Genomic DNA, 55,268 nt, shown 5'->3' with positions numbered 1-55,268 from the left:
GGATAGCGCGAAGCCTGTCCACCCAGGGGCGGGCTCGGTGCGAGCGTGACGCTGCCCGACCTGCAACGGTTCGAGTTCAGAGAAAAACGCCAACCAGTACGAGCATCCAGAGCAGGGCTCCGGGGATGATGAACAGCAGGTTGTAGCCGCTGATTCGGGCGTTGCTCTTGCCGGTGTCATCGCCGCTGGCCTGGTTGGCATGCTGCTGGATCTGCGCCAGGGGAAGGGCGGGTACCGCCACGCAACCGATCAACAGCAGCAGGTCGAGAACACCGTTCTGCATGTCCACGCGTGACAAGCCATTGTTGGCCACGGCCAGGGCGACGTAGAGCCAGGCGGTGCCCGAGTAATCCCACGACGCCAGGCCCTGGCGCTGCTTGTGTTCGCTGATCAGACGGCACAGCGAGTGGGTGAAAAATATCTGGAAGATCGAGCGTGCCGCCGGCGCGATCTTCCTGGGCAGCATCGCGGCGCGTTGGCTGTCCCACTGCTTGTAGAACCAGTAGATGGCGTACAGGCCGAAGGTGGCGAAATACAGCAGATGGAGCTTGTCCCTGGAGGTGACGAAGAAGGCGCTACGGGAAGGGGATTGTTCGTCCAGCAGTTCGGCTTTCGGGGGCTGATACAGGTTGTCCATTTACCTAGATCCAGGTCGTGGTTGGCGAGGCTCGCATCCTGCGAGTGTGTTCAAGGCCGGTAAGGTACAACGATCACGCGCCCCGGGTTGTGCGCTCGGGCGCGAAAGTGCTTCGTTCGGCTAAAAGACCGGGGCGGGCAGGCGTTGCCCGCCCCTGATGCTGCACGCGCGAAGGGGAGGCGTTACCAGGGCAGCGGGTTGCCCTCGTGGTCCTGGTAGCGCAGCCCGGCCTGGCCTACGGCGGCGCTGACCTGCGCGACCATGCCCTTGCAACTGCTGGCGATATCCAGCGGGGCATCGGCGCCGCCCATGTCGGTGCGCACCCAGCCCGGATGCATCAGCAGGACCCCGAGGCCGGGGTTGTCCTGGGTCCGCACGAAGCACTGCGCAAGGTGGTTGAGCGCAGCCTTGCTGGCGCCGTACAGCGGCATGCCGAGACCGGCACCGGCCTCGATGCTGCCGAGGATCGAGCTCATCAGCACGATCAGCCCGTGCCCGCTGGCCAGGTTCGCCAGCAGGCGCTCGGCCACGCGCAGCGGGGCGACGGCGTTGGTCAGGAACAGCTGGCCCATTTCCTCGGCATTGGCCTGTGCGGTGCTGTGGTGCGACGGGCCGGCGACCCCGGCGTTGACGAAAATGACGTCGAACTGCTGACCGCTCAGGCGCTGGGCCAGCTGTTCGAGGCTGGCCGGGTCGGTCATCTCCAGCTGCTCCACACGCACGCCGGGCAGTGCCAGCAGCGGCGCCTGCTGTGCGGCGCTGCGCACGGTGGCGGTAACGGCCCAGCCCTGGGCGACGAATTCACTGGCCAGGCCGAGGCCGAGGCCGCGTGAGGCTCCGATGATCAGGATGGATCGGGGCGCGGTCATATCAGGCTCCATGAGGGATGAGAGGGACGGCTCAGCATAGCGCAGTTACTCCGCCAGCCAGGCACCCTGGCTGCGACCATGGCCGGTGTCGCGGTCGTAGCCACGCTCCCGTTCGACATGCCGTTGCAGCACGGCACTGGCGCGCTGGTTGGCGTGCCGTTGCAGCTCGCTGCAGCTGGGGGACTCAGCTGTGGCCAGCAACGCGGCATCGATGTCGGCGGCGGCCGCCTGGCCGATGCGGTAGTGCCCCAGCTCATGTTCGCGCAGCGCCTGCAGGTACTGCGCGAAGCGCTGGCGTTGCCGGGCGTCGCCACCGCCGAGGCGCGGCAGGGTCACCTGTGCGCTCAGCCGGGTGCGGCTCAGGGTCAGGCGGCAGCGTCCGTCGCGCGCCTCCTGCCACCAGTAGTTCCACGTCACGTCCCAGCGCGTGTAGGCATGGTAGACCTGCCCGTTCTGGCGAATCGTCGAGGCCTGGCTGAGTGCCTGGCGCAAGGACTCGCCGGTGGCGATGGTCACGTCGTAGTACTGGTACTGCAGCTGTTCTTCCACCTGCGCCTGTGCGCTCAGGCTCATGCCCAGCAGCAGGAGCGGACGCAGGCGCTTCATGGTTTGTGCAACTGCTCGCGGCCACGGCTGATGTCGGCCAGCAGGCGGGCCAGGGCGTCCTGGCGTTCGGCCGGCACGGCCAGTTGCAGGCGCGCACCACTGGCATCGTACTCTTCGCTGGCGAGCAGGGCGTCGAACTCGCCCAGGCGTGCCTTGAACAGCGGCAGCTCGGCGAACTGCAGGTGACAGCTGAGCGCCAGGCGCGTCACCAGTTCCTCGCGCTCGCCCAGCTGCAGGCATCTGGCCGCGCTGCCGCCGTAGGCCCGTGCGAGGCCACCGGTGCCGAGCTGGATGCCGCCGTACCAGCGGATCACCAGCACGGCCACCTGGTCGCAGTCCTGTCCTTCGATGGCGGCGAGGATCGGTCGGCCGGCGGTGCCGCCGGGTTCGCCGTCGTCGTTGAAGCGGTACTGGTTGCCGACCTTCCACGCCCAGCAGTTGTGCGAGGCGGCCAGGTCACTGTGGCGGTCGATGAAGGCCTGGGCCTCGGCAGCGCTGGCGACCGGCGCCGCGAGCGCGAGAAAGCGGCTCTTGCGGATCTCCTCGCGGTATTCGCTGGGGCCGAGCAGGGTACTGGGCATATCGGTTGGCCGGACAATGAAAAACGCCCGCCAGTATAAGCCTGGCGGGCGTCATGCTGCGCGGCCTGGCGTCAGGCGCCGATCACGCCGCCGTCCTCGCGGCGGATCACCACCACCGTGGAGCGCGGGCGCATGCCGTCGCGGTGGTCCGGGAAGCTCGACTGGCCGTCTTCGCCGGGGTGCTGCACGCCGACGAACAGGGCGCGCTGGTCCGGGGCGAAGGCCACGCCGGTGATCTCGCAGCCGCGCGGGCCGACCAGGAAGCGGCGGATCTCACCGCTGAGCGGGTCGGCGCAGAGCATCTGGTTGTTGCCCATGCCGGCGAAGTCACCCGCGTCGCTGTAGTTGCCGTCGGTCTGGATCCACAGCCGGCCGTCCTTGTCGAAGGCCAGGCCATCGGGGCTGTTGAACATGTTGTCGGCATTGACGTTGGCCGAGCCGGCATTGGCGCTGCCGGGATGTGCCTGCGGATTGCCGGCGACCACGAACAGGTCCCACTCGAAGCGCTCGGCAGCCGCATCACCACCGGCTTCACGCCAGCGCAGGATCTGCCCGTAGACGTTGTTGGCGCGTGGGTTGGCCGCGTCTACCGGCTGGCCTTCCGTGCCGCGCTGGACGTTGTTGGTCAGGGTGCAGTAGACCTGGCCGTCTTTCGGGCTGACGGCGATCCATTCCGGGCGGTCCATGCGCGTGGCGCCGACCTGGCTGCCGGCGGCACGGGCGCGGATCAGCACGTCGCCATGGTCGCTGAAGCCGTTCTCGCGGGTCAGGCCGTTGTGACCGAAGGCCAGCTTGAGCCACTGGCCGCTGCCGCGCTGCTCGCCTTCCTGACCGCCGAGACGCGCGACATAAAGGTCGCCGTGGTCCAGCAGGTGGCGGTTGGCGGCAGGGTCTTCGGCCTTGAAGCGATCACGGCTGACGAACTTGTAGATGAACTCGCCGCGCTCGTCGTCGCCCATGTACACCACCACGTGGCCGTCGCGGCTGGTGGTGATCGCGGCGTTCTCGTGCTTGAAGCGGCCCAGCGCGGTGCGCTTGATTGGCCTGGACTGCGGATCGAACGGATCGATCTCGGTGACCCAGCCGTGGCGGTTCACTTCGTTGGGATGACGGCTGATGTCGAAGCGCTCGTCGTACAGGTGCCAGCGGTTGTCGCTGGCGCCTTCGAGCTTGACGCTGTAGCGCTTCTGCGCGGGCGTCAGGGCCAGCGTGGCGTCGCTGCTGCCGAAGCAGTCGGTGAAGTTTTCCTCGCAGGTCAGGTAGGTGCCCCACGGGGTCATGCCGCTGGAGCAGTTCTGGAAGGTGCCGTGCGGGGCGATACCCGCCGGGTCGGCAGCGGTCTTCAGCAGGTCGTGGCCACGCGCCGGGCCCGCGAACTCCATCGGCAGGTTGGCGTGGATACGGCGGTTGTAGGGCGAGCCCTGGACGAACTGCCAGGCGCCGGCGGCGTCACGACGCACCTCGATGATGGTGACGCCCACGGCCGCCTGAGCCTTGCGCACGTCCGCCAGCGACTGCGGCGGCTTGCCGTGCTGCAGCAGGTACTGGTAGTTGCAGTATTCGTTGTTGATGGCCATCAGCGCGCGGTCGCTGTCGCCCGGCCAGGGGAAGAAGCTCATGCCGTCGTTGTTCTCGCCGAACTGACCGAGCTGCTCGGCGGCGCTGTGGCTGCCGTCACCGCGGTAGGCGGCGGAGTCGTCATGCAGCGGCTGGCCCCAGCTGATCAGCGGATCGAAGCGGTAGCCGGCCGGCAGGGTGATGGTGTCGGCACGGGTGGCGGCCAGGTTGGCGAAGCCAAACGTCGAGTTGGCTTCGGCGATGCCGGCAGCCAGGGCGCTGCGGCCTAGTGGGCTGCCGGCGAGAAACAGTGCGGCGCCGGCCAGGGCGCCGGTGCCGATGAAGCGACGGCGGCTGATCGCCAGGCGCTGCAGGTCGGTCGATTCGTTGTCGTGCATGTTTGGCCACTCTTCGTCAGTTGGTGGCCGGCAGACTAGAGCGGGTTTGTGACGACGAGGTTACCGTGGCGTGGCTTGCAGGCCGCAGCCCTTGAGGATGATCTGCACCAGCTGGTCCGAGGCTTCCTCGAAGTCCTGCTTGGTCAGGCGCGAGCACTGCTTCACCCGGCAGATCTGCGAGGCGAAGTCGGCATAGTGCTGGGTGCTGCTCCAGAGCAGGAAAATCAGGTTGATCGGCTCGACCGGGTCCATCTTGCCAGCGGCGATCCAGGCTTCGAACACGGCGGCGCGGCCACGGAACCACTCCAGGTAGTTCTGGTTGAAGTACTGCGACAGGCAGTCGCCGCCGCTGATGACTTCCATGGCGAAGATGCGCGAGGCCTTCGGGTGGCGGCGGGAGAACTCCATCTTGGCGCGGATGTAGCGATCCAGGGCCTCGGCCGGGTCGTCGTCCACGGTCAGGTGGTTGAAGGTGCTGTCCCACAGTTCGAGGATGTTGCTCAGCACCGCCAGGTACAGGCCCAGCTTGTTGCTGAAGTAGTAGTGCAGGTTGGCCTTGGGCAGGCCGACGTTCTGCGCGATGGTGTTCATGCTGGTGCCCTTGAAGCCATGGCGGGCGAACTCTTCCTCGGCGGCTTTGATGATGGCTTCTTCGTTCTTCTGGCGGATGCGCCCGGCGGGTTTGCCGTTACTGCTATGGGCGGGGACTTCGAAGGTCATGGGCAATTCCGAACTGAATCAGGGAGCGGAGCGATTGCACTGATACCCCAGCGCTGGCTGGGTGACAAGCTCCATGGCCAGAAAAGTTGCCTGCAGCGCCCCGGTCCACCATGCGCTGCACGGAGAGGGTGCGCCGCGCACCAGAATGGCGCGGCGCGTGGCGTCGACGAGCGCTCATACCCTGAAGTTGGCGATCAGCCCGTGCAGGTCACGGGTCATGCCGGTCAGCTCGCCGCTGACCTGTACGGTGCTCTGCGCTTCCTGCGCGTTGCTCTCGCTGAGGTATTTGATCTCCAGGGTGTTCTGTTCCACGCCCTGGACCACGGCGGCCTGCTGCTCGGCAGCCGAGGCGATCTGCACGTTGTGGTCGATGATCTGCCCCATGCTGTCGGTGATGGCCTCGAAGATGCTCGCCGTCAGGGTCACCTGCTCGACACTCTGCGCCGCGCTCTGGTGGCTGCCGCGAATGATCTTCACTGCGCTGCCGACCTGTTGGCGCAGGCGTTCGATGGTCTGGTCGATCTCGCCGGTCAGCTCGCGCGAGCGGATGGCCAGGCTGCGCACTTCGTCCGCGACCACCGCGAAATCGCGCCCCTGTTCGCCGGCCCGGGCGGCCTCGATGGCCGCGTTGAGGGCCAGCAGGTTGGTCTGCTCGGCGACGCTCTTGATCAGGTCGACGGCCTTGGCGATCTCGCTGCTTTCCTTCTCCACGGCGGTGATGGCGCCGATGGAGTCGTCCATTTCGCTGAACAGCTGGTTGATGCGCGACACGGCGTGATCCACCTGCACACGGCCCTCGCGGCACTTGTCGCCGGCACTGTTGGCTTTCTCGGCCGTGACGTGAGAGTTCTGGCTGACCTCCTGGACGTTGCTCACCAGCTGGCTCATCGAGGTGGCGATGAGCTCGAGTTCGCCTGCCTGGCGCTGGACGCTGAGCTGGCTGGTAGAGGCGCTGTCGCTGACGTTCTGCGCCTTGCCCAGGGTGCTCTCGGAGAACTGCGAGACCTGCGCGATCAACTGGCTCATGCGGGCCTGCATGTCCTTGAAGTCCTGGGCCAGGTCGCCCAGCTCGTCGCGTGCGGCGGTCTCGACGCGGGTGCGCAGGTCACCTTCGGCCATGCGCCGTGTGGCGCTGCTGAGCGTGGCAATGGCGCCATGCACGGACAGATAGAAGCCGACGAACAGGTAGACCAGCAGGGCCACGGCCAGCGACAGGCACAGGGCCCAGAGCAGCAGTGCACGGAGATTGGCATCGGCGCGTGCCTGCAACAGCGTCGCCGTTTCCTCCAGCAGCAGCCCGGCGGCCTGGTCCAGGCTGGCGACAAGGGGCGCGTAGGCCGCGTAGCGTTGCAGCCAGTGCTCGACGGCGTTCTGGTCGAAGTAGCCGCTCTGCGTGTAGGTGTCGACGATCTCGCGCTTGTACAGCGCGGCCGCTTCGCGCGCGGCGTCGCTCATCAGTTGCCGGGCCTGGGCGTTGCCCTTGCCCTCGGCGCCATCGGCGTAGCGCTGCAGGGTGCCGAACTGATTGCTGATGGCCGCGCGCGACGACGATTCGAGAAACCCGTACGCGGTCATGTAGCCGGCGAAGGTGCGGGTCTGGTTGAGCACTTCGTACAGCGGCAGCAACTGGTTGAGCAGCAGGTCGACGTTGCGGTAGATGCGTGGATCGCTGTCCTGGCTCAGCTTCGACAGCGCGGCAATCTCACGCATGTTGGCACTCAGTGCGTGTACCGGGCTGACATGCTCGATCATCTGCGAGCTCAGGCCCTGTACCGAGAGCTTCTTGTCCAGGCTGTAGCCGGGGTCGCTCTCGGCGAGCTGCATGGCGCTGAACTGGCCACCGTCCAGCCAGGCGTTGAGCGTGCCGATGGCGCTGACCAGGTCCTGGCTGCGGCGCTCGATTTCCTGCCTGGCGTCGTCCTTGTTACGGGCATAGCCGATCACGTGCAGGCCGGCCTGGCCCAGGGCCTGGCGATAGACCGGCAGGTAGCGCTCCAGGGTGAGCAGGCCCTGCAGCTCGTGGCGCGACTGTTCGAGGTTCGCGTTGACGTCCAGCAGCTTGCTCAGCGAAAGCCAGCAGTAGGGCAGCATGAACAGGGTAAGGATCAGCAGGAATTTGTGGGCGTAGCGGGCGCGGTTCATCAACGCCAGAACCGGTTTGAAGAAGAACATCATGACCCCTTGCGGTGGAAGACGTGGCGACATCGGCACGGAACTGCCCGAGATAGAGCAGTTCGTGCGCTGCCATCTGGCGAATTGCCAGCAAGAATCCTGCCGTCATCAAACCGGCGACGGCTGCTTGGCATTCGGCTGCCGTCGCCGCTGTTGCGCCTGCGTGCGTCAGTCCTGTGTCTGAGGCGCTTCCAGTGGCAGCAGCAGGTTCATCAGGATCGCCGTCAGGCCACCACTGGTGATCGCCGAGCCGAACACGTTCTGCACCAGCCTGGGCATCTGGCTCAGCAGGTCCGGCTGGCTCGACACGCCGAGGCCGATGCCGAAGCTGGTGGCCATGATCAGCAGGCTGCGGCGGTCCAGCGGGGCTTGCGCGAGGATGCGGATACCGGCTGCGGCGACGGTGCCGAACATCACCAGCGTGGCGCCACCCAGCACCGGCTTGGGAATCTGCTGGAGGATCGCGCCAAGCACGGGGAACAGACCCAGCACGATGAGCAGCGCGCCGATGTAGTAGCCGACGTGCCGGCTGGCGACGCCGGAGAGCTGGATGACGCCGTTGTTCTGGCTGAAGGTGGTGTTGGGAAAGGTGTTGAACACGGCGGCGATCAGGGAGCTGACGCCATCGCCGAACACGCCGCCCTTGATGCGTTGCAGGTACTGCGGGCCCTTGATCGGCTGGCGCGAGATCATGCAGTTGGCGGTCAGGTCGCCGGTGGTCTCGATGGCCGTGATCAGGTAGATCAGCGCGACCGGAATGAAGGCCATCCAGTCGAAGTCGAAGCCGTAGCGGAAGGGCAGCGGCAGGCTGACCAGGGGCAGTGCCGGCAGCGCCTTGGGCACCAGCACGCCGGTGAACCAGGCGGCCAGCGAACCGATCAGCAGGCCGATGATGATCGCCGACAGGCGCAGCCAGGGATTGCTCAGGCGATTGAGGACAATGATGGTCAGCAGCACCAGGGCGCCGAGGGCCAGGTTGATCGGCGCGCCGAAGTTCTCCGCCTTCACGCCGCCGCCGACGTCGGTGATGCCGACCTTGATGAGGCTGATGCCGATGATGGTGATGACGATACCGGTGACCAGTGGCGTGACGATGCGTTGCAGGCGGCCGATGAAGCGGCTCAGCACCATCTCGATGAAGGCGCCGAAGAAACACACGCCGAAGATCATCGCGAGAATCTCGTCCGGGCTGCCGCCGCGCGCCTTGACCATCAGGCCGGCGGCCAGCACGGCGCTGAGAAAGGCGAAGCTGGTGCCCTGCACGCAGATCATCCCGGCGCCGATGCCGAAGGGGCGGCGGGCCTGGATCAGGGTGCCGACACCGGACACCATCAGGCCCATGCTGATCAGATAGGGCAGTTGCTCATGCAGGCCGAGCACGCCGCCGATGATCAGCGTCGGCGTGACGATGCCGACGAAGCAGGCCAGGACATGCTGCAGCGCGGCGAAGAAGGCCGGCAGGGGCGCGGGGCGGTCGTCCAGGGCGTAGATCAGGTCGGACGAAGAGGGCGATTCAGTGGTCATGAGCGTTCTCGTGGCAAGTCGGAATCAGGCGGCAGAAACCGACCCTCGGTGCGGGTCGGTGAGGCGCATCAGAAGTGAACTTTCAGCAGCAGGCTGGCGGTGTTCTGCGTGGTGGTGAAGGCGGCGCTGTCCTGGATGCCGAACTTGTCCTTCCAGTAGCTGTACTCCACGCCGACGTAGACCTGCTTGTCGCCCCAGTCCATGGCCTTGCCCAGGTCGTACTTGATCTGCGGGTTGATGTGGTAGTTGCTGTGGTAGCTGGCGTCGTTGTCCACCACCCAGTCGATGTAGCCGTCGATGAGCAGGTCCGACTTGCCCAGCGGCAGGGTGTAGGACCAGGCCGGGGTCACCTGCCAGACGCCACTGCCATCCGGCTTGCCATCGCCGTTGCGGTCGACGCGGTCACCATCGGGCTGGCGATAGTAGAAGTTGAGCTTGAAGAAGTTGAAGCCCGGAACGTCCAGGTCGAAGCCGGGGCCGAGCAGGTAGGCTTCGGTCTCGTCCTCGCCGAATTCGTAGGTGGCCGCCAGCAGCACGTCCTTGACCGGGCCGAACGACAGATCCTTGCCCAGCAGCTTGCCGAACGACAGGCGTGGGCTGAACTCGCCATAGAAGCTGCGTGTATCCCCCGCACCGTTCTCCGCGCCGTTGAAGAACTTCTGGTCGACGAACAGGAACAGGTCGCCCCAGTTCCAGCCGCTGGCATGTTCGAAGGTGATCGTCTGCTGAATGGCCGGCTCTACCTTGAAGTTCTTGCCGTACAGGTAGGTGAGGCTGTTGTTCTGCCACAGCAGCGGGCTATCGGCGTGTGCCTGGGTGGTCAGCAGCAGGCCGCAGGCGGCGAGCATCATGGTGCGACTGGCGTTCATCTTGGCTCCTGAGGATCATCGTTATTCTTTTTTCCTGTCCATCTGGTCAGGCGAGCGCCCTGTTGCAAAAAGCTGTCCAACTGATCAGCTTGCTGGTGAATTGTGTGCAGTGTTGCGGAAAGCCTTGTCCCATCAACTGCATACGAATATTCCTGACTTGGTATTCAGTTTTCGATTCTGCGGACGAGCGCGTACGCGCCCCGCGATGGGGCGTGCTGCACTCAAGTGGAGCTTAGGGCAGGCGTGGCTCAGCTGCTGGCCAGGGCTTCGAGAAAGCTCTCCAGCACCAGGTGTGCGCGGCGGCCTTTGCGCGTGACCGCCGCCAGGTTGATGTCGTAGAAGCGACTGTCGGGCTTGAGCGCACGCAGCCGGCCCTGCTGCACCCAGGCCTGGGCATAGTGGTCGGGCAGGTAGCCGATGTAGCGCCCGGTGAGGATGAGAAAGGCCATGCCCTCGCGGTCCGAGGCGCTGGCCGTGCAGTTCAGGGCCTGGTAGTGGCTCTGCACCTCGGGGGGCACGCGGAAGGTCGGGGCGATGGCCTCCTGGGTGTTGAGCCGCTGGTCTTCGAGCTGCTGGTCGTCGACGTAGAACAACGGGTGGCCGACCGCGCAGTAGAGCAGCGAGCGCTCGTCGTACAGCGGCTGGTACTCCAGGCCGGAGAGGGCACTGACCTGTGGCACCACGCCGATGTGCAGGCGCCCGTCGAGCACGCCCTGTTCCACCTCCGAGGGCGGCGTCATGCGGATGTGGATGCGTACGTCCGGCCCCTGCACCTTGAGGCGCGCCAGGGCGTGGGTGATGCGCATGTGCGAGATGGTCACCAGGTTGTCGGTCAGGCCGATGTTCAGTTCACCCCGCAGATGCCGGTGCAGGCCGTTGACCTCGGTGCGAAAGCTCTCCAGCGCGGCGAGCAGCTGCAAGGTGCTCTGGTACACCTCGCGGCCTTCCTCGGTCAGGGCGAAGCCGGCGCGGCCGCGCTGGCACAGGCGCAGGCCCAGGCGCTGCTCGAGGTCGCTCATCTGCTGGCTGATGGCCGAGCGGCCGATGCCCAGGGCACTTTCCGCAGCGGAAAAGCCGCCGCATTCCACCACGCTGCGAAACAGTTTGAGCAGGCGAATTTCAAAGTCGCTGACCTGGGCCAGCGGATCGGGACGACGACTGCTCATATGTTTAGTAGACCTTGAACTGAAGTTGCAAAGAGTGTTGTTTTACTGACTCTATGCCCATGGCACATTCACTGGCAACTACCCTGCAGGAGCCGGTTCGTCGGCGCTGATCGCCCGCAAGCGGACTCCTGCGTTCAATTGCCTGCCGAGTGAGGCTACGCCGATGAACATGCCGCAGACCGAAACCCCGTCCCTGGCCAGCCAGCTCAAGCTGGATGCTCACTGGATGCCGTTTTCCGCCAACCGCAACTTCCAGCGTGACCCGCGCCTGATCGTCGGTGCCGAGGGCAGCTGGCTGGTCGACGACCAGGGACGCAAGGTGTACGACAGCCTGTCCGGCCTGTGGACCTGCGGCGCCGGTCACTCGCGCAAGGAAATCCAGGAAGCCGTGGCCAAGCAGCTCGGCACCCTCGACTACTCCCCGGGCTTCCAGTACGGCCATCCGCTGTCGTTCAAGCTGGCCGAGCAGGTCGCCGACCTGATGCCGGGCGACCTCAATCACGTGTTCTTCACCGGCTCGGGCTCCGAGTGTGCCGACACCGCGGTGAAGATGGCCAAGGCCTACTGGCGTCTGAAAGGCCAGGCGAGCAAGACCCGCTTCATCGGTCGTGCCCGTGGCTACCACGGCGTCAACATCGCCGGTACCGCACTGGGCGGCATCGGTGGCAACCGCAAGATGTACGGCCAACTGATGGACGCCGACCACCTGCCGCACACCCTGCAGCCGGGCATGGCCTTCACCCGTGGCATGGCCGAAACCGGCGGTGTCGAGCTGGCCAACGAACTGCTCAAGCTGATCGAACTGCACGACGCGTCCAACATCGCGGCGGTGATCGTCGAGCCGATGTCCGGCTCGGCCGGTGCCATCGTGCCGCCGGTCGGCTACCTGCAGCGCCTGCGCGAGATCTGCACGCAGCACAACATCCTGCTGATCTTCGACGAAGTGATCACCGGTTTCGGCCGCATGGGCAAGTGGAGCGGTGCGGAGTTCTTCGGCGTCACCCCGGACCTGATGAACGTCGCCAAGCAGATCACCAACGGCGCCATCCCGCTGGGCGCGGTGATCGCCTCCAGCGAGATCTACAACACCTTCATGCAGCAGCCGTCGCCGGAGCACATGATCGAGTTCACCCACGGCTACACCTACTCGGCGCATCCGGTCGCCTGTGCGGCCGGTCTGGCCACCCTGGACCTGCTCAAGCGCGAGAACCTGATCCAGCAGTCCGCCGAGCTGGCGCCGAAGTTCGAAGCGGCCCTGCATGGCCTGAAAGGCACCAAGCACATCATCGACATCCGCAACTGCGGCCTGGCCGGTGCCCTGCAGATCGCCCCGCGTGACGGCGATGCGGTGATCCGCCCGTTCGAGGCCGGCATGGCCCTGTGGAAAGCCGGTTTCTACGTTCGCTTCGGTGGCGATACCCTGCAGTTCGGCCCGACCTTCAACGCCAAGGTCGAAGACCTCGACCGCGTGTTCAACGCCGTCGGCGACGTGCTGAACCAGCTGGACTAAGCGAATACCGACAACCGCAGGGTGGATGACGCCTTTTTCATCCACCAGATTTCCGAATCTGCCACGGTGGATGAGAAGAGCATCATCCACCCTACACAAGATTTCTACTGAGGAGTCCCCATGAGCCATATCCCTCACCTGATCAACGGCGAGCGCGTTGCCGGCAACGGTCGCAGTGCCCCGGTGTTCAACCCCTCCACTGGCGATTCCACCAGCCAGGTCGGCCTGGCCGATCGCGCCACCATGCAACTGGCCATCGATGCGGCCAAGGCCGCCTATCCGGCCTGGCGCAACACGCCGCCGGCCAAGCGCGCGCAGATCATGTTCCGCTTCAAGCAACTGCTGGAGCAGAACGAGCAACAGATCGCCGCGCTGATCAGCGCCGAGCACGGCAAGACCATCGAAGACGCCGTGGGTGAGCTCAAGCGCGGCATCGAGAACGTCGAGTTCGCCTGCGCCGCCCCGGAAATCCTCAAGGGCGAATACAGCCGTAACGTTGGCCCGAACATCGACGCCTGGACCGACCTGCAGCCCGTCGGCGTGGTCGCGGGCATCACCCCGTTCAACTTCCCGGCCATGGTGCCGCTGTGGATGTACCCGCTGGCCATCGTCTGCGGCAACTGCTTCATCCTCAAGCCGTCCGAGCGCGACCCGAGCTCCACCCTGTTCATCGCCGAGCTGCTGAACCAGGCCGGCCTGCCCAAGGGCGTGCTCAACGTGGTCAACGGTGACAAGGATGCCGTCGACGCGCTGATCGAGGCCCCCGAGGTCAAGGCCCTGAGCTTCGTCGGCTCGACCCCGATCGCCGAGTACATCTACAGCGAAGGCACCAAGCGCGGCAAGCGCGTGCAGGCCCTCGGCGGTGCCAAGAACCACGCCGTGCTGATGCCCGATGCCGACCTCGACAACGCCGTCAGCGCACTGATGGGCGCGGCCTACGGCTCCTGTGGCGAGCGCTGCATGGCCATCTCGGTGGCGGTGTGCGTGGGCGACCAGATCGCCGACGCGCTGGTCGACAAGATCGTCCCGCAGATCCAGGCGCTGAAGATCGGTGCCGGCACCTCCTGCGGCCTGGACATGGGCCCGCTGGTCACTGCGGCTGCGCGTGACAAGGTCAAGGGCTATATCGATGCGGGCGTCGAGCAGGGCGCCAAGCTGGTGGTCGATGGCCGTGATCTGGTGGTCGCGGGCAACGAGAATGGCTACTTCGTCGGTGGCACCCTGTTCGACAAGGTGACTCCGGAGATGACCATCTACACCGACGAAATCTTCGGTCCGGTGCTGTGCATCGTCCGCGTCGGCAGCCTGGAAGAAGCTATGCAACTGATCAACGATCACGAGTACGGCAACGGCACCTGCATCTTCACCCGTGACGGTGAAGCCGCGCGTCTGTTCTGCGACGAAATCGAAGTGGGCATGGTCGGCGTCAACGTGCCGCTGCCGGTGCCGGTGAGCTACCACAGCTTCGGCGGCTGGAAGCGTTCGCTGTTCGGCGACCTGCACGCCTATGGTCCGGACGGTGTGCGCTTCTACACCCGCAAGAAGGCCATCACCCAGCGCTGGCCGGCGCGCAAGAGCCACGAGGCTGCGCAGTTCGCCTTCCCCAGCAATGGCTGAGTGAGCATCGGGCGATAAACAGAAAGGCCGGTCTTGTGACCGGCCTTTCTGTTTCCGGGTATCGCGTGACTGCCTCGCGCGCAGCGAGGCAGCGTTCACTGCGCCTGGTCGATGGCCTGTTCCAGGCGCTGATTGTTCAGCGCATTGGCCTGATCGATCTGCTGCTTGAGCTGCTCCATCTGCTGCTGCGCCTGCTTGGCCTGCTCTGCCTGCAGCGTGGCCGTGGTGGCTGTTTCGCCGGCGCCACAGCCGCCGAGGCAGAGCAGCAGGGCCAGGGAGCAGAAAAGAGGCAGACGCATGATGAAGTCCTCGGGCGAGCGGATGGGATGGCAACAGCTTGGCGCATTTTGGCCATCTTGTATGTGCCGGCCGCCGCAAACCATACCCACTGCCCCGTCGCAGGCTCCTGCAGGAGCGGCTTCAGCTACAGCAGAGTGGACACCATCAGTTCCCTCTTGCGGGTGAGGAGGCTGCACGCGGAACCCGCGAGGGTGGACGAGCTTGGCGTTGCCCACTCTGCTCACTGGCGCTTGGGGGCTGGCTGGCGCAAATCGATCAGGGTGATTCGTATATCGCTCGTTCCGCTTCTCTGCTACAAACCGTCCACCGGACGACGAGGACGATGCGCGATGAGCGAACCCTTCATGCTGGAACTGCAACGGTACCTGGAGCGCCTGGGCTATGCCTCGGCGCCGGCAGCGACCCTCGACAATCTGCGCGAGCTGCAGAGGCGGCACACCGCCGAGTTCGCCTTCGAAACGCTGTCGACCATGCTGCGTGTGCCGGTGGAGGTCGAGCCCGCTGCGATCCAGGACAAGCTGCTGCATCAGGGCCGTGGGGGTTACTGCTTCGAACTCAATCGCCTGTTCCTGCTGCTGTTGCAGGCGCTGGGTTTCGACGCGCGCGGCCTGACCGGGCGCGTGGTGATGGGCGGTCCGGAAGACGCCCTGCCGGCGCGTACCCACATGCTGGTGCTGGTGACGCTCGAAGGCGTGTGCTACATCACCGACGTCGGTTTCGGTGGCATGGTGCCGACCGGTCCCTTGCTGCTCGACAGCGAGGCCGAACAGGCCACGCCGCATGAGGCCTATCGACTGTCGCACGTGGATGGCACCTACACCCTGCGCGCGCGGGTGGCCGACAGTTGGCGGGCGATGTACGTGTTCGATCTGCAGGCGGTGGCGGATATCGACTACGTGGTGGGCAACTGGTACGTGTGCACCCACCCGGACTCGCCGTTTCTCGGCCAGATGATCGCCGCGCGCACCGGGCCGGGGCTGCGCAAGACACTCAACAACGGCAGCTTCGCGATCCACCGCCTGGGCCAGGCGAGCGAGCGGGTGCAGTTGGACAGTGTCGATGAGGTGCTGAGGGTGCTGCGCGACGAATTCGGGATTCGACCGCCCGAACATCCCGAGCTTCGGCAAATCATCGGAGGCTTGATCGCGGGAGTGTGAAGGCAAGGCCGCTGGTATCGCCACGCTCCTGTAGGAGCGGCTTCAGCCGCGATAACCCTGGGATGTCAGCTGATCTCAGCGACAAACTGCGATCGGCTTCCGTATACCAGCGCAAGCTGGAGTGGCGAAGCAAAAAGGATGCGCTATGCACCGCCTCTCTATCACCTCAGCGCCACATATCGTCCTGGCAGGAAGTCCCCATCCCAACCTGGCGCATGCGTCTGATCATTTGCTCTGCTTTCGATTTCTCACGGCAAGAGATTGGCCACCCGTAGTGGTCGCACCCAGGACCTGCAGTTCGAAGCGTCCATTCTGCGCCTTGATCAGATCGCTCAGCTTCTTGAATCCGTACATCCGCGAGTCGAAGTCCGAGCGCAGCTTGCTGATATTCGAACCGAGCAGACCCAAGTGGCACCAACCATCCTCATCGGAGTTGTCGTCGATCACTTTGGCAATGAAGTCCACTGGCACTTTCAGCGGTTTAACCTTGCTTGGTGCCGGTTGCGCTGCAGGTTTGCTTTCCGGTGTGGTGGCAGACGGTGATGGCGCCGCCGACACATCGTTGGTGGGGGCTTCCGATTCTGCCGAGGGGGCGTCGTTACGCAGCAATTCGGTGTAGATGAACTTGTCGCAGGCCGAGACGAAAGGCTTGGGCGTCTTCTGCTCACCGAAGCCGATCACTTCCAGTCCTTCTTCGCGTATCCGCGCTGCCAGACGGGTGAAGTCGCTGTCACTGGATACCAGGCAGAAGCCTTCGAAGCGCCGAGTGTAGAGAAGGTCCATTGCATCGATGATCAGCGAGCTGTCAGTGGCGTTCTTGCCCTTGGTGTAGGCGAACTGCTGGATCGGCTGGATGGAATGGTCAAGCAGCACTTTCTTCCAGCTGCCCAGGTTGGGTTGTGTCCAGTCGCCATAGATGCGCTTGACGCTGGCGACGCCGTACTTGGCGATCTCTTCGAAGAGGCCTTCGACAATGGCGGCGGGGGCGTTGTCGGCGTCGATCAGTACGGCGAAGTGCTTGTGCTGGCGGGAGGTGCTGGGCTTGCTGGCCATGGTGCGTCCTGGCTGGGCGATGGGCCGACCTTACTGCGAATGATTGCATCGCACCATAGTCCATCCGTCCATCCATTGACCTGGCTCACCCGAGGGCACGAGTGAGCCACGGAGCGATCAGGCCAGCGCCGTGCGCTGCCGGCCCTCGACCCGGCGTTTCAGTGCCGCCCCTTCGACGATCACCAGCCCGCCGCCCTGGGCGCGGGCGGAGCGGTCCCAGTCCTGCAGCAGTTCCATGCAGGCGTGGTCGATGTAGCTGACGCGCGCCAGGTTCAGGTGCAGGCGCGTGCCGGGTTCGACACGAGCGAGGTGTTCGGCCAGTTGGGGAACGCGGAGGAAGGTGGCGGCGCCGCGCATGCGCAGTTCTGCCTTGCCGGGGGCAGTTTCGACGAGCCGGATGCGCAGCCGGGAGGCGCTCCACAGCAGCTTGGCCAGGGTCAGGGCAAAGCCCAGCAGTACGCCGCTCAGCAGGTCGGTGAAGACGATGCACAGCGCCGTGGCGGCGTAGATGATTACCGGGATGCGTCCGTACTGGCCGAGGTTGCGCATGGCCCTGGGGTCGACCAGCTTGCAGCCGGTGTACACCAGTACCGCGCCGAGGCTGGCCACCGGGATGCTCTGCAGCAGGCCGGGGAGGAGGGCGACCAGGGCCAGCAGCCAGGCCCCGTGGAGGATGGTCGAGGCGCGGCTGCGGGCGCCGGCCTGGACGTTGGCCGAGCTGCGTACGATCACCCCGGTCATCGGCAAGGCACCGACAGCGCCGCAGAGCATGTTGCCGATGCCCTGGGCGGACAGTTCGCGGTTGAAGCGGGCGCGCGGGCCATCGTGCATGCGGTCTACCGCTGCGGCGGAGAGCAGGGTCTCGGCGCTGGCGATGAAGGCCATCGCCAGGGCAGCGATCAGCAGCTGCGGATCGGCCAGGCTGGCCAGCCCCTGCGGAGTAATCCAGTCGATGGCGTCGCCGAGATTGGCCGGCAGTTCCACGCGTTTGACCGGCAAGGCCAGCCACAGGCTGACCAGTGTGGCGAGGGTCACGCCGACCAGGGCGCCGGGCAGAAAACGCAGGGACGCGGGGCGGTAGCGCTCCCACAGCCCCATGCTGACAAGGGTGCCGAGGCCGACTGCACCGGCGATCATCGCGTTGCCACCGAACAGGCTCAGCGCATCGCCCACGGCGCCGGGGAAGGCCAGCAGGTTGTCCAGGCCGGAAGCCCTGGGCGCGGCATCGATCATCACGTGCACCTGCGACAGCACGATGAGGATGCCGATACCGGCGAGCATGCCGTAGACCACGGCGGGCGCCGTTACACGAAACCAGCCGCCCAGACGCAACGAGCCGGCGACCAGCTGGATCAGGCCGGCGAGCAGCAGTACCGGGCCGAGCGCGGCCATGCCCTGGGTGCGCACCAGCTCGAACACGAGGACGGCGAGCCCCGCCGCCGGGCCACTGACCTGCAGCGGCGCGCCCGCGAGAAAACCGACCACCAGGCCACCGATGATGCCGGTGATCAGGCCCTTGGCCGGCGGCATGCCGGAGGCGATGGCGATGCCCATGCACAGCGGCAGGGCGACGAGAAAGACCACCACGGATGCCAGTGCGTCCCGTGGCAGTGCGCGAAGTGCGTTCATCGGGCGTCCTCCTTGCCCGTGTTGCGGGTAGGGCTGGCCACGCCCGTGTCATCGATGGCGCGGGCCACTGGGCGTGGCGTCCGGTTGGCGGGGGTGGTGCGGAGCATGGGGACCTCTCCTGGTCTGGCGTGACTGGATCGCTCGTTGCGAGCAAGGGCGTGACCATACGGTCACGCTTCGGCCAGACGATAGGGAGGCTGACTTAAGTGAAGCTGAATGGCGCCGTCCGAAGTGCCATTACTCGACGATCGAGTAGCGATATAGCCAGGTAATGCCTGGATATTCGGCGAATGCGCGAGGGAACAGATATTCGCCATGAAACACCGGCAGGTCCAGCCGTTGCCACTGCGGAGCGAACCCGGGGTGCTGCATGCGGATCGCATCGGCGAGCAGGGTGGTGCAGTAGCGATGCGCCAGGTTGCGTGGCTCCAGCAGGAACGGCTGGCCGACCTCGTCACGCACGGCGGCGCTGACCTGCAGGCGTTGCTCGGCATCGAGAAAGTCCGGCCTGGCGATGGCGAAGGCGCGCGCGTGGCGTGGGTCGACGAACTCGGTCAGGGGGCTGAGCAGGACCTGGTCGGGGCGTTCGGGATCGTCATCGGTGGTGGCGTGTGCCACCAGCGCCTGGGGCGAGGTGCTCACGATCATGCCGATGTGCGAGTAGTCGCCACCGCCGACCTGCTGGATCAGGCGGCTCTCGCGCGACGGGCCGAGGCGAAACACCCAGTCGCCGTTCTGCACGGGCGGCAGGCTGCGTTCTGGGGCGCTGACGGAGGGTTGTGGCTGGAGGCTGGCCAGCGCCACGGTGGCGCCGGCCAGCAGCAGGCTCAGGCACAGCCCGAGACGCAGGCGGCTCAGATCTTGATCTTCCAGTCGCCGTCGACCTTGTTCAGGCGCAGTCGCTCGGTCTTGGGTTTGGCATCGCTGTTGTTGAAGTGAACGATGGCCTCGATGCGGGCCTGGCTGTCGTCGTTCGACAGGGTTGGCGCCTGCACCTCGATACGATCCAGGCCACCCTGGCTTTCGGTGTACTTCTCGGTGCGGGCCAGCTGGGCGCTGAGCTTGCCGCGAACCAGCGCGACTTCTTCGTCGCCGGTGCCTTCAGGAACGTCGATGTACTCGAACAGTGCGTCGACGTCGTTGCCGTAGGCCGCCTGCAGGAAGGCTTCGGCAATGCCTTCGGGGGTGTTGTTCGGGCCGCCGCAGCCAGTGAGCAGCAATGTAGCGGCGAGTGCGTAGATCCAGCGCTTGAGCATGGTGACTTCCTTGTGAGTCGCTTCCGTTGGGGCGGCGATGATAGCCCCAGGCTCAGGCTGGATCAGTGATGCAGCGAACATTTGCACAAGCGGGTGCGCGGGTCTCCCGGTGACGGGGTGACGGGGTGACGGGGCTATTGTTCGCCTTTCATCGCGCCGCTCAGGCCGAACATCAATACCAGCAGGTTGGCATCCGGTTTCACGGCAGGTTGCACGTGCTTGCGCAACGGGGCGGTGGGGCAGGGGGCCTGGGCCGTGCAGTCGTGCGCGTCCAGTACGCGCGGACCGGGCTCCTGCCAGGCTGCGGCGGCGATTGCCGTTACGCTGAGGGCGAGGCCAAGGAACAAACCTCGAGCTACTTCTAATTTCATTTTGCTAACCCCTTGATAGCGCTGCCAAACGCTGTTCGCTAAACCTAGATCACCCACCGCCTCGTCGCCGATCTGCGCGACGAGCGGTCATTGCGTATGGCTGGCACCCTCCAGGGGCTGAGCTGAGACATGCTCCGCCGCGGATGGTTCAATCCTGTGCTGGGTAACGCTTGGGCGTAACCTTTGGTGCCCGTACTGGGCACCTGTAACAGCCGGCCCTGGCAGTTGGCGTCTTGGCGATGCCTGTCACTACCTGGCGCAAAGGTGCGAGGTAGAGCCACGTCCTGGTGGGGGGAGTTGCGGGTGAAGCGGGTTGCAGCCAAAGCGAGACTGCCGGCACGGACCGGCAGCCGGATGGTTACGCAAGAGGTGTGCCGAGACCTCGTGCGCCCTCGGCGAAAATTTCACGGTAGCCGGTCAGCACCAGCTGCCAGTCCGCATCGGACCAGGGGCTGTGGCGGCGCAGTTGCGGCAGGTCGTGCTGGGCGGCCTGGACTCGCGTCAGGCGGCGACGGCTCTTTTCCAGGTCCAGCAGGGCGACCTGCGGCGTTTCGCCGTCGATACGGACGAAGATGTGCTTGGCGTACAGGCAACCGTGCTGCCAGCGCCCCAGGTGCATGCGCGCCAGGGTTGCACCAACAAGTTGCAGCAGCTGAGCATGCACGGCCTCGCCGCAGGCCTCGCGGCCGCCATTCTCGTACCACACTTCGATGTTCTCGAAGCCTTCCAGCTCTTCGGTCACCAGCAGGCCGCACCAGCCTTGCTGGGCGTCGTAGTTGATGCCGCAGTAGATCATCTTCGGCACCAGCACGCCCAGGGCGGGTAGTGCCTGCAGGGCTCTGCGCTCGCGCAGTACGGTAGGACGTCCCTGCGGATACAGCAGGCTGCGGTAGATGTGGCCCACCTGCTTCTTGGCGTAGAGCACGCCGCTCTGATCCAGCAGGCGCTGTACGCCACTCTCTCCACCGCGCCGAACGTTGGGTTCTTCTACCCAGTCACCGTTTTTCTGCCACCAGTGTTGAAAGGCCTGCCGGGAAGGTTCAGTCGTGCTGCATAGAGGCATGTTGTTCTTCTTCTGTTGGAGGTTTGCGCAGCGTCCGCCTCGTGAACGGTTACTACGTCGTTCAGGGTTGTAACGAAACATAAGCAAACAGCGTTCCGAGGTCCACGATAAATGACCCTATGTCGCATTTTCGTCTTAGAACGACGGGGGAACTTTTTTCGGGCAATAAAAAACCCCGCGACTGGCGCGGGGTTCCTGGTACAGCTGAGGGCCGACTGGCTTACATCATGCCGCCCATGCCACCCATGCCGCCCATGCCACCCATGTCAGGCATGGCCGGAGCCTTGTCGTCAGCCGATTCGGCGACCATGGCTTCGGTGGTGATCATCAGGCCGCCGATGGACGCAGCAGCCTGCAGCGCCGAACGGGTGACCTTGGCCGGGTCGAGAATACCCATCTCGATCATGTCGCCGTAGGTGTCGGTCGCGGCGTTGAAGCCGAAGTTGCCCGAACCCTGCTTGACCTTGTCGACCACGACGCTCGGCTCGCCACCGGCGTTGGAAACGATCTGACGCAGCGGTGCTTCGACAGCGCGACGCAGCAGAGCGATACCGACGTTCTGGTCTTCGTTGTCGCCTTTCAGACCTTCGATGGCCAGCAGAGCGCGCACCAGGGCAACGCCACCGCCAGGCACCACGCCTTCTTCCACTGCAGCGCGGGTGGCGTGCAGGGCGTCTTCAACGCGGGCTTTCTTCTCTTTCATCTCGACTTCGGTGGCAGCGCCAACCTTGATCACGGCAACACCGCCAGCCAGTTTGGCCAGACGCTCTTGCAGCTTCTCTTTGTCGTAGTCGGAGGAGGTTTCTTCGACCTGCTTGCGGATCTGCGCAACGCGGGCTTCGATGTCGACCTGAGCACCAGCACCGTCGATGATGGTGGTGTTGTCCTTGTTCAGGACGACGCGCTTGGCGTTACCCAGGTGCTCCAGAGTGGCGCCTTCCAGGGACAGGCCGACTTCTTCGGAGATCACGGTGCCGCCGGTCAGGATGGCGATGTCCTGCAGCATGGCCTTGCGGCGGTCGCCGAAGCCCGGAGCCTTGACGGCAGCAACCTTGACGATGCCGCGCATGTTGTTGACCACCAGAGTGGCCAGGGCTTCGCCTTCCACGTCTTCGGCAACGATCAGCAGCGGACGGCCAGCCTTGGCAACGGCTTCCAGAACCGGCAGCAGTTCGCGGATGTTGCTGATCTTCTTGTCGACCAGCAGCAGCAGCGGGCTTTCCAGCTCGGCAACCATGGTGTCCGGCTTGTTGATGAAGTAGGGGGACAGGTAGCCACGGTCGAACTGCATGCCTTCCACGACGGACAGTTCGTTTTCCAGGCCCGAGCCTTCTTCAACGGTGATGACGCCTTCTTTGCCGACCTTGTCCATGGCTTCGGCGATGATGTCACCGATGGAGTTGTCGGAGTTGGCGGAGATGGTGCCTACCTGGGCGATGGCCTTGGAGTCGGCGCACGGCTTGGCCAGGTCTTTCAGCTGGGCAACGATGGCCGCGGTGGCCTTGTCGATGCCGCGCTTCAGGTCCATCGGGTTCATGCCGGCAGCGACGGACTTCAGGCCTTCGTTGACGATGGCTTGAGCCAGAACGGTAGCGGTGGTGGTGCCGTCACCGGCAGCGTCGTTGGCCTTGGACGCAACGTCCTTGACCAGCTGGGCGCCCATGTTCTCGAAGGCGTCCTTCAGTTCGATTTCCTTGGCAACCGAAACACCGTCTTTGGTGATGGTCGGGGCGCCGAAGGATTTGGCCAGAACCACGTTACGACCTTTCGGGCCGAGGGTGGCTTTGACGGCGTCGGCCAGTACGTTGACGCCAACGAGCATTTTCTTGCGGGCGGAATCGCCAAACTTGACTTCTTTAGCAGCCATCTTGATCAGTCCTCAAATTCTTGAAGGTTAAACGGAGATTCGTCGGAATCAGGCTTCGACGACAGCGAGGATTTCGCTCTCGCCCATCACCAGCAGGTCTTCGCCGTCGACTTTGACGGTGTTGCTGCCGGAGTAAGGGCCGAATACCACCTTGTCACCGACCTTGACGGCCAGCGGACGGACTTCGCCGTTATCCAGAACCTTGCCGGTACCGACGGCAACGACTTCACCCTGGTTCGGCTTCTCGGCGGCCGAGCCCGGCAGCACGATGCCGCCTGCGGTTTTGGTCTCTTCTTCGCTGCGACGGATCACGACGCGGTCATGCAGAGGACGAAGCTTCATTGTCGATCTCTCCTAACAATTGAATGGCCAACTTGCCGACTCTTGTCTGGTCGGCGGGTTTGTAAAATCCGGCGGGGCCGGGTGCGGCGCGCTGTGCGCACCGCGAAAGTCGGACTGCCTCGTAGGGCAGGCACCTTGCGGTGACTGCTACATGTGGGCGGGCGGAGACATTTCAAGGGGAGGTGGAGAATTTTTTTGCGTGTGCGGTCGGCGTTATTTGGGTAAGACCGAGGATTGGCGGCCGATGCGCTTGTCGCAGCAGCCTGCTGCGCTCAACAGCAGGTCTGCCGGGGGATCGCTGCAGGCGAGTGCCTGTGGCGTGAATCAGTCGCGGCGTTCGTATTCGCCTTCGAGCACATTGGGGTGCGTCTTGCCGGCGCGGGCGGCGGCATCGTCGAAGAACGCGCGTTGGCGCAGGGCCTGCTCCTCGGCGCGGCGACGGATCTTGCCGACCAGCAGGCGGCGGGTGAAGGGAAGCAGGCAGAGCACGCCGAAGATATCGCTGATGAAGCCCGGCAGCAGCAGCAGGCCACCGCCGACCGCGATCAGCAGGCCTTCGAGCATTTCCTGCTCGGGCATCTCGCCGCGGGCCAGCTTCTCACGGGCGCGCCAGGCCGTGGCGACACCGGCCACGCGGAGCAGGACGCTGCCAAGAATGGCGGTCCCGATCACCAGCAGGACCGTCGGCAGCACGCCGATGGCACCGCCGACCTTGATCAGGACGGCCAGCTCGATGATCGGGAACAGCAGGAACAGAAACAGAAACGCACGCATGATCGGAGAATCCTTGGCGGAAGCGAACTTCCAATAGGGAGTAAGTATGGGGCTTTGGCCTGAATTCAAGCTTAAGCGATGCCAGGCTCGGGCCATTTGTCGGCGCGGGCCAGCGCCACCAGGGCTGCGCGCACCTGTCCGGGGTTGTTGCAGGATGTTGGGAAGGGCAGCCAGTGCAGGCTCTGGCCGATGCGCAGGTGGAAACCTTCGCTGTCGACACCGGCCATCTGCGCCGGTTCATGCTGCGGCAGCTCGGCCATTTCGACGTAGTGGGCAATGGCCGTGGCATGGTCCTCGTTCATGTGCTCGACCATGCTCGTTTCACTGCCGTCCGTCGTGAAGGGGTTGGCCAGTGCGACCTGGTCGAGCCAGTGAATGGCGCCAAAACCGCCAATGAAGCGCCAGCGCACCGGCTCCAGCCGCCAGAAATCGAAGTCATGCGCCCGATGGTAGTCGCGCGACTGGGGGAAAAAGCGGTAATAACGCTGGGCGGCTGCCTCTATTTCGTCTTCGTCATGCAACTGTCGTGCTTCGGCGAGCAAAGTAAGGCGACCGACCGCCTGCACATCCTCTGCGCCGCGCTCGCCGACCAATAGCGAGCACTTGGCGTCCTGCCCGAGGTTATGGGTGTGCTGGGCGATGCGGCTGATCAGGATCAGTGGCCGGCCCTCGGCGTCCAGGCAGTAGGGCACTACCGATCCGAAAGGGAAGCCCGGCATGGCCTTGGAGTGGGTGCTGAGCACGCCACGGTATTCCTTGAGCAGCAATTCTCGTGCATGCTTGCCGGCTTTCACGCTCACCTTATGACTCCTCGCAAAGAATCCGTCATCAACGGACAGACGCCCTAGCATAGCGCTTCAAGGGCATCAGCGGGGTCGGTAAATGCTGCACCTTGAGGGGATAAAGCGATGCAACTGAAAGACAAAGTCATCATCATCACTGGCGGTTGCCAGGGACTGGGCCGCGCCATGGGTGAGTACCTGGCGGCCAAGGGCGCCAAGCTGGCGCTGGTCGATCTGAACCAGGAGAAACTCGACGAAGCCGTGGCGGCCTGCAAGGCGGCCGGTGGCGATGCGCGTGCCTACCTGTGCAACGTCGCCGATGAAGAGCAGGTCACCCACATGGTCGCCCAGGTCGCCGACGACTTCGGCGCCATCAATGGCCTGGTCAACAATGCCGGCATCCTGCGCGATGGTCTGACCATCCGTGTGAAGGATGGCGAAATGACCAAGATGAGCCTGGCGCAATGGCAGGCGGTGATCGACGTCAACCTGACCGGCGTGTTCCTCTGCACCCGTGAAGTGGCGGCGAAGATGATCGAGCTGAAGAACGAGGGTGCGATCGTCAACATCTCCTCGATCTCCCGTGCCGGCAACATGGGCCAGGCCAACTACTCCGCCGCCAAGGCCGGTGTCGCTGCCGATACCGTGGTCTGGGCCAAGGAGCTGGCGCGTTACGGCATTCGTGTCGCCGGCGTGGCGCCGGGCTTCATCGAAACCGAGATGACCGGCAGCATGAAGCCGGAAGCCCTGGAGAAGATGACGGCGGGCATCCCGCTCAAGCGCATGGGCAAACCGGCCGAGATCGCTCACTCGGTGGCCTATATCCTGGAGAACGACTACTACACCGGTCGTATCCTGGAGCTGGACGGCGGCCTGCGTCTGTAATTCGCGCCGCGATAACGAAAACGCCCCGACTGGTTCGGGGCGTTTTCGTTTGCGCCTGGATACTGTAGCCCGGATGCAATCCGGGGAATGGCCAGGTGCAGAGAATCCCGGATTGCATCCGGGCTACGGGCGATTAGGGTGCGATATGGTCAGTGGGTGCGCGCCACGGCGAAGCGGCTCAGCTCGATCAGGGCGTCGCGGTATTCACCCTGCGGCAGGACTTCCAGGCAGGCGATGGCGCGCTCGGCGTAGTCGCGCGCGAGCCTGGCGGTGTAGTCCAGGGCGCCGGCAGCTTCCACGGCGGCGCGGATGCTCTCCAGGTCCTCGATGCCACCCTTCTGGATCGCACGGCGTACCAGGGCAGCCTGCTCTTCGGTGCCTTCGCGCATGGTGTAGATCAGCGGCAGGGTCGGCTTGCCCTCGGCCAGGTCGTCACCGACGTTCTTGCCCAGGCTGGCGGCGTCGCCCTTGTAGTCGAGCAGATCGTCGACCAGTTGGAAGGCGATGCCCAGGTGATCACCGAAGGTGCGCAGGGCCTCGCGCTGCGTCTCGTCGGCATTGGCCAGGGCGGCTGCGGCATGGGTGGAGGCCTCGAAGAGCATCGCGGTCTTGCCGCGGATGACCTCCATGTAGGTCTCTTCCGTGGTGCTGGCGTCACGGACCTTGGACAGCTGCAGCACTTCGCCCTCGGCGATCACGCGGGTGGCGTGGGAGAGGATCTTCATCACCGGCATGGAGCCGAGTTCGACCATCATTTCGAAGGAGCGGGAATAAAGGAAGTCGCCCACCAGCACGCTTGGCGCGTTGCCCCACTGGGCGTTGGCGGTGCTGCGGCCACGGCGCATGTCGGACATGTCGACGACGTCGTCATGCAGCAGTGTCGCGGTGTGCAGGAACTCGATGGTCGCGGCCAGCAGGCGCAGGTCGTTGGCCTGGTAACCCAGCGCACGACCGCTGAGCAAGACCAGCAGCGGGCGCAGGCGTTTGCCACCGGCAGAGATGATATAGTCGCCGATCTTTTCCACCAGCGGCACGCGAGAAACCACCTGTTGGCGGATGATGCCGTCGACGGCGGTGAAATCGTCCGCCACCACGCGGTAGAAAGCCTGGGGTTGCATCGACAAAGGGCGCTCCTTCTAAACTGCGCGGCATGCTAGGTGGCAGGGTAGGGGCTGTCAAGGCAAGCACTTGCGGCCCTTGCGCAGCGTTCGGCGCTTGCGTACAATCGCGCACCCTGAACTTCCCCCTGGGCATTTCCCTGCCTTACGCAATTGCAAGGGTGTCACTTCCGGCCCCGAGCAGCCATGCCAGCCAATAACGACTTTTCTAAAGCGCTGGGTGAGCAGGATCAACGGAGATTTACCATGTACGCAGTAATTGTTACTGGTGGCAAGCAATACAAAGTCACCGAAGGCGAATTCCTCAAGATCGAGAAACTCGAGCTCGCTACTGGCGACGCCGTGACTTTCGATCGCGTTCTGCTGATCGGCAATGGCGACGACGTTAAAATCGGCGCCCCGGTCGTAGACGGTGCCAAAGTGGTTGCCGAAGTCGTTTCGCAAGGCCGTCACGACAAAGTGCGCATCATCAAGTTCCGCCGTCGTAAGCACCACATGAAGCGTCAGGGCCACCGTCAGTGGTTCACTGAGATCAAAATCACCGGTATCCAGGCCTGATTCGTCGGCCCCGATCCCTTTATAGGAGTATTGACTCATGGCACACAAAAAAGCTGGCGGTTCTACCCGTAACGGCCGCGATTCCGAAAGTAAACGCCTTGGCGTGAAAATGTACGGTGGCCAGGTCATCAAGGCCGGCAACATCATCGTGCGTCAGCGCGGCACCCAGTTCCACCCCGGTTTCGGCGTGGGCATCGGCAAGGACCACACCCTCTTCGCTAAAGTCGAAGGCGTGGTCAAGTTCGAAGTGAAGGGCGCTTTCGGCCGTCGCTACGTGAGCGTTGTTCAGGCCTAATCGCCTACGCGCTGGAAAAGCCCTGTCCGTAGGACGGGGCTTTTTTGTTTGTGTATCTTTGGTGCGCTTGCCCAATCCGCTAGTTCTGGATGATTTGGCAAGCGTTCCCCCAGCCCGCAGATGAAGCGGGAGGCAGACTGATGAAATTCGTCGACGAAGTATCGATATTTGTAAAAGCCGGTGACGGCGGTAACGGCATGATGAGCTTCCGCCGCGAGAAGTTCATCGAGAAGGGTGGCCCCAACGGGGGTGACGGTGGTGACGGTGGCTCGGTATTCCTGCAGGCCGACGAGAACCTCAACACCCTGATCGATTACCGCTACACGCGCAAATTCCACGCCCAGAACGGCGAGAAGGGTGGCAGCACCGACTGCACCGGCGCCAAGGGCGAGGACCTGATCCTGCCGGTGCCGGTCGGCACCACGGTGATCGACGTGGCGACGCAGGAAGTGATCGGCGACCTGGTCAAGGCCGGCCAGCGTCTGATGGTCGCTCAGGGTGGCTGGCATGGCCTGGGCAACACGCGCTTCAAGTCCAGCACCAACCGTGCGCCGCGCCAGACTACACCGGGCAAGCCGGGGGACTCGCGCGATCTCAAGCTGGAGCTGAAGGTCCTCGCGGACGTCGGCCTGCTGGGCCTGCCCAATGCCGGCAAGAGTACCTTCATCCGCGCCGTTTCCGCCGCGAAGCCGAAGGTCGCCGACTATCCCTTCACCACCCTGGTGCCGAACCTGGGGGTGGTCAGTGTCGACCGCTTCAAGAGCTTCGTCGTCGCCGATATTCCGGGGCTGATCGAAGGCGCGTCGGAAGGCGCTGGCCTGGGTATTCGCTTCCTCAAGCACCTGGCGCGTACCCGCCTGCTGCTGCACCTGGTGGACATGGCGCCGCTGGACGAGAGCGATCCGGCCGAGGCGGCGCAGGTGATCATCGACGAACTGGGCCGCTTCAGCCCTGCGCTGGCCGAGCGTGACCGCTGGCTGGTGCTGAACAAGATGGACCAGATCCCGGAAGAAGAGCGCGAAGCGCGCAAGGCCGACATCGTTGCCCGCCTCAACTGGCAGGGCCCGGTCTACGTGGTTTCCGCCATCAGCCGCGACGGCACCGAGCGCATCAGTCGCGACATCATGCATTACCTGGAAGTGCGCGGTGAGCGCATCGCCGAGGACCCGGTGTTCGCCGAAGAGGTGGCCGAGCTGGATCAGCGCATCGAGGACGAGGCGCGTGCCCGTCTGCAGGCGCTGGATGACCAGCGTGCGCTGCGCAAGGCTGGGGTACGCAGTGTCGATGATATCGACGAAGACGATGACTTCTTCGACGATGAAGACGACGACGGCCCGGAAATCATCTACGTCCGGGATTAAGCAAATTTTCCAACGCCGCTTAATTGCGGCGTTTTTGTAGGTGGGCTGGAACCCATCGTGTCTGACTAAGGCTGGAAGATCATGCGTGACAAGGTGACCGGCGCGAAGCGCTGGGTGGTGAAGATCGGCAGTGCGTTGCTGACCGCCGACGGGCGTGGCCTGGATCGTGCGGCCATGGCGGTATGGGTCAAGCAGATGGTCGCGCTGCGTGAGCAGGGCGTGGAACTGGTGCTGGTGTCTTCCGGCGCCGTGGCTGCCGGCATGAGCCGCCTGGGCTGGACCAGCCGACCGAGTGCGATGCACGAGCTGCAGGCCGCCGCCGCCATCGGCCAGATGGCGCTGGTGCAGGCCTGGGAGTCGAGCTTTGCCGAGCACAACCGACGCACCGCGCAGATCCTGCTGACCCACGACGATCTTTCCGACCGCAAGCGCTACCTCAACGCACGCAGCACCCTGCGTACGCTGGTGGGCCTGGACGTGGTGCCGGTGATCAACGAGAACGACACGGTGGTCACCGACGAGATCCGCTTCGGCGACAACGATACCCTGGCCGCGCTGGTGGCCAACCTGGTGGAGGCCGATCTGCTGGTGATCCTCACCGACCGCGACGGCATGTACAACGCCGATCCCCGCCACAACCCCGATGCCGAGCTGATTTCCGAAGCGCGTGCCGACGACCCGGCGCTGGACGCCGTGGCCGGTGGCGTGGGCGGCGCGCTGGGGCGCGGCGGCATGCAGACCAAACTGCGCGCCTCGCGCCTGGCGGCACGCTCCGGCGCGCATACCGTGATCGTCGGTGGCGCCATCGAGCAGGTACTGGCCCGCCTGCAGGCTGGCGAGCGCCTGGGCACCCTGCTGGCCCCCGAGCGCGGCCTGCTGGCGGCACGCAAGCAGTGGCTGGCCGGGCATCTGCAGACACGCGGTACCCTGGTGCTCGATGCCGGCGCGGTCAAGGCGCTCAAGCAGGACCACAAGAGCCTGCTGCCCGTGGGTGTGAAGGCGGTGCAGGGGAGTTTCCGCCGCGGTGAGATGGTGGTCTGCGTGGCACCTGATGGTCGCGAGATTGCCCGTGGTCTGGTCAACTACAGCGCGCTGGAGGCGCAGAAGATCATTGGCCAGCCCACCGACGCCATCGAAAAGCTGCTGGGTTACGTCGATGAACCCGAGTTGGTGCACCGGGACAACCTGATCCTGGTCTAGTGAAAGAGGGAGCGAGGCATGCGTCTGTTCAAGGGAATTGCGTTGAGTGTCATGTTGCTGCCGGGGCTGGCACTGGCCGAGACCATCGGCGAGGTGTCCACGGTGTTCAAGTGGCTCGGCCCGAATGACAAGATCGTCGTCGAGGCGTTCGATGATCCCAAGGTGGAGGGCGTGACCTGCTACCTGTCTCGGGCCAAGACCGGCGGCGTGAAGGGCGGGCTCGGACTGGCCGAGGACCGTGCCGAGGCGTCCCTGGCCTGCCGTCAGGTCGGACCGATCACCTTCAAGGGCAAGCTCGAGGACGGCGAGGAGGTGTTCAAGGAGCGCACCTCGCTGGTGTTCAAGACCATGCAGGTGGTGCGTTTCTTCGATGAGCAGCGCAATACCCTGGTGTACCTGGTCTACAGCGACCGGGTGATCGAGGGCAGCCCGCAGAATGCGGTGACCGCCATCCCGATCCTGCCCTGGGGCAAGCCCTGAGGGATCGCACCGGCACTGCACCGATACGTTGCCGCAAGCCATGAAAAAACCGCCCCGAGGGGCGGTTTTTTTGTCGGACGGATCAGGCGCTGGGCTGGTCCAGCTGCAGGCGCTGATTCGACTGCGTCTGCACTTCACGGTAGCGCTCGGCGTCCTTGGCCAGGACGTCGGCCATGGCCGGGAAGATCTCGTCCAGCTTGCTGCGCCATTCGGCGCTGTCGGCCTGCTCGGGGAAGCAGCGACGGATCAGGTCGAGCATGATCGACACGGTCACCGAGGCGCCCGGGGAGGCGCCGAGCAGGGCGGCGATGGTGCCGTCCTCTGCTGCCACCAGCTCGGTGCCAAACTGCAGGATGCCGCCGTTCTTGGCGTCCTTCTTGATGATCTGCACGCGCTGGCCGGCCACTTCCAGGCGCCAGTCCTCGGGCTTGGCTTCCGGGTAGAAACCACGCAGGGTCTCCAGGCGCTGCGCCTCGGACTGCATCACTTCCTTGATCAGGTAGCGGGTCAGGTCCATGTTGTCGCGCGCCACCGCCAGCATCGGGCCGATGTTGTTGGGGCGTACCGACAGCGGCAGGTCGAGGAACGAACCGTGCTTGAGGAACTTGGTGGTGAAGCCGGCGTACGGGCCGAACAGCAGGGATTTCTTGCCGTCCACCACGCGGGTGTCCAGGTGCGGCACGGACATGGGCGGCGAGCCCACGGCGGCCTGGCTGTAGACCTTGGCCTGGTGCTGCTTGACGATCTCGGGGTTGTCGCAGCGCAGCCACTGGCCGCTGACCGGGAAGCCGCCGAAGCCTTTGCCTTCGGGAATGCCGGAGAGTTGCAGCAGCGGGAGTGCGCCACCACCGGCACCGAGGAAGACGAACTTGCTCTTGAGCTTGCGCGTGGCGCCCGAGCGGGTGTCCTTGATGTCCACCAGCCAGCCTTCGCCGTCACGCTGGAGGTCGGTGACCTTCTGGTTGCAGGTGACCGTGGCGTTCGGCTGCGTGGTCAGGTAGCCGAGCATCTGTTCGGTGACCGCACCGAAGTTGACGTCGGTACCGGCCTGCACGCGGGTCATCGCCAGCGGCTCGTTGCTGTCACGGCCGGGGATCAGCAGCGGCGCCCATTCGGCGATGGTGGCGCGGTCCTCGGTGTACTCCATGTCGGTGAAGGCATGATGCTGGCGCAGCGCCTCGAAGCGCTTCTTGAGGAAGGCCTTGCCGGTATCGCCGCGCACGAAGCTCATGTGCGGGACGGGATTGATGAACGTCTTCGGCGACTGGATCGCGCCCTTGCCGATCAGGTAGGCCCAGAACTGCTTGGACTCCTCGAACTGGGCATTGATGCTCACCGACTTTTTGATGTCGATGCTGCCGTCCGCGCCTTCCGGGGTGTAGTTCAGTTCGCACAGTGCGGCATGGCCGGTACCGGCGTTGTTCCAGGGGTTGGAGCTTTCCACTGCGCCAGACTCGCGCAGCTCTACCACTTCCAGCGTGATGCCGGGGTTGAGTTCCTTGAGCAGCACGCCCAGGGTCGCGCTCATGATGCCGGCACCCACCAGCACCACATCTACGCTTTGGTAATCGTTATGCGCCATTAACCTCTCTCCAGGAAAATCTGCACCAGATGGACGGCCATGCGGCCTTTCAGGGCGATACCGACAGACTCAGACGTAAGGCCATGCCGTTCGGCGGGGAGGGTCAAGGCTGGGAATTGCGGACGCAAAACTGTTCATCTGTTCGCCACACTCTTGTGAAGTTTGTAAAAACCGTTCTTTTCACGCTCTTTTGGAGCTGTGAACCTCAAAAGCTCGACTGCCTCGGCGCGCTTTTGCCCGTGCACGTCATGCAATGCATGGCTGCCATCGGCTCTGCATATGGGCGAAAAGCGGCTGGCCGGATACGGCAGCTCGAAGTGGGCGACTCTCTGGGGCGGGGCGATGACGTTGCATCGGCGAGGTCGTGCGGCCCGATCAGGAGACGTCCTTATAATCGGGGCGCGATTATAACGGTGAATGAGGGGAAATTGATCGGTCTTGCGTGACTTTTATTCTTCCGCCGGTCAGGCCGCCAACGGGCGGGCCGCTCGCGTATGGCTGACGACCGGCATGACCCTGGCGCCGGCAGGCAGGGGGGCGCCCAGCCACGAGGCGTTGGGTTCACTCACTTCCACCCAGCCGGGTTGGCTTGGGTGGTCCTGCACCTGTCGCAGCGCACGGCAGCAGCCCTGGGCATCGAGCAGGGCGAAGTGGCGCATCGGGCGGGAACGGCCGAACAGGCGGTGCAAAAGCATGGCGAAGGCTCCAGCGTGGTGACTGCAGCCTTTATGCCCTGACGCGGTGACAGCCTGATGACAGGAACCCCGGCGCCGCTGCTCGGGTCTCAGTACTGTTGGCCTCCGGCCGCGCTGAGTATACTGCTGGCCACTTTTACCTCACTCGGAGAGATGAGCATGCTGCACCGTGCGTTGATCGCCTTGCTTGCTGCCACCAGCCTGACGCTGGCGGGTTGCGCCCTCAGCCCTCAGCAACTCACCCCGCAACCCAAGCTCACCAGCTCGCTGACCCCGGTGGGTCAGGGCCAGCCGGTGGTCGTGCGCGTGGTCGATGGTCGGTCCTCGCCGGTACTGGGGACGCGTGGTGGCCTGTACCCGGAAACCAGCGCCATCAGCGTCAGCGGCGAGAACCTGTTGCCCAAGCTGCAGGCCGAGGCCGAGGCGGCGGTGCGCCTGCTTGGTTTCACCCCGTCCGCCAACGCCTATAACGCGCCGCAGCTGACCATCACCCTGGCGGACCTGAAGTACCAGTCGCCGAAGGAAGGCATGTACGTGACCGAGGCAGACATCTCCGCCTCCATCCGTGCCGATGTGCAAGGCGGCAGCCGTCGCTACACCGGCCGTTATGGCGCTTCGCTGAACCAGCGCTTCGGCACCGCGCCGAACCAGCAGACCAACACCAAGCTGGTCAGCGATGTGCTCAGCGATGCGCTGACGCGGGCCTTCAAGGACCCGACCATCGGCCAGGTGCTGCTGCAGTAAGCACGGCCCCTGCAACGAAAACGCCCCGCATTGCGGGGCGTTTTCATTTGTCCTGGGCGTTCATGCCGCCTGGTCGTAAAGCTCCGGCAGGCTCATGCCGGTGCGATTGTCGATGTCCGGCAGGTCGTAATGCTCGTGACCGCCGAGGGCGCAGTAAACCAGCCAGTGCTGGTCCTGTACGTTGAAGGAAAGTTCGTCGACCACGGCATCCACTTCATCCAGCGAGTCGATCAGATAATCGCGATCCAGCGGTTGGGGATTGAGCATGACAGGTCCTCCTAGGACGTGGGGTAGTCTCCAAGAACAGCTGTGACTGTTTGGTCATCTTGAGAGATACAAACCTTAGGCCAGGCGGATGACAGTTTTCAGACGATTTCGGGATAGCACGCTGCGTTCGTCGGAAACGAACCTTATAAAAGCGCGAGTTCAGTACACTGCGCGACGATTTTGATTGGCTGGAATGCGCCCGTGCTCAGCCGCGAATCCCCATTCTGGTGCGGTGGCGGGGTTGCTGCACCATGCTGAACTCGAGGTGTTGCATGTCGCTGCAGGTGTTGTGGTCGCTGTTTCTCGCTCATCCGGCCGGGGCGGTGAATTCGCTGGCGTTGTTCTTCGCCGTGGCGGGCGCCTGGTTGTGCCTGGTGACGCGTGTGCGTGAGCAGCGGGGGCTGGCGCGTGTGCTCGCCGACGGCGAGCTGGATGTCCAGGATCAGGATGAGCGCACGCTGCGCATCAACCGCTTCTTCTATCGCTTCGGGGCAGCCTGCCTGGGCTCGGCCCTGCTGCTGTCCTGGCTCAGCACGCGCCTCTGAGGGGCATGCGATAGACGCGAACGGCAGCCATCGGGCTGCCGTTTGCATTTCTGCAGGCCTAGAGCGGCAGGCCGGCCTTGATCCGGTACTGGTTCCGCACCGGGTTGGCGTATTGCAGGATGAGGTAGGGTTTTTCCTCCTCGCTGCAGCCGGCAAGGCGCCTGTTCCACTCGGCTTCGGCCTTGGCCAGGTCGGCGCTGGCAAACAGCTCGCTGGCTGACGGCACGTTCAGCTCGGCTTCGCGGCCTTCCCACATGGCGTATGCCAGGTAGTGCACCGGGAAGAGGCGGTACTGGCCGAGGATGTGGCGGTCCAGCGCCTGGGCCAGTTGCTTGGTATCCTCCAGGCCGCCGACCGGCGGGCCGAAGTGCAGGTGCACCCGCCCCTTGTACCCGGTGATGCCCAGCGCGATGCTGCTGTCATCTTCGCCGGGGGCCTTGGTGTAGCCGCCGGTAGCTGCACGAATGCTCAGCTCGCGGGCCTTGGCCTGGTCACAGGGGTCGTACTCGTAGCTGATCGAGACCGGGATCAGGTTGAGCGAGTCGATCACCTCGGCGAACGGCTCGTCCTTGCGGCTCATGTGGAACATCTTGAGGATTGCCGAATCGGTGCGGTCGTCACCGTCCTTGGCGCGCCCCTCGGCCTGGGCGATCCAGATCGACTCGCCATCCTCGCGGATCGAGTGGTTGATGTAGGCCGAGAGCAGTTGATACGCCGCCAGCTTCTCGCGGCGTCCGCTGATCGAGCGGTGCACGATGAAGCTCTTGTTCAGGCGCATCAGGTCGCTGACGAAGGGCCGCTGCAGCAGGTTGTCACCGATGGCGATACGCGGCGTCTGCAGGCCAGCATGGTAGACGGCGTAGTTGACGAACGCCGGGTCCATGACGATGTCGCGATGGTTGGCCAGGTACAGGTAGGGCTTGCCGGACTGCAGGTGCTCCAGGCCGGAGTAGCTGATACCGTCGCTGGCATGTTCAATGGTGCGATCGATGTAGGGTTCGATCTTCTCCTGAAGCCTGGCCACCGAGTCGACGCTGGCGAATTCGCTGCGCAGGCGCGCGGCGATCAGCGGCTTGAGCAGCCAGCCGAGTGGACCGGCCAATCGCGGAAAGCGAAAGCGGGTGAGGGTGCCGAGAAACGCCGGGTCGGCGAGCAGGCGCGCCAGTACGGGGCGCACTTCTGTGTCGGCATAAGGTCGGATGGCATCGAATGCGCCCATCATGCTCTCTTGATCTAGAACGACTAAGGTTAAAAGCGACAGCCTGTCTGGCAGGCTCAGCAATAGACCGGTGATTATACCGCCAAGTCACAAGGAGGCCGCGATGCTGGAAACCGAGGCCTATATCTGCCCCTATTGCGGGGAGCCGGTGGAAGCCGTGCTCGACCTGTCGGCGGGGGATCAGTCCTATATCGAGGATTGTCCGGTGTGTTGCCGGCCCATCGAGTTCGAGCTGCGCACCGATGGCGAAGACTGGCAGCTGGATGTGCGGGGAGAAAACGACTGATGCAGCGAATCTACGAACCGGAGAACATGCTGGAAGGCCAGTTGCTGGTGGACATGCTGGCCAGCGAGGGCATCGGCGCGCATCTGCAGGGGCAGCACCTGGTGGGGGCGGTGGGTGAGCTGCCGGCGTGCGGTCTGCTCGGGCTGATGGTCGGCAACGAGGATGCCGAGCAGGCGCGGGCGCTGATCGCCGAGTACAATGCGGCGCAACCCGTGCCCGGTGACGAACCGGAGTCCTTCCAGGGCGAACTGCTGTGTTGAGTCGCCCGTTGCCTGTCGAGCCGTTTCATGTGTGGACGTTATGCCCTGTTTCGCTGGTCGCCCGCTTTCGCGGCGCTGCCAGGATTTCCCGCTGATCAGCAGCCGCACTGGAACTTCGCGCCAAACGCTCAGGTGCTGCTGATGCATGCCGGCGAGGGCGGCCGGGTGCTGGCGCCGGCGCGTTGGGGGCTGACGCCGGCCTGGCTCAAGGACCTGTCGAAGACGCCGGCGCATGCGCGGGCCGAAACCCTGACCGAGCAACCGATGTTCCGCGAGCCCTTTCGTCAGCGTCGCGGCCTGTTGCCGGCCAATGGCTTCTTCGAGTGGCGTGGTGCGGCGCGCAAGCGCCCGTACTGGATGACCAATGGTGAGCCGCTGATGTACTTCGCGGCGCTGTGGGAAATCTACCCGGTGGGCGGGCACGAGTACCTGAGCGTGGCGCTGGTGACCCAGGCCGCTGCATCACTGCGGCGCCCGCTGATTCTCGATGAACACGAGCAGGCCCTGTGGTTGAGCGACGAGGCCTCGGCCGAGCAGTTGGTCGCGCTGCTGGCCAAATCCCCTGTGGCGTTGCGAGAGCGCCCGCTGGCGACGCTGGTCAACGACCCGCAGCTGGATGCGCCGGAGTGCCTGACGCCGGCCTGAGGCGCCGTCTCGGCAGGGGCACGTGCCCCTGCCGATAATCTCGACTAGACCCTGAACTGATTGATCAGGCGGCGCTGTTGCTCGGCCAGCCTGGTCAGCTGGGCGCTGGCCTGGCTGGCTTCGTCGGCCCCGCCGGCGACTTCGTTGGCGACCTGACCGATATTGGTGACGTTGCGGTTGATGTCCTCGGCGACGGCGCTCTGTTCTTCGGCGGCGCTGGCGATCTGCGTGTTCATGTCGTTGATCACCGAGACCGCCTGGGTGATGTCTTCCAGCGAGCTGGCCGCCTGGTTGGCGTGTTCCACGCTGTCGTCGGTCTTGCTCTGGCTCTGCTCCATCACCTTGACCACTTCGCGGGTGCCCTGCTGCAACTGTTGGATCATGGTCTGGATTTCTTCGGTGGCCTGCTGGGTCTTCTGCGCCAGGTTGCGCACCTCATCGGCGACCACGGCGAAGCCGCGACCTTGCTCACCTGCGCGGGCGGCCTCGATGGCGGCGTTGAGCGCGAGCAGGTTGGTCTGTTCGGCAATGCCACGGATGGCGACCAGGATGGCGTTGATGTTCTCGCTGTCCTTGGCCAGGTTCTGTACCACGCCCACGGCGCGACCGATTTCGCTGGCCAGCGCGGCGATGGCGGCCGAGGTTTCCTGCACGACCTGCTTGCCCTGGTTGGCCGCGCGGTCGGCATGGTTGGCCGCTTCGGCAGCGTGGGTGGCATTGCGTGCGACGTCCTGCGCGGTGGCGGTCATCTCGTGCACGGCGGTGGCCACGAGCTCGATCTCGGCGAGCTGCTTCTGCACGCCCTGGTTGGTGCGGATGGCGATATCGGCGGTGTGCTCGGAGGAGTCGCTGACCTGCTGCACCGAGGTCACCACGGAGGCGATCATCGCCTGCAGCTTGGTCAGGAAGGCGTTGAAGCCCTGGGCGATCTGGCCGAGTTCGTCGGTACGCTCCACCTGCAGGCGTACCGTCAGGTCGCCGTCGCCCTTGGCCATGTCGTCCAGCATGCCGACCATCTGCCGCAGCGGGCGGGCAATGCCGTAGCCCACGAACCAGATGACCAGCAGGCCGAGGCCGGCGATCAGCAGGCCCACCAGGGTCATGCCCAGGGTGTCGCTGTCGCGCTGGCTCGCCAGGTCGTCCTGCAGTTGATAGAGGTCGGCCATGACCGCTTTCAGCGGCAGCACCACCATCATCACCCAGCGCGCATCGCTCTGACCGATGTTGAAACTGAGGAACAGTTCGATATGGCTGTGGTCCGGGTCGTCCTTGGCGTCGATGGCGTAGAGCGGCTGACCGGGTTGCAGTTTGCCCAGGTTGCTGACCTCGTTGGCATCGAGCAGCGCGGTGGCCGGTTCGCCGAGTTTGTCCGGCGCTTTGGTCGAGGCGACCAGACGGCCGTTGCTGGCGATCAGTGCCATGTCCCCGGCGCCGTCATAGAGCTGCGAGTCGGCCTTGACCAGCAGTTCCTGAATGAAGTTGACCGCCAGGTCTGCACCGGCGATTCCGCGAAACTCGCCATTGACCAGGATCGGCGAGGTGAACGAGGCAAGCATGGTCATCTTGCCGCCCACGTCGTAGGGGGCTGGATCGATCACGCAGGGACGCTTGCGTTCCTTGGGGCAGAGGTAGTACTCGCCGGCTCGCACGCCGGTGGGCAGGAGTTCTTCGCTCTCGGTCGAGCCGATGGCATCGACGCCGAGGCTGCCGTCGGCGTTGCGGTACCACCAGGGCAGGAAGCGTCCGCTGCCGTCGTAGCCGTTCTCCTTGCTGCCGGCGTAGAGGTCGTCGCTGGCATCGAAGGCGTTCGGTTCCCAGCCGATGTAGCTGCCCAGCAGCTTCGGATTGGCGGCAGTGGTCTCATGCACCAGGCTGGCCAGCTCCTCGCGGCTGATGCTGAGCAGGGGGCTGCCATTGCTGTCGGTCATGCCAAGCATGGCGTTGACCCGCGCCAGGTCGGCGGTGATCTGCAAGGGCACTTCCAGTTCGCGCTGAATCTCACTGACCTGCGCTTGCGCCAGGGCACCAAGGCGCTGTTCGATGACCCGCTCGAGCAGGGTCTGGGTACGCTGCTGGACCAGCGTCTGGGTACGGTCACCGGCGAACAGGGCATAGAGCACCAGGGCCACGACGACCGCCAGCACGCTGGTGCCGGCCAGAAAGGCGACGGAAAACTGGATCGACTTGAACTTCATGAGAGCTCCCGAGCGCAATGTGCGGCTGTCACGTTGTATCGGCCGTGACAGGGCAAAACCTTAGTGACCTGGCATGATCCTTTGCGTCAGTGCTGCATTCAGCAAAGATTGCCCTTGGCCATCACGCAAGTGCGGCGGTTGCCCGAGTATCCGGGGCGGCCTAGCATAGGCGGCCCATGCAAGGAGATGGCTCGATGAGCAAGGTTCTTCACCTGAGTGGCCTGGCAGCCGCGTTGCTGATTTCCGCGTGCCAGGCGGTCAATACCACCAGCGCGGGTGCCGTCGGCGTCGAGCGCAAGCAATACATGTTCAGCATGCTGTCAGCTGATGAAGTCAATCAGATGTATGCGCAGTCCTATCAGCAGACGCTGAGCGAAGCTTCGAGCAAGGGCGCGCTGGACAAGAACAGCGCCAATGCCAGGCGCCTGCAGACCATCGCCAACCGCCTGATTCCGCAAGCGCCGCGTTTCCGCCCGGATGCGGCCAGTTGGCAGTGGGAGGTCAATCTGATCAAGAGCCCCGAGCTCAACGCCAACTGCGGGCCGGGCGGCAAGATCATCTTCTACAGCGGCATCATCGAGCAGCTCAAGCTGAGCGACGACGAGATCGCTGCGATCATGGGCCACGAGATGGCGCACGCGCTGCGCGAGCACAGCCGCGAAGCCATGTCCAAGGCCTACGGTATCGAGCTGGCCAAGCAGGGCGCCGGCGCTCTGCTGGGGCTGGGTGAAAGCAGTCTGGCGATGGCCGATACGGTGGTGCAGTACAGCCTCACCCTGCCCAACAGTCGGGGCAACGAGAACGAGGCCGACCTGATCGGCCTGGAGTTGGCTGCCCGTGCGGGCTATGACCCGAACGCGGCCATCAGCCTGTGGCAGAAGATGGCGGCTGCCGGCGGTGGTGCGCCCCCCGAGTTCATGAGCACGCACCCGTCGTCCAGTAGCCGTATCGCGTCGCTGCAGGCGGCCATTCCCAAGGTGATGCCGCTGTACGAGCAGGCCCGGGCCAAGCGCTGACAGGGCTGCTGCGGCGTGCATGGCACGCCGCGGGTCTTCTCAGGGGAGGGCTTTTTCGGCGAAGGAGCGGGTCTGCAGGCCCAGTTGGGAGCGGAAGCTTTCCATGTCGAACATGGTGCAGATTTCCTGGATTTCGTTGCCCGGGCTCAGGGTCCAGAACGCCATGGCTGAGATGCTCAGTACCTTGTCGCTGGGCGGGTAGCCCAGTGCCGGTTTCTGGATGGTGCCGATCAGCGTGCTCCAGGTCACCACCTTGCAGCCCTCGGCGATGCACTCCTCGATGACCACCTGCAGGTCCGGCATGGCGTGGCGAATGTCCTGCACCATCTGGATGAAGCCGGCGCTGTCGAGCGGATGACCGACGAACGAACTCTTGTAGAGAAAGTCGCGCGAGTGCAGTTGCTCGGCCAGCGCCAGGCGGCCTCTGTTCCAGACCAGGTCGATGTGCTGGCACACCACCTTCTTGCGATCATCCAATGACATGTTGCCCTCCCGGCTGCTGGCGCCGCAGGCCGCTGAACAGGTGACCGGGGCGCCCATGGCGGCTCCGCACCTGGCGTGCGCCGGTCGCGCACGGGTTCAGCGGCCTGCTGTTTTACGTGACGTGGTGCGCACTTTAGCAGCAGGCCAGGGGGCGATGGGATTGGCCGAAATGCCGGTTCGCTGGCGTCATGGAAGCGTCAGATCAGCCCGCTGAGCTTCAGGGCCTGGTAGCCGGCATAGATGGCCAGGGCGGCGAACGCGCAGGCTGCCAGGCGACGGATGAGCGTCAGCGGCAGGCGCTCGGCGGCGAAGTTGCCGGCCAGCACCACGGGCACGTTGGCCAGCAGCATGCCCAGGGTCGTGCCAGCGACCACCAGGATGAAGTGCGGATATTGTGCCGCCAGCATCACCGTGGCGACCTGGGTCTTGTCCCCCATTTCGGCGAGGAAGAAGGCGATCAGGGTGGTGAGGAAGGGGCCGTATTTCTTCAGGCCGGACTCTTCGTCGTCGTCCAGCTTGTCCGGAACCAGCGTCCAGGCCGCCACCGCGACGAAGCTCGCAGCAAGGATCCAGCTCAGGGTTGCCGGGGAGAAGAAGCTGGCTACCCAGTTGCCGATGGCGCCCGCCGCGAAGTGATTGGCCAGGGTGGCGACGACGATGCCCCAGATGATCGGCCAGGGTTTGCGAAAGCGTGCCGCCAGCAGCAAGGCGAGCAGCTGCGTCTTGTCGCCGATTTCGGCGAGGGCAACGATCAGGGTGGGTACGAACAGGGATTCCAGCATCAGGTTTCCTAAAGGGGCGGGTCAACACGGCTTATGACACGAACGACCTTCCCGCCCCGGGTGAGGTTGTGCGTGTCATAGGTCTTGTCAAACCGCAGGTCTGTCTGAGCAGACCTTGGGTCGCATGCGCCATGCTCTGCGGAGCAAGTGTGTTGACGCATACCGGGCGAGCAGGGCGCTCGCGGGAGACTACTCCCCTAGGACGGGCGCCATTGTGCCCGCGCGCCGCGTTCGAAGCAACTCCGTTCAGCGGTGTGCGCTGTAGATGCGGAAACCATCGGCCTCGGCCAGGGTGCGGCAGGGACCTAGGTGGCGCTCGATCAACGGCGGATACTTGAGAAAGCTGTTGGCGACCAGGCGCAGCTCTCCACCCTTGACGAGGTGCCGGCCGGCCTGGACCAGCAGGTTCTCGCTGGCCTGGTAGTCGGTGTGCACGCCCTGGTGGAAAGGCGGGTTGCTGATGATGGCGCTCAGTGCCTCGGGGGCGGACTCGATCCCGCTGCCGGCAATGACCTCGGCCTCGAGACCGTTGTGCGCCAGCGTCAGCCGGCTGCTGGCCAGGGCGAAGGCGTCGACATCGAGCAGGGTCACTTGGCTCGATGGGTAACGGCGCTTGAGTGCGGCGCCCAGCACGCCCGCGCCACAACCGAAGTCCAGCAGGTGGCCGCTGGGCAGGTCCTGCAGGTGCTCCAGCAGCAGGGCGCTGCCGCGGTCGAGGCGACCGTGGGCGAAGACCCCCGGCAGGGTGACGATCTCCAGGGTGCCATTACTCAGTTGCAACGGGTAACGCTGTGCCAGCGCCTGCAGGTCCGGCTGCTGTGGCGCCTGTTCGACAGTGGCGCACCACAGCTGGCAGTGACGGGCGCTGTCGAGCTTGCGCGGCTTGCCGAAGACGGCCAGCTGTTTCGCGGCGCGTTCGATGCCGCCGCGTTTCTCTCCCACCAGGTACAGCGGTTTGCCGGCCAGGCGTGCGGCCAGGGCCTGTAGCAGGTAGTCCGTGAGTTCTCGCGACTTCGGCAGGAACAGCACCGCAGCGCGGTAGTCACCCGCCGGCATCTGCGTGTCGAACTGGCTGCGCCCTGGAAAGCGTGCCGCGAGCAGCGCCTGGTCACCGGCGTGCCAGTTCCAGCCACGGGCCTGCGGTAGTGCGCCGAGCAGGTCATCGGCCGGCAGGCCTGCCAGCAGTACCTGGCCATCGAACAGCTCGGCCTGGCGCAGGAGAACTTCGCTTCGCGGATCCATGGGGGCACCTGCCTGAAAAAGCTGCGCAGCTTACCAGTTCGTTGAAAAACTACCTACGTTGGTACTGCTGCGTTGAAATCAGCCTCATAGCCAGAGGCCGAACCGGCATCAGCGCAGCCCGGAAGGGGCGAATGAAGCGCAGCCAATGCTCCTCACTCCCTACGTTCGGCCTTCGGGCCAGCCCGTGGCGGCTAATCCGCTGCGCCGTGTTTCGGCCGCTTTTGCGGGGCTGCCATGGGCCTTGTCTTGTCGTCTCGCCCGCGTTTTCAGCGGCCTGTTACCCGACGACTCGCAGCGGCGCACCGGCGAAGAAGCCGGCGGCGTTCTCCACCACCTGGGCGACGATACGCTGGCGTGCTTCCTGGCTGCCCCAGGCACTGTGCGGGGTGATGATCAGGCGGGGAATGTCCATGGCCAGCAGCGGGTTGCCATCCTTCGGCGGTTCCTGCAGCAGGACGTCGGTCGCCGCGCCGCCCAGGTGGCCGCGCCGCAGTGCGTCGGCCAGTGCCTGTTCATCCACCAGGCCGCCGCGTGCGGTGTTGACCAGGAAGGCGCGTGGTTTCATCAGCGCCAGTTCGGCTGCGCCGATCAGGTTGCGTGTCTGTTCGTTGAGGGGGCAGTGCAGGGTCAGTGCATCGACCTGCGGCAGCAGTTCGTGCAGCGGCAGGCGGTCGGCGCGCGGAGGGCGACCGGGTAGCTGGCCGAGCACCACACGCATGCCGAATGCTTCGGCCAGGCGGGCGACCGCGCCCCCCAGTTCGCCGTGGCCAAGCATGCCCAGGGTCTTGCCTTCGAGTTCGACGATGGGGTGATCCAGCAGGCAGAACTGGCTGGCCTGCTGCCAGCGACCCGCCGCGATATCGCGCTGGTAATCGGGCAGGCGCGTGGCCAGTGCCAGGAGCAGCATCAGCGTGTGCTGGGCCACCGAGGGGGTGCCGTAGCCCTGGCAGTTGCAGACGGTCACGCCATGGGCCTTGGCGGCGCTCAGGTCGATGTTGTTGGTACCGGTGGCGGTGACCAGGACCAGTCGCAGATCCGGGCAGGCGTCGAATGTGGCGGCGTCCAGCGGCACCTTGTTGCTGATGGCGACCTGTGCACCTTGCAGGCGTTCGGCGACCTGATCCGGCGCCGTATGGGCATGCAGGGTCAGCTCGGCGAAGGCCTGTTGCATCGGCTGCATGTCGAGGTCGCCGAGGTCGAGGGAAGCATGGTCGAGGAAGACGGCGCGTGGGCTGTTGCTCATCAGCTGTACCTTTTCGCAGGAGGGTCGCAAGAGTAGATTGGCGAGCCTACCAGACCTTCATCACCGATGCGGAGCCGCCATGTACTGGAGTGAATTTCTCACCGTCGCCCTGATCCACCTGCTGGCGGTGGCCAGCCCGGGCCCCGATTTCGCCATCGTAGTGCGCGAGAGCGTCGGCTATGGTCGCCGTGCCGGGCTGTTCACGGCATTTGGCGTGGGCACCGGCATTCTGGTGCACGTGACCTATTCGCTGCTCGGCATCGGCCTGATCGTGTCGCAGTCCATCGTTCTGTTCAACGCGCTGAAGTGGCTGGCGGCGGCCTACCTGCTGTATATCGGGGTCAAGGCTCTGCGTGCCCGCCCGGCTGAACCGGGTAGTGCCGAACTGAACCTGGCCGCCGGCGAGCGCAGCGGGCGCGGTGCGTTCGTCACCGGCTTCGTCACCAACGGGCTTAACCCCAAGGCGACGCTGTTCTTCCTCTCGCTGTTCACCGTGGTGATCAACCCGCATACCCCGATCGCCGTGCAGGCGGGCTATGGCCTCTACCTGGCGCTGGCGACGGCGTTCTGGTTCTGCCTGGTGGCCTGGCTGTTCAGTCAGCAGCGTGTGCGCGCGGGGTTCGCGCGCATGGGCCACTGGTTCGATCGACTGATGGGCGCGGTGCTGGTCGGTATCGGCGTGAAGCTGGCGTTCACCGAGATGCGCTGAACGAAAAAGCCCCGCAAGAGCGGGGCTTTTTCTTGAGGGGCGGGGTTACAGCAGTTCGATGGCGACGGCTGTGGCCTCGCCGCCGCCGATGCACAGCGAGGCGACGCCGCGCTTGCCGCCCTTCGCCTGCAGGGCGTTGATCAGGGTGAGGATGATGCGCGAGCCGGTCGAGCCGACGGGGTGTCCCTGGGCGCAGGCACCGCCGAAGACGTTGACCTTGGCGTGATCCAGGCCGTGTTCGCGCATCGCCAGCATGGTCACCATGGCGAAGGCTTCGTTGATCTCGAACAGATCGATTTCGTCCTTGTTCCAGCCGGTCTTCTTCAGCAGGTTGCTCATCGCACCGATAGGGGCCAGGGTGAACTCGCTCGGGTCCTGGCTCTGGGTGGCGTGGGCCACGACCCTGGCCAGCGGCTTGAGGCCGCGTCTGGCCGCTTCTTCGGCAGTCATCAGCAGCAGCGCGCTGGCGCCGTCGGAGATCGAGCTGGCGTTGGCCGCGGTGATGGTGCCGTCCTTCTTGAAGGCGGGCTTCAGCGCGGGGATCTTGTCCAGGTTGGCGGTCAGCGGCTGTTCGTCGTCCTTCACGATCACCTCGCCTTTGCGCGAGGTCACGGTGACCGGCACGATCTCGTTCGCCAGCGAACCGTCGTGGATCGCGGCCTGGGCACGGCGCAGCGATTCGATGGCGTAGGCGTCCATCTCCTCGCGGGTGATGCCGTACTGGTCTGCGGTCTCCTGGGCGAAGGAACCCATCAGGCGGCCGGTACGGGCGTCCTCCAGGCCATCGAGGAACATGTGATCCTTGATCTCGCCATGGCCCATGCGCAGGCCGGTGCGGGCCTTCTCCAGGACGTACGGTGCGTTGGACATGCTCTCCATGCCGCCGGCGATCATCACCTGGTTGCTGCCGGCCTTCAGCGAGTCGAACGCCATCATCACGGCCTTCATGCCCGAGCCGCACAGCTTGTTGATGGTGGTGCAGCCGGTGGCCGCCGGCAGACCGGCATTGAGCGACGCCTGGCGCGCCGGGCCCTGCTTGAGACCGGCAGGCAGGACGCAACCCATGATCACTTCCTGCACGTCGGCCGCCTCGATCCCGGCGCGTTTGACCGCTTCGCGAATGGCGGCTGCGCCCAGGTCGACGGCTGCTACGCTGGCCAGGCTGCCTTGGAAACCGCCCATTGGGGTGCGGGCGCCGCTGACGATGACGATATCGGACATGGTGTTACCTCGAACGAAGATGGGGCTTGGTAAAGTCTGTTTTGATACGTTTGCGTGGCGTGGATTCTAACTCGTGACCAGGATTCAAAATAGGGTCACGCGGCAAATCATTCTTTGGGCTGATTTCCCTGTACAGGCACCGCTCTAGAGTCGCTGCATACCAAACCCTAGCGTGCCTCAAGGTGACTTCATGCTGCAGACTCGACTGATCCCTCCCGCTGAAAACGCTCACGCCTATCCGCTGCTGATCAAGCGCCTGCTGTTGTCCGGCAGCCGCTACGAGAAAACCCGCGAGATCGTCTATCGCGACAAGCTGCGCTACAGCTACGCGACCTTCAACGAGCGGGTCGCGCGTCTGGCCAACGTGCTCAGCGAGGCAGGGGTCAAGCCCGGTGACACCGTGGCGGTGATGGACTGGGACAGCCACCGTTACCTGGAATGCATGTTCGCCATCCCCATGCTCGGCGCGGTGCTGCACACCATCAATATCCGCCTGTCGCCGGACCAGATCCTCTACACCATGAACCATGCCGAAGACCGCTTCGTGCTGGTCAACAGCGAATTCGTCGCCCTCTACAACGGTATTGCCGGGCAGCTGACCACCGTCGAGAAGACCTTGCTGCTGACCGATGGCGATGAGCGCAGTGCCGAGCTGCCAGGGCTCGTCGGCGAGTACGAAAGCCTGTTGTCCGCCGCCAGCCCCCGCTACGACTTCGCCGACTTCGACGAGAACTCGGTGGCCACGACCTTCTACACCACCGGCACCACCGGCAACCCCAAGGGGGTGTACTTCACCCACCGCCAACTGGTGCTGCACACCCTGTCCATGGCCGCCACCATGGGGGGGCTGGACAGCATCCGCCTGCTGGGCAATGACGACGTCTACATGCCGATCACGCCCATGTTCCACGTGCATGCCTGGGGTGTGCCCTACGTGGCGACCATGCTCGGGGTCAAGCAGGTGTACCCCGGCCGCTACGAGCCGGACATGCTCTGCCGCCTGATCAAGGAAGAGAAGGTCAGCTTCTCCCATTGCGTGCCGACCATTCTGCAGATGGTGCTGGGTGCACCGGGGGCGCAAGGGCACGACTTCGGTGGCATGAAGATGATCATCGGTGGCAGTGCGCTCAACCGTTCGCTGTACGAGGCGGCCAAGGCGCGCGGCATCCAGCTGACGGCCGCCTATGGCATGTCGGAGACCTGCCCGCTGATCTCTTGCGCCTACCTCAACGAGGAGCTGCGTGCGGGCAGCGAGGACGAGCGCACGGCGTACCGCATCAAGGCCGGTATCCCGGTACCGCTGGTGGAAGCCGCGATCATGGACGATGAGGGCAAGCTGTTGCCGAGCGACGGCGAGGCGCAGGGTGAGCTGGTGCTGCGTGCTCCGTGGCTGACCCAGGGCTACTTCCGCGAGCCGGAGAAAGGCGAGGAGCTCTGGGCCCACGGCTGGCTGCACACGGGGGATGTGGCGACCATCGACGGCATGGGCTTCATCGAGATTCGCGACCGCATCAAGGACGTGATCAAGACCGGTGGCGAGTGGATTTCCTCGCTCGAGCTGGAAGACCTGATCAGCCGTCACGCTGCCGTGCGCGAAGTGGCGGTGGTGGGTGTACCCGATCCGCAGTGGGGCGAGCGGCCGTTCGCCCTGCTGGTGGTGCGTGACGGCGAGGCGCTGGATGCCAAGGGGCTGAAGGAGCACCTCAAGCCTTTCGTCGAGCAGGGGCACATCAACAAGTGGGCCATTCCTTCGCAGATCGCCCTTGTTACCGAAATTCCCAAGACCAGCGTCGGCAAACTGGACAAGAAGCGTATTCGCGTCGAAATCGCCCAGTGGCAGGAGGCAGGCAGCGCATTTCTCTCCACGCTGTGAGTGGCGCACTGGCTGGGCGGTGAAAGTGACCGCTCGGTCAAACAAGCGTTTGGCTTGCTAATTGCTGTTTCGCGTCCATGCTTGGCTAGGCGCAGGACGTGAAACCTGCGAGCCAGAGTGCCTGGGGACTGCAAATCACACTTTCGAGGGATCAAGCAGTACTACCCGCTGGCTATAGTCCAAGCATCCATAACAAAAAACACATGGAGTAGCGTCGATGACAACAAGAACAAAACCCTACTGGCGTTTGGCGAAACTTCCGCTGGCCGTCAGCCTCGCTTCCACCCTTGCCGCTCCGGCATTCGGCGTCACTTTCAATATCGGTGAGATCGAAGGTCAGTTCGATTCGTCGCTGTCTGTGGGTGCCAGCTGGTCGGTCTCCAAGGCTGACAAGAACCTGATTGGCAAGAACAACGGGGGCGATGGGCTTTCGCAGACTTCGGATGATGCTCACCTGAATTTCAAGCGTGGCGAGACGTTCTCCAAGATATTCAAGGGTATTCATGACCTCGAGCTGAAGTACGGAGATACTGGCGTATTCGTTCGGGGCAAGTACTGGTATGACTTCGAACTGAAGGACGAGAGCCGCCTGTTCAAGGATATCGACGACAGCAACCGGAAGACCGCCGCACAGGCTTCGGGCGCCGAGATACTCGATGCATTCGTCTATCACAACTACTCTATCGGGAGTCAGCCTGGCTCGGTGCGCCTGGGTAAACAAGTCGTCAGCTGGGGTGAAAGCACCTTCATCCAGAACAGTATCAACGCCATCAACCCTATCGATGCTGCAGCGTTCCGCCGGCCAGGGGCGGAAATCAAGGAAGGCCTGATTCCGGTCAACATGTTCTATGTGGCTCAGAGCCTGACTGACAACCTCTCGATGGAGGCCTTCTATCAGCTGGAGTGGGACCAGACGGTCATCGACAACTGCGGCACGTTCTTCGCCCAGGCAGATGTCGCTGCCGATGGTTGTGATAACAACCTGGCCGTTCTGACCAATCCAGGCGCAGCGACTCTGGGGTTCCTGAACTCGACCTTTGGCGCCGTTCCGGGCTACAAGCCCATCACCGGAACCAGCGAGGGGATCATCGTGCCGCGTAGTGGTGACCGGGATGCCCGAGACAGTGGCCAGTGGGGCATGGCGTTCCGCTATTTCCTCGAGCCTCTGGATACCGAATTCGGTGCCTATTTCATCAACTATCACAGTCGCACGCCTATCTTCAGTGCGACGGCTGCGCCGACCAGCGTCTATGCAGTTGCTCCAGGGGCCGGTACTGCGGCACCGCTGCTTATCGCTGCGAACTCAAGCTATTTCATGGAGTATCCGGAGGATATTCGTCTTTACGGGCTGAGCTTCTCTACCACGCTGCCTACCGGTACTGCATGGTCGGGTGAGTTGAGCTATCGACCGAATGCGCCGGTGCAGATCAACACCACCGATATTCTCTACGGTGGCGTGAAATTGCTGGGCGGAACATTTGCCAATGCCTCGCTGGCAAATGGTGCTCGCGGTCAGGATCTCCACGGCTACAACCGTAAGGAAATCACCCAGTTCCAGACCACCTTCACCCATTTCTTCGATCAAGTCATGGGCGCTTCGCGTCTGACGTTGGTGGGTGAGATCGGGGTGGTTCACATCGGTGGTCTGGAAAGCAGCGACAAGGTTCGTTACGGCCGTGATCCGGTGTACGGACCAGGCCCCTTGCCTGCGACTGGCAGCTTTGAAACATGCTCGCAGATTCTCAACGGAAACTCGGGCAAGAACGTGCGTCGTTATTGTGAGGACGATGGCTTCGCTACCAGCACCTCCTGGGGCTATCGCGCTCGGGCAATCTGGGACTATCCGAATGCCTTCGCGGGTGTGAACCTGCGTCCCAGTGTCGCCTGGTCGCATGATGTCGAAGGCTATGGCCCCAACGGCATGTTCACCGAAGGAGCCAAGGCGGTGAGTCTCGGCCTCAACGCCGAGTACCAGAACACCTATACCGCTGACCTTTCGTACACCAGTTTCTTTGACGGCAAGTACAACACCGCCGTTGACCGTGACTTCGTCGCGCTCAGCTTCGGCGTGAACTTCTAAGCGGCCAGGAATTTCGAGGAATGAAGATGCAAACGAAAACAACAAAAAAACTGTGGCAAAGCGGCATCCTGACCCTGTCTCTGCTGGCCACCAGCGTGATGGCGGCGGTGTCGCCGGACGAAGCGGCGAAGCTGGGTAACACGCTGACCCCGGTTGGTGCCGAGATGGCCGGCAATGCCGATGGCTCGATTCCGGCCTGGACTGGCGGTCTGCCGGCCAATGCCGGCACTGTCGACGGCAAGGGCTTCCTGTCCGACCCGTTCGCCAACGAGCAGCCGCTGTTCACCATCACCGCGCAGAACGTCGACCAGTACAAGGACAAGCTGACGCCTGGCCAGTTGGCCATGTTCAAGCGCTACCCCGACAGCTACAAGATGCCGGTCTACCCGAGCCACCGTTCGGCGAGCCTGCCGCCAGCGGTGATCGAGGCGGCCAAGCAGAATGCGGTCAACACCAAGATGGTCGAGGGTGGCAACGGCCTGGAGAACTTCCAGACCGCCAACCCCTTCCCGATTCCGCAGAACGGCCTGGAAGCGATCTGGAACCACATCACCCGCTACCGCGGTGGCAGCGTGCGCCGTCTGGTCACTCAGGCGACTCCGCAGGCCAACGGTTCCTACTCGCTGGTCTATTTCCAGGACGAGTTCACCTTCCGTGATGCGCTGACCGACTTCGACCCGAGCAAGGAAAGCAACGTCCTGTTCTACTTCAAGCAGCGCGTGACCGCTCCGTCGCGCCTGGCGGGTAACGTGCTGCTGGTGCACGAAACCCTCAACCAGGTGAAGGAGCCGCGTCTGGCGTGGCTGTACAACGCCGGTCAGCGTCGTGTGCGTCGTGCCCCGCAGGTGTCTTACGATGGTCCGGGTACTGCAGCTGACGGCCTGCGTACCTCCGACAACTTCGACATGTACAACGGTGCGCCGGACCGTTACGACTGGAAGCTCGAAGGCAAGAAGGAGATCTACATCCCCTACAACGCCTACAAGCTGGACTCGCCGAGCCTGAAGTACGAGGACATCATCAAGGCTGGCCACATCAACCAGGACCTGACTCGCTACGAGCTGCACCGCGTATGGCATGTGACCGCGACCCTCAAGCAGGGTGAGCGCCACATCTATGCCAAGCGCGACTTCTACCTCGACGAGGATACCTGGCAAGCGGCGCTGATCGACCACTACGACGGTCGTGGCACCCTGTGGCGCGTGGCCGAGGCGCATGCCCAGTACTACTACGACAAGCAAGTGCCGTGGTACACGCTGGAAGCGCTGTATGACCTGCTGTCCGGTCGCTACCTGGCCCTGGGTATGAAGAACGAGGAGAAGCAGGCCTACGACTTCAACTACAAGGCCTCCAGCAGCGACTACACGCCGGCGGCCCTGCGCCAGGCGGGCGTTCGCTGACAGTTGCACGCACCACGAAAAAGCCGGCCTTGTGCCGGCTTTTTCGTTACGGACTGTAGCAAGCGCTTCTAAAGGCCACTGCAAGTCGCTAGGCTGAGCTCAGATCGAGCCCCAGACAGAAGACTTCCAAGAATCGGCCGATGACAGACCTTTCCCGCTCCCCAGCCTTCCCCTATGCACCGGCTACGCCGGCGGAGGCGCGTTTCTATCGGCCACCGCTGCCGGCCGGGCACATGCCCAGGCCCAGGCTGTGCGAGCGCCTCGAGGAAGGACTGCAAGGACGCCTCCTGCTGGTCAGCGCGCCTGCCGGCTTTGGCAAGAGCTCGCTGGCGATCGAATTCTGCGAACGCCTGCCAAATCACTGGCGCAGCCTCTGGCTGGGCCTGAGCGAGCGGGATCGTGATCCCGGGCGCTTCCTCGAACGGTTGTTGCAAGGCCTGCAGCAGTCGTACCCGGGCCTGGGCGAGGACGCCCTTGGCCTGCTGAAAATGCGCCAGCGCCATCAGCCCTTCGCCTTCGAACAGTGGCTCGACGGCCTGCTCGATGAACTGACTCGGCAACTGGACGATGGCCAGCCGCTGCTGCTGGTGCTGGACGATTACCACCTGGCGCAAGGGCCGGTTCTCGATCGCTGCCTGCAGTTCTTCCTCAATCACCTGCCGCCCGGTGTGCTGCTGCTGGTCACCAGTCGTCAGCGACCCGACTGGCACCTGGCGCGCCTGCGCCTGTCGCGGCAGTTGCTCGAACTCAACGAGCAGGACCTGCGCCTGACCGCCGCGGAGCTGGATGCATTGCTGGCGAGCCAGGGCACGCGCCTGGAACGGCAGCAGGTTGCCGGTATCCTGCAGCGCAGCGAGGGCTGGATCGCCGGCCTGCGCCTCTGGCTGCTGGCTTCCGAGGAGCTGGGGGCGGGAGCCTGTCTGCAGCTGCACGGCGGTGAGGGGCTGATCCGCGAATACCTGCTCGAAGAGGTGATCGAGCGTCAGCCCGCCGAGGTGCAGCAGTTCCTTTACGACACCGCGTGCCTCGAGCGCTTCTGCGCCGATCTGTGCGATGCGGTGCGTGACAGCCACGACAGCGCTGCGATCATCCGCCAGCTGCAGGCCGATCAGGTGTTCCTGGTGCCGCTCGACGAGCAGGGCAACTGGTTTCGCTACCACCACCTGTTCTCCGACCTGCTCAATGCGCGTGCCGCGGATGGCTCGAATGCTTCGCGTGGCGGTGCGCATCTGCGTGCCTGCCGCTGGTTCGCCGCACAGGGCATGCTGGACTCTGCCATCGAGCAGGCCCTGGTGGCCGGTCAGGCCGATGTGGCGGCCAGCCTGGTGCAGAACCTCTCGGAAGAGAAGATGCTCGCCGAGCAGAACGTCGCCATGCTGCTGCGCTGGAAAACCAACCTGCCGGACGACCTACTGGCCAGTACCCCACGACTGATCATGCTCTATGGCTGGGCCCTGGCGCTGGCCTGTCAGCTGGATGCGGCGCAGGAGTTGCTCGAGCAGCTCGGGCGATTCCTGCCCGCTGCCGATGCGGCCAGCCAGTGCAGCCTGCTGGCGCAGTGGCAGGCCCTCGATGGCGTGATCGCCCGTGGCCGTGGCGATGGGGCACGGGCCGAGCGGCAGTGCAGCGAAGCCCTGGCCTGTCTGCCTGGCGAACGCTACGGTCCGCATTTCCTGTGCCTGTCGGCGCTGTCCAACCTGGCCATGGTGCACGGCGACCTGTGGCGTGCGCGGGGGCTGAATCGCGATGCGCTGGAGCTGGCGCAGCGTATCGGCAACCCGTTGTTCGAGGCCCTCGCGCATTACGAGCGTGCCCGCGTACTGCAGGCCCGTGGTGAGGTGTTGCGAGCGCAGGACGAAGTGCATCAGGGCTTGCTGCTGGTGCAGCGGCTGCCAACCCAGCGCAGCTATTCTGTGCGTGCGCGGCTGACCCTGTACGAGGGCTATCTGCTCAGCCTGCGTCTGGATGCACGGGCGGCCGAGCATCTGCGTGCGGGCATCGCCGAGGCCCGTGCCTGTCGCGATGTTGGCGTGCTGATTGGCTATTGCGTGCTGGCCTGCCTGGAAGGGCGCGAGGAACGTCCTGCCGAGGCATTTGCCCTGCTCGGCGAGGCCGAGCGTCTGATGCATGTCTGGGATGTGCCTGCGATCTACTACCTGGCGATGATCACGCTGATCAAGTGCGAGCTGTGGCTGCGTCAGGGCCAGGTCGAACTGGCTGCAGCCTGGCTGCCTCAACTGGCGGAGACCTACGGCGATCAGGGGCGGGCGTTGGCGCCGGAGTTCCACCCGCAACTCGCCATGCACATCGACCTGCAGCACGCCGCGCTGGAGCGTCTGCAGGGCGCCGTGGACAACGCCGAGCGGCGCTTGCGAGCGTTGCCGCAGCGTGCCCAGGGGCTGGGCGGGCAACTGGTTGGCCTGATGGCGCAGGCGCAGCTGGCGCAACTGTTGAAGCAGACCGGGCGTGAGCGCGAGGCGCAGCAACAGCTCGATAGCTGCCTGGATGCCGCTCAGGGCGGGGCGTTGCTGCCGTTCGTCGAGCTACTGCAGCATCAGCCGCACTGGTTGCGCGAGCGCTTGCTGGCGCGTCCGTCCAGCCCGCTGCGTGACGAGCTGCTGGCCCAGTTGCCGGTGGCGGCGCAGTTCGTCGTCGAGCCCGAGCTGGAACAGGAGCCGTTGGCGGAAAAGCTCAGCAGCCGCGAGCTGGCCGTGCTGCAGCTGATCGCGCGTGGTTGCTCGAACCAGGAAATCAGCGAGCGGCTGTTCATCTCCCTGCACACCGTCAAGACGCACGCCCGCCACATCAACAGCAAGCTCGGGGTCGAGCGGCGTACCCAGGCGGTCGCCCGCGCCAAGGGCCTTGGCCTACTGCACTGAGTCCGGCGCCGACAGGTCCAGGCTGGGCGCCTTCTTCGCCGGTTTTGCCGGTTGCGCCAGCTGGGTCTGCACGTCCTGGTGGATCATCTGCAGGACCGGTAGCAAGGTGCTCATGTCCTGCCGTACCTGCGGGTAGCGATGCCCGCTGGCCAGGCCTTCGAGGCGGGCCAGCAGTTGTGCCTGCACCTCGACCGGCAGATGCACGAACAGCTCGGGTAGCTGCTGGCTCAGCTCGGCGCTGTACAGCAACAGCTCGTCGCGGCCGAAGGCCTGGGTCAGCTCCAGGTAGTCCAGGGCGCTGCCGCTAAGCATGGCCGCTGCGGCCTTGGTTTCCTGCAGGCCCTGCAGGCGCACCGGGTTGCTTTGCTCGCCCTGCGACAGGGTCATCCAGAACTCGGTGGTGAGGGTGAAGAGAATGGCCTGCTGGCGCAGCGAGTAGGTCATCAGGCCCAGCGCTTCGGCGGCGTAGGGTTGTTGCCGGGCGCGGAAGTCGAAGTACAGGCGCATCAGCTCCTTGAGTTCGAACAGCACCTCGCGTGCCTCGTTCTGGCGCAGTTCCAGAGGCGCGTAGATGTTCAGTTGCGGGCGAAAATTTTCCGGGGAAACCATGCGCTGGTAGATCGGTCCGGTAAATTCGCCACTGCGACGCGGCAAGGCATTGGCCTGTGTCCCGTCGATCTTCTCCAGCGCCTCGCGCAGTTGCCGGTAGTCGCCACTGCGCCAGGGGGTGTGGATATCCGGGATGCGCTGGCCGAGGTAGAACAGCTCGGCCGCCGTAACCGGCGACAACCAGACCAGCAAAAGGATGGCCAGCGGCCAGGACAGGCGACGTGCTAGGGTCGGGGACACATTCGATTTCCGCGGTTGAAGGCAGCTCCAGAGTACTCAGCTGGCGCGGTCACGTCACCCGCGCCTTGGTTGGGACGGGGCATGGACGAGTTGGCCGGGCACGGTGCGATACGGGCGGTATTCGAGGACCTGGGCGGTTACGGCGCGCTAGCCTTGCAGCAGGGCGAAGGCGGCGAGGGGCCGCTGGTCGGCCATCTGCAGCGTACCAATATCCAGCTGGCGGCCATCGGCGTGTTCGCCCGCAAGGGGGTGGAGCAGGCGACGGTCAACGACCTGCTGGACGCTGCGCAGGTGTCGCGTCGAACCTTCTACAAGTACTTCGCCAACAAGGCACAG

54 protein-coding genes (1 of these 54 only partly in view) are annotated in these 55,268 nt (G+C 64.5%); 21 read left to right on the top strand and 33 right to left on the bottom strand.

The genetic code is table 11. The features are described 5' to 3' along the window. Positions 1-76: 76 nt before the first annotated feature. From FIV02_RS19760 to FIV02_RS19715, 10 genes are all read right to left on the bottom strand, one after another. Positions 77-637, bottom strand: coding sequence for a DUF2637 domain-containing protein (locus FIV02_RS19760; protein WP_152489575.1), 561 nt, complete (start codon positions 635-637; stop codon positions 77-79). A gap of 182 nt (positions 638-819) precedes the next feature. Beyond that, on the bottom strand, positions 820-1,506 hold the full coding sequence (locus FIV02_RS19755; protein ID WP_152489574.1) for an SDR family oxidoreductase: 687 nt from the start codon (positions 1,504-1,506) through the stop codon (positions 820-822). Positions 1,507-1,551: 45 nt separating this feature from the next. Beyond that, on the bottom strand, positions 1,552-2,112 hold the full coding sequence (locus FIV02_RS19750) for a DUF922 domain-containing protein (RefSeq protein ID WP_152489573.1): 561 nt from the start codon (positions 2,110-2,112) through the stop codon (positions 1,552-1,554). Further along, positions 2,109-2,693 carry a YigZ family protein gene (locus FIV02_RS19745; RefSeq protein ID WP_037050993.1) on the bottom strand — a complete coding sequence of 195 codons (585 nt, stop codon included), beginning with the start codon at positions 2,691-2,693 and terminating at the stop codon, positions 2,109-2,111. The genes FIV02_RS19750 and FIV02_RS19745 overlap by 4 nt, the downstream gene beginning before the upstream one ends. A gap of 71 nt (positions 2,694-2,764) precedes the next feature. Continuing rightward, the gene (locus tag FIV02_RS19740; protein WP_037050991.1) at positions 2,765-4,648 is read right to left on the bottom strand and encodes a PhoX family phosphatase; all 1,884 of its coding nucleotides are present in this window, start codon (positions 4,646-4,648) and stop codon (positions 2,765-2,767) included. Positions 4,649-4,708: 60 nt separating this feature from the next. Then, positions 4,709-5,368 carry a TetR/AcrR family transcriptional regulator gene (locus FIV02_RS19735; protein WP_037050989.1) on the bottom strand — a complete coding sequence of 220 codons (660 nt, stop codon included), beginning with the start codon at positions 5,366-5,368 and terminating at the stop codon, positions 4,709-4,711. 174 nt (positions 5,369-5,542) lie between these two features. After that, entirely contained in the window at positions 5,543-6,256 is a 714-nt protein-coding gene (locus FIV02_RS25380; protein ID WP_371923289.1) for a methyl-accepting chemotaxis protein, read from the bottom strand. 1,452 nt (positions 6,257-7,708) lie between these two features. Continuing rightward, positions 7,709-9,064 (bottom strand): uracil-xanthine permease family protein, encoded by a 1,356-nt coding sequence (locus FIV02_RS19725; RefSeq protein ID WP_152489571.1) that lies wholly within the window; start codon positions 9,062-9,064, stop codon positions 7,709-7,711. A 68-nt stretch (positions 9,065-9,132) separates the two neighbouring features. Continuing rightward, entirely contained in the window at positions 9,133-9,933 is an 801-nt protein-coding gene (locus FIV02_RS19720) for an outer membrane protein OmpK (RefSeq protein WP_037050985.1), read from the bottom strand. 248 nt (positions 9,934-10,181) lie between these two features. Beyond that, positions 10,182-11,099, bottom strand: coding sequence for a LysR family transcriptional regulator (locus tag FIV02_RS19715; RefSeq protein ID WP_037050983.1), 918 nt, complete (start codon positions 11,097-11,099; stop codon positions 10,182-10,184). A 163-nt stretch (positions 11,100-11,262) separates the two neighbouring features. Here FIV02_RS19715 and FIV02_RS19710 point away from each other — a divergent pair, with 163 nt between their 5' ends. Both FIV02_RS19710 and FIV02_RS19705 read left to right on the top strand, forming a co-directional pair. Next, positions 11,263-12,609 carry an aspartate aminotransferase family protein gene (locus FIV02_RS19710; protein WP_152489570.1) on the top strand — a complete coding sequence of 449 codons (1,347 nt, stop codon included), beginning with the start codon at positions 11,263-11,265 and terminating at the stop codon, positions 12,607-12,609. Between the two features lie 120 nt (positions 12,610-12,729). Further along, on the top strand, positions 12,730-14,226 hold the full coding sequence (locus FIV02_RS19705) for a CoA-acylating methylmalonate-semialdehyde dehydrogenase (RefSeq protein ID WP_037050981.1): 1,497 nt from the start codon (positions 12,730-12,732) through the stop codon (positions 14,224-14,226). Positions 14,227-14,321: 95 nt separating this feature from the next. On the opposite strand, the gene FIV02_RS19700 is transcribed toward FIV02_RS19705, so the two are convergent. Next, positions 14,322-14,525 (bottom strand): hypothetical protein, encoded by a 204-nt coding sequence (locus FIV02_RS19700; protein ID WP_172979181.1) that lies wholly within the window; start codon positions 14,523-14,525, stop codon positions 14,322-14,324. A gap of 330 nt (positions 14,526-14,855) precedes the next feature. Between FIV02_RS19700 and FIV02_RS19695 the strand changes: the two genes are divergently transcribed. Beyond that, a complete protein-coding gene (locus FIV02_RS19695; protein ID WP_152489569.1) occupies positions 14,856-15,683 on the top strand; it encodes an arylamine N-acetyltransferase in 828 nt (275 codons plus the stop codon). Positions 15,684-15,908: 225 nt separating this feature from the next. Here the strand turns inward: FIV02_RS19695 and FIV02_RS19690 are convergent, their stop codons facing one another. From FIV02_RS19690 to FIV02_RS19645, 10 genes are all read right to left on the bottom strand, one after another. Continuing rightward, complete coding sequence (locus FIV02_RS19690) at positions 15,909-16,736, bottom strand: NYN domain-containing protein (RefSeq protein WP_152489568.1); 828 nt, start codon at positions 16,734-16,736, stop codon at positions 15,909-15,911. Positions 16,737-16,853: 117 nt separating this feature from the next. Continuing rightward, positions 16,854-18,365: a SulP family inorganic anion transporter gene (locus tag FIV02_RS19685; protein WP_152489567.1), complete on the bottom strand. Its 1,512-nt coding sequence runs from the start codon at positions 18,363-18,365 to the stop codon at positions 16,854-16,856. Positions 18,366-18,602: 237 nt separating this feature from the next. After that, complete coding sequence (locus FIV02_RS19680) at positions 18,603-19,169, bottom strand: YiiX/YebB-like N1pC/P60 family cysteine hydrolase (protein WP_172979180.1); 567 nt, start codon at positions 19,167-19,169, stop codon at positions 18,603-18,605. 50 nt (positions 19,170-19,219) lie between these two features. Then, complete coding sequence (locus FIV02_RS19675; protein ID WP_167494321.1) at positions 19,220-19,621, bottom strand: DUF4878 domain-containing protein; 402 nt, start codon at positions 19,619-19,621, stop codon at positions 19,220-19,222. A gap of 134 nt (positions 19,622-19,755) precedes the next feature. Continuing rightward, positions 19,756-19,992 carry a hypothetical protein gene (locus tag FIV02_RS19670; protein WP_152489565.1) on the bottom strand — a complete coding sequence of 79 codons (237 nt, stop codon included), beginning with the start codon at positions 19,990-19,992 and terminating at the stop codon, positions 19,756-19,758. Between the two features lie 358 nt (positions 19,993-20,350). Further along, positions 20,351-21,055, bottom strand: coding sequence for a lipopolysaccharide kinase InaA family protein (locus FIV02_RS19665; RefSeq protein WP_152489564.1), 705 nt, complete (start codon positions 21,053-21,055; stop codon positions 20,351-20,353). Between the two features lie 220 nt (positions 21,056-21,275). Continuing rightward, on the bottom strand, positions 21,276-22,922 hold the full coding sequence (groL, locus tag FIV02_RS19660; RefSeq protein WP_152489563.1) for a chaperonin GroEL: 1,647 nt from the start codon (positions 22,920-22,922) through the stop codon (positions 21,276-21,278). 48 nt (positions 22,923-22,970) lie between these two features. Then, complete coding sequence (locus tag FIV02_RS19655) at positions 22,971-23,264, bottom strand: co-chaperone GroES (protein WP_037050970.1); 294 nt, start codon at positions 23,262-23,264, stop codon at positions 22,971-22,973. A 324-nt stretch (positions 23,265-23,588) separates the two neighbouring features. Then, on the bottom strand, positions 23,589-24,038 hold the full coding sequence (locus FIV02_RS19650; protein WP_037050969.1) for an FxsA family protein: 450 nt from the start codon (positions 24,036-24,038) through the stop codon (positions 23,589-23,591). 71 nt (positions 24,039-24,109) lie between these two features. After that, a complete protein-coding gene (locus FIV02_RS19645) occupies positions 24,110-24,838 on the bottom strand; it encodes a HugZ family protein (protein WP_152489562.1) in 729 nt (242 codons plus the stop codon). Between the two features lie 108 nt (positions 24,839-24,946). Between FIV02_RS19645 and FIV02_RS19640 the strand changes: the two genes are divergently transcribed. After that, positions 24,947-25,705: an SDR family oxidoreductase gene (locus tag FIV02_RS19640; protein ID WP_152489561.1), complete on the top strand. Its 759-nt coding sequence runs from the start codon at positions 24,947-24,949 to the stop codon at positions 25,703-25,705. 149 nt (positions 25,706-25,854) lie between these two features. Here FIV02_RS19640 and FIV02_RS19635 read toward each other — a convergent pair whose 3' ends face one another. Beyond that, positions 25,855-26,823 carry a polyprenyl synthetase family protein gene (locus FIV02_RS19635; protein ID WP_152489560.1) on the bottom strand — a complete coding sequence of 323 codons (969 nt, stop codon included), beginning with the start codon at positions 26,821-26,823 and terminating at the stop codon, positions 25,855-25,857. 246 nt (positions 26,824-27,069) lie between these two features. Between FIV02_RS19635 and rplU the strand changes: the two genes are divergently transcribed. The 5 genes from rplU (at position 27,070) to FIV02_RS19610 (ending at position 30,717) form a co-directional block, all read left to right on the top strand. Beyond that, positions 27,070-27,381 carry a 50S ribosomal protein L21 gene (rplU, locus tag FIV02_RS19630; RefSeq protein WP_037050963.1) on the top strand — a complete coding sequence of 104 codons (312 nt, stop codon included), beginning with the start codon at positions 27,070-27,072 and terminating at the stop codon, positions 27,379-27,381. 37 nt (positions 27,382-27,418) lie between these two features. Beyond that, the gene (gene rpmA / locus FIV02_RS19625) at positions 27,419-27,676 is read left to right on the top strand and encodes a 50S ribosomal protein L27 (protein WP_031303584.1); all 258 of its coding nucleotides are present in this window, start codon (positions 27,419-27,421) and stop codon (positions 27,674-27,676) included. 140 nt (positions 27,677-27,816) lie between these two features. Then, entirely contained in the window at positions 27,817-29,037 is a 1,221-nt protein-coding gene (gene cgtA / locus FIV02_RS19620; protein WP_037050962.1) for an Obg family GTPase CgtA, read from the top strand. Positions 29,038-29,118: 81 nt separating this feature from the next. Beyond that, positions 29,119-30,237 carry a glutamate 5-kinase gene (proB, locus tag FIV02_RS19615; protein WP_037050961.1) on the top strand — a complete coding sequence of 373 codons (1,119 nt, stop codon included), beginning with the start codon at positions 29,119-29,121 and terminating at the stop codon, positions 30,235-30,237. Positions 30,238-30,255: 18 nt separating this feature from the next. Continuing rightward, positions 30,256-30,717, top strand: coding sequence for a CreA family protein (locus FIV02_RS19610; RefSeq protein WP_037050960.1), 462 nt, complete (start codon positions 30,256-30,258; stop codon positions 30,715-30,717). Positions 30,718-30,799: 82 nt separating this feature from the next. Here the strand turns inward: FIV02_RS19610 and mqo are convergent, their stop codons facing one another. Together mqo and FIV02_RS19600 are read right to left on the bottom strand one after the other, a co-directional pair. After that, on the bottom strand, positions 30,800-32,299 hold the full coding sequence (gene mqo / locus FIV02_RS19605) for a malate dehydrogenase (quinone) (protein WP_152489559.1): 1,500 nt from the start codon (positions 32,297-32,299) through the stop codon (positions 30,800-30,802). A gap of 464 nt (positions 32,300-32,763) precedes the next feature. Beyond that, a complete protein-coding gene (locus FIV02_RS19600) occupies positions 32,764-32,994 on the bottom strand; it encodes a hypothetical protein (RefSeq protein ID WP_047587724.1) in 231 nt (76 codons plus the stop codon). Between the two features lie 159 nt (positions 32,995-33,153). Here FIV02_RS19600 and FIV02_RS19595 point away from each other — a divergent pair, with 159 nt between their 5' ends. Then, positions 33,154-33,738, top strand: a complete 585-nt coding sequence (locus tag FIV02_RS19595) for a YajG family lipoprotein (protein WP_152489558.1) — start codon at positions 33,154-33,156, stop codon at positions 33,736-33,738. Between the two features lie 60 nt (positions 33,739-33,798). Here the strand turns inward: FIV02_RS19595 and FIV02_RS19590 are convergent, their stop codons facing one another. Next, a complete protein-coding gene (locus FIV02_RS19590) occupies positions 33,799-34,005 on the bottom strand; it encodes a hypothetical protein (protein WP_037050948.1) in 207 nt (68 codons plus the stop codon). A gap of 272 nt (positions 34,006-34,277) precedes the next feature. On the opposite strand from FIV02_RS19590, the gene FIV02_RS19585 reads away from it, so the two are divergent. Next, entirely contained in the window at positions 34,278-34,550 is a 273-nt protein-coding gene (locus FIV02_RS19585; protein WP_152489557.1) for a hypothetical protein, read from the top strand. Between the two features lie 58 nt (positions 34,551-34,608). On the opposite strand, the gene FIV02_RS19580 is transcribed toward FIV02_RS19585, so the two are convergent. Further along, positions 34,609-35,772 carry a 1-acyl-sn-glycerol-3-phosphate acyltransferase gene (locus tag FIV02_RS19580; protein ID WP_080757020.1) on the bottom strand — a complete coding sequence of 388 codons (1,164 nt, stop codon included), beginning with the start codon at positions 35,770-35,772 and terminating at the stop codon, positions 34,609-34,611. Positions 35,773-35,872: 100 nt separating this feature from the next. On the opposite strand from FIV02_RS19580, the gene FIV02_RS19575 reads away from it, so the two are divergent. From FIV02_RS19575 to FIV02_RS19565, 3 genes are read left to right on the top strand one after another with little or no spacing between them, the layout of a single operon-like run. Further along, positions 35,873-36,055, top strand: coding sequence for a CPXCG motif-containing cysteine-rich protein (locus tag FIV02_RS19575; RefSeq protein WP_037050941.1), 183 nt, complete (start codon positions 35,873-35,875; stop codon positions 36,053-36,055). Next, positions 36,055-36,315: a DUF2007 domain-containing protein gene (locus FIV02_RS19570; RefSeq protein ID WP_037050940.1), complete on the top strand. Its 261-nt coding sequence runs from the start codon at positions 36,055-36,057 to the stop codon at positions 36,313-36,315. Before FIV02_RS19575 ends, FIV02_RS19570 begins: the two co-directional genes overlap by 1 nt. A 27-nt stretch (positions 36,316-36,342) precedes the next feature. Next, complete coding sequence (locus tag FIV02_RS19565; protein ID WP_152489556.1) at positions 36,343-36,960, top strand: SOS response-associated peptidase; 618 nt, start codon at positions 36,343-36,345, stop codon at positions 36,958-36,960. 44 nt (positions 36,961-37,004) lie between these two features. Here FIV02_RS19565 and FIV02_RS19560 read toward each other — a convergent pair whose 3' ends face one another. Next, positions 37,005-39,155, bottom strand: a complete 2,151-nt coding sequence (locus FIV02_RS19560; protein ID WP_152489555.1) for a methyl-accepting chemotaxis protein — start codon at positions 39,153-39,155, stop codon at positions 37,005-37,007. A gap of 194 nt (positions 39,156-39,349) precedes the next feature. On the opposite strand from FIV02_RS19560, the gene FIV02_RS19555 reads away from it, so the two are divergent. Further along, the gene (locus tag FIV02_RS19555) at positions 39,350-40,171 is read left to right on the top strand and encodes a M48 family metallopeptidase (protein ID WP_152489554.1); all 822 of its coding nucleotides are present in this window, start codon (positions 39,350-39,352) and stop codon (positions 40,169-40,171) included. Between the two features lie 39 nt (positions 40,172-40,210). Here the strand turns inward: FIV02_RS19555 and FIV02_RS19550 are convergent, their stop codons facing one another. The 4 genes from FIV02_RS19550 to FIV02_RS19535 form a co-directional block, all read right to left on the bottom strand. Next, on the bottom strand, positions 40,211-40,654 hold the full coding sequence (locus tag FIV02_RS19550) for an ester cyclase (RefSeq protein ID WP_037051056.1): 444 nt from the start codon (positions 40,652-40,654) through the stop codon (positions 40,211-40,213). A 197-nt stretch (positions 40,655-40,851) separates the two neighbouring features. Then, complete coding sequence (locus FIV02_RS19545; protein ID WP_167494324.1) at positions 40,852-41,433, bottom strand: TMEM165/GDT1 family protein; 582 nt, start codon at positions 41,431-41,433, stop codon at positions 40,852-40,854. A 249-nt stretch (positions 41,434-41,682) separates the two neighbouring features. Beyond that, the gene (locus FIV02_RS19540; RefSeq protein ID WP_152489553.1) at positions 41,683-42,678 is read right to left on the bottom strand and encodes a class I SAM-dependent methyltransferase; all 996 of its coding nucleotides are present in this window, start codon (positions 42,676-42,678) and stop codon (positions 41,683-41,685) included. A 277-nt stretch (positions 42,679-42,955) separates the two neighbouring features. Further along, positions 42,956-43,921 carry a 2-hydroxyacid dehydrogenase gene (locus FIV02_RS19535; protein ID WP_152489552.1) on the bottom strand — a complete coding sequence of 322 codons (966 nt, stop codon included), beginning with the start codon at positions 43,919-43,921 and terminating at the stop codon, positions 42,956-42,958. A 79-nt stretch (positions 43,922-44,000) separates the two neighbouring features. On the opposite strand from FIV02_RS19535, the gene FIV02_RS19530 reads away from it, so the two are divergent. Then, positions 44,001-44,630: a LysE family translocator gene (locus FIV02_RS19530; RefSeq protein ID WP_037050923.1), complete on the top strand. Its 630-nt coding sequence runs from the start codon at positions 44,001-44,003 to the stop codon at positions 44,628-44,630. A 45-nt stretch (positions 44,631-44,675) separates the two neighbouring features. On the opposite strand, the gene FIV02_RS19525 is transcribed toward FIV02_RS19530, so the two are convergent. After that, positions 44,676-45,851: an acetyl-CoA C-acyltransferase gene (locus FIV02_RS19525; protein WP_047588054.1), complete on the bottom strand. Its 1,176-nt coding sequence runs from the start codon at positions 45,849-45,851 to the stop codon at positions 44,676-44,678. 190 nt (positions 45,852-46,041) lie between these two features. Here FIV02_RS19525 and FIV02_RS19520 point away from each other — a divergent pair, with 190 nt between their 5' ends. The 4 genes from FIV02_RS19520 (at position 46,042) to FIV02_RS19505 (ending at position 54,083) form a co-directional block, all read left to right on the top strand. Further along, entirely contained in the window at positions 46,042-47,724 is a 1,683-nt protein-coding gene (locus FIV02_RS19520; protein ID WP_150606500.1) for a fatty acid--CoA ligase, read from the top strand. A gap of 217 nt (positions 47,725-47,941) precedes the next feature. Beyond that, positions 47,942-49,804, top strand: a complete 1,863-nt coding sequence (locus FIV02_RS19515) for a DUF1302 domain-containing protein (protein WP_152489551.1) — start codon at positions 47,942-47,944, stop codon at positions 49,802-49,804. A gap of 26 nt (positions 49,805-49,830) precedes the next feature. Next, on the top strand, positions 49,831-51,204 hold the full coding sequence (locus tag FIV02_RS19510; protein ID WP_152489550.1) for a DUF1329 domain-containing protein: 1,374 nt from the start codon (positions 49,831-49,833) through the stop codon (positions 51,202-51,204). A gap of 140 nt (positions 51,205-51,344) precedes the next feature. After that, positions 51,345-54,083, top strand: a complete 2,739-nt coding sequence (locus tag FIV02_RS19505; RefSeq protein ID WP_152489549.1) for a LuxR C-terminal-related transcriptional regulator — start codon at positions 51,345-51,347, stop codon at positions 54,081-54,083. On the opposite strand, the gene FIV02_RS19500 is transcribed toward FIV02_RS19505, so the two are convergent. After that, complete coding sequence (locus tag FIV02_RS19500) at positions 54,072-54,932, bottom strand: hypothetical protein (RefSeq protein WP_037050915.1); 861 nt, start codon at positions 54,930-54,932, stop codon at positions 54,072-54,074. The genes FIV02_RS19505 and FIV02_RS19500 overlap by 12 nt on opposite strands. 81 nt (positions 54,933-55,013) lie before the next feature. Here FIV02_RS19500 and FIV02_RS19495 point away from each other — a divergent pair, with 81 nt between their 5' ends. After that, a protein-coding gene (locus FIV02_RS19495; protein WP_152489548.1) for a TetR/AcrR family transcriptional regulator crosses the window boundary here: on the top strand, positions 55,014-55,268 show its 5' portion. The gene runs 411 nt beyond the window's last position; the window shows 255 of its 666 coding nt (coding positions 1-255); the start codon lies at positions 55,014-55,016; its stop codon lies off the right edge, out of view.

The organism is Pseudomonas sp. THAF187a, assembly GCF_009363395.1.
In the GTDB taxonomy this organism is placed as follows: domain Bacteria; phylum Pseudomonadota; class Gammaproteobacteria; order Pseudomonadales; family Pseudomonadaceae; genus Aquipseudomonas; species Aquipseudomonas khazarica.
The sequence above is the reverse complement of the archived record's forward strand: the minus strand, read 5'-3'. Positions and strand labels throughout refer to the sequence as shown.

Bases quoted from the DNA above. Each gene is read 5' to 3' on its own strand.
- FIV02_RS19555 (WP_152489554.1), top strand. From the start codon at position 39,350: ATGAGCAAGGTTCTTCACCTGAGTGGCCTGGCAGCCGCGTTGCTGATT.
- FIV02_RS19655 (WP_037050970.1), bottom strand. From the start codon at position 23,264: ATGAAGCTTCGTCCTCTGCATGACCGCGTCGTGATCCGTCGCAGCGAA.
- FIV02_RS19610 (WP_037050960.1), top strand. From the start codon at position 30,256: ATGCGTCTGTTCAAGGGAATTGCGTTGAGTGTCATGTTGCTGCCGGGG.
- FIV02_RS19650 (WP_037050969.1), bottom strand. From the start codon at position 24,038: ATGCGTGCGTTTCTGTTTCTGTTCCTGCTGTTCCCGATCATCGAGCTG.
- FIV02_RS19595 (WP_152489558.1), top strand. From the start codon at position 33,154: ATGCTGCACCGTGCGTTGATCGCCTTGCTTGCTGCCACCAGCCTGACG.
- mqo (WP_152489559.1), bottom strand. From the start codon at position 32,299: ATGGCGCATAACGATTACCAAAGCGTAGATGTGGTGCTGGTGGGTGCC.
- FIV02_RS25380 (WP_371923289.1), bottom strand. From the start codon at position 6,256: ATGAGCCAGCTGGTGAGCAACGTCCAGGAGGTCAGCCAGAACTCTCAC.
- FIV02_RS19685 (WP_152489567.1), bottom strand. From the start codon at position 18,365: ATGAACGCACTTCGCGCACTGCCACGGGACGCACTGGCATCCGTGGTG.
- FIV02_RS19510 (WP_152489550.1), top strand. From the start codon at position 49,831: ATGCAAACGAAAACAACAAAAAAACTGTGGCAAAGCGGCATCCTGACC.
- FIV02_RS19525 (WP_047588054.1), bottom strand. From the start codon at position 45,851: ATGTCCGATATCGTCATCGTCAGCGGCGCCCGCACCCCAATGGGCGGT.
- rplU (WP_037050963.1), top strand. From the start codon at position 27,070: ATGTACGCAGTAATTGTTACTGGTGGCAAGCAATACAAAGTCACCGAA.
- FIV02_RS19530 (WP_037050923.1), top strand. From the start codon at position 44,001: ATGTACTGGAGTGAATTTCTCACCGTCGCCCTGATCCACCTGCTGGCG.
- FIV02_RS19600 (WP_047587724.1), bottom strand. From the start codon at position 32,994: ATGCTTTTGCACCGCCTGTTCGGCCGTTCCCGCCCGATGCGCCACTTC.
- FIV02_RS19515 (WP_152489551.1), top strand. From the start codon at position 47,942: ATGACAACAAGAACAAAACCCTACTGGCGTTTGGCGAAACTTCCGCTG.
- FIV02_RS19715 (WP_037050983.1), bottom strand. From the start codon at position 11,099: ATGAGCAGTCGTCGTCCCGATCCGCTGGCCCAGGTCAGCGACTTTGAA.
- FIV02_RS19725 (WP_152489571.1), bottom strand. From the start codon at position 9,064: ATGACCACTGAATCGCCCTCTTCGTCCGACCTGATCTACGCCCTGGAC.
- FIV02_RS19665 (WP_152489564.1), bottom strand. From the start codon at position 21,055: ATGCCTCTATGCAGCACGACTGAACCTTCCCGGCAGGCCTTTCAACAC.
- FIV02_RS19505 (WP_152489549.1), top strand. From the start codon at position 51,345: ATGACAGACCTTTCCCGCTCCCCAGCCTTCCCCTATGCACCGGCTACG.
- FIV02_RS19750 (WP_152489573.1), bottom strand. From the start codon at position 2,112: ATGAAGCGCCTGCGTCCGCTCCTGCTGCTGGGCATGAGCCTGAGCGCA.
- FIV02_RS19760 (WP_152489575.1), bottom strand. From the start codon at position 637: ATGGACAACCTGTATCAGCCCCCGAAAGCCGAACTGCTGGACGAACAA.
- FIV02_RS19710 (WP_152489570.1), top strand. From the start codon at position 11,263: ATGAACATGCCGCAGACCGAAACCCCGTCCCTGGCCAGCCAGCTCAAG.
- proB (WP_037050961.1), top strand. From the start codon at position 29,119: ATGCGTGACAAGGTGACCGGCGCGAAGCGCTGGGTGGTGAAGATCGGC.
- FIV02_RS19735 (WP_037050989.1), bottom strand. From the start codon at position 5,368: ATGACCTTCGAAGTCCCCGCCCATAGCAGTAACGGCAAACCCGCCGGG.
- FIV02_RS19635 (WP_152489560.1), bottom strand. From the start codon at position 26,823: ATGCAACCCCAGGCTTTCTACCGCGTGGTGGCGGACGATTTCACCGCC.
- FIV02_RS19575 (WP_037050941.1), top strand. From the start codon at position 35,873: ATGCTGGAAACCGAGGCCTATATCTGCCCCTATTGCGGGGAGCCGGTG.
- FIV02_RS19720 (WP_037050985.1), bottom strand. From the start codon at position 9,933: ATGAACGCCAGTCGCACCATGATGCTCGCCGCCTGCGGCCTGCTGCTG.
- FIV02_RS19535 (WP_152489552.1), bottom strand. From the start codon at position 43,921: ATGAGCAACAGCCCACGCGCCGTCTTCCTCGACCATGCTTCCCTCGAC.
- FIV02_RS19640 (WP_152489561.1), top strand. From the start codon at position 24,947: ATGCAACTGAAAGACAAAGTCATCATCATCACTGGCGGTTGCCAGGGA.
- FIV02_RS19590 (WP_037050948.1), bottom strand. From the start codon at position 34,005: ATGCTCAATCCCCAACCGCTGGATCGCGATTATCTGATCGACTCGCTG.
- FIV02_RS19690 (WP_152489568.1), bottom strand. From the start codon at position 16,736: ATGGCCAGCAAGCCCAGCACCTCCCGCCAGCACAAGCACTTCGCCGTA.
- cgtA (WP_037050962.1), top strand. From the start codon at position 27,817: ATGAAATTCGTCGACGAAGTATCGATATTTGTAAAAGCCGGTGACGGC.
- FIV02_RS19540 (WP_152489553.1), bottom strand. From the start codon at position 42,678: ATGGATCCGCGAAGCGAAGTTCTCCTGCGCCAGGCCGAGCTGTTCGAT.
- FIV02_RS19520 (WP_150606500.1), top strand. From the start codon at position 46,042: ATGCTGCAGACTCGACTGATCCCTCCCGCTGAAAACGCTCACGCCTAT.
- FIV02_RS19755 (WP_152489574.1), bottom strand. From the start codon at position 1,506: ATGACCGCGCCCCGATCCATCCTGATCATCGGAGCCTCACGCGGCCTC.
- FIV02_RS19570 (WP_037050940.1), top strand. From the start codon at position 36,055: ATGCAGCGAATCTACGAACCGGAGAACATGCTGGAAGGCCAGTTGCTG.
- FIV02_RS19550 (WP_037051056.1), bottom strand. From the start codon at position 40,654: ATGTCATTGGATGATCGCAAGAAGGTGGTGTGCCAGCACATCGACCTG.
- FIV02_RS19700 (WP_172979181.1), bottom strand. From the start codon at position 14,525: ATGCGTCTGCCTCTTTTCTGCTCCCTGGCCCTGCTGCTCTGCCTCGGC.
- FIV02_RS19745 (WP_037050993.1), bottom strand. From the start codon at position 2,693: ATGCCCAGTACCCTGCTCGGCCCCAGCGAATACCGCGAGGAGATCCGC.
- FIV02_RS19740 (WP_037050991.1), bottom strand. From the start codon at position 4,648: ATGCACGACAACGAATCGACCGACCTGCAGCGCCTGGCGATCAGCCGC.
- FIV02_RS19585 (WP_152489557.1), top strand. From the start codon at position 34,278: ATGTCGCTGCAGGTGTTGTGGTCGCTGTTTCTCGCTCATCCGGCCGGG.
- FIV02_RS19565 (WP_152489556.1), top strand. From the start codon at position 36,343: ATGTGTGGACGTTATGCCCTGTTTCGCTGGTCGCCCGCTTTCGCGGCG.
- groL (WP_152489563.1), bottom strand. From the start codon at position 22,922: ATGGCTGCTAAAGAAGTCAAGTTTGGCGATTCCGCCCGCAAGAAAATG.
- FIV02_RS19705 (WP_037050981.1), top strand. From the start codon at position 12,730: ATGAGCCATATCCCTCACCTGATCAACGGCGAGCGCGTTGCCGGCAAC.
- FIV02_RS19675 (WP_167494321.1), bottom strand. From the start codon at position 19,621: ATGCTCAAGCGCTGGATCTACGCACTCGCCGCTACATTGCTGCTCACT.
- FIV02_RS19670 (WP_152489565.1), bottom strand. From the start codon at position 19,992: ATGAAATTAGAAGTAGCTCGAGGTTTGTTCCTTGGCCTCGCCCTCAGC.
- FIV02_RS19560 (WP_152489555.1), bottom strand. From the start codon at position 39,155: ATGAAGTTCAAGTCGATCCAGTTTTCCGTCGCCTTTCTGGCCGGCACC.
- rpmA (WP_031303584.1), top strand. From the start codon at position 27,419: ATGGCACACAAAAAAGCTGGCGGTTCTACCCGTAACGGCCGCGATTCC.
- FIV02_RS19695 (WP_152489569.1), top strand. From the start codon at position 14,856: ATGAGCGAACCCTTCATGCTGGAACTGCAACGGTACCTGGAGCGCCTG.
- FIV02_RS19580 (WP_080757020.1), bottom strand. From the start codon at position 35,772: ATGATGGGCGCATTCGATGCCATCCGACCTTATGCCGACACAGAAGTG.